The organism is Sphingobium lignivorans (genome assembly GCF_014203955.1).
Taxonomy (GTDB): domain Bacteria; phylum Pseudomonadota; class Alphaproteobacteria; order Sphingomonadales; family Sphingomonadaceae; genus Sphingobium; species Sphingobium lignivorans.
The window spans coordinates 671,664-728,467 of sequence record NZ_JACHKA010000001.1; the positions used below are offsets into that span (position 1 = coordinate 671,664).

The 56,804-nt window shown below is 67.1% G+C and carries 50 protein-coding genes and 1 pseudogene (1 of these 51 only partly in view); 28 read left to right on the top strand and 23 right to left on the bottom strand.

The genetic code is table 11. The features are described from left to right. Positions 1-132 precede the first annotated feature (132 nt). Positions 133-534 (bottom strand): nucleoside diphosphate kinase regulator, encoded by a 402-nt coding sequence (gene rnk, locus HNP60_RS03180; RefSeq protein WP_184050862.1) that lies wholly within the window; start codon positions 532-534, stop codon positions 133-135. Between the two features lie 535 nt (positions 535-1,069). Between rnk and rpmF the strand changes: the two genes are divergently transcribed. The 5 genes and pseudogenes from rpmF to HNP60_RS19830 form a co-directional block, all read left to right on the top strand. Continuing rightward, positions 1,070-1,249 (top strand): 50S ribosomal protein L32, encoded by a 180-nt coding sequence (gene rpmF / locus HNP60_RS03185; protein ID WP_014075008.1) that lies wholly within the window; start codon positions 1,070-1,072, stop codon positions 1,247-1,249. A gap of 23 nt (positions 1,250-1,272) precedes the next feature. Continuing rightward, positions 1,273-2,319 carry a phosphate acyltransferase PlsX gene (gene plsX / locus HNP60_RS03190; protein WP_184050860.1) on the top strand — a complete coding sequence of 349 codons (1,047 nt, stop codon included), beginning with the start codon at positions 1,273-1,275 and terminating at the stop codon, positions 2,317-2,319. Continuing rightward, positions 2,316-3,287 carry a beta-ketoacyl-ACP synthase III gene (locus HNP60_RS03195; RefSeq protein ID WP_184150124.1) on the top strand — a complete coding sequence of 324 codons (972 nt, stop codon included), beginning with the start codon at positions 2,316-2,318 and terminating at the stop codon, positions 3,285-3,287. Before plsX ends, HNP60_RS03195 begins: the two co-directional genes overlap by 4 nt. A gap of 154 nt (positions 3,288-3,441) precedes the next feature. Next, positions 3,442-3,738 (top strand): integration host factor subunit alpha, encoded by a 297-nt coding sequence (locus HNP60_RS03200; protein ID WP_014075011.1) that lies wholly within the window; start codon positions 3,442-3,444, stop codon positions 3,736-3,738. A 50-nt stretch (positions 3,739-3,788) separates the two neighbouring features. After that, positions 3,789-4,112: pseudogene (locus HNP60_RS19830) on the top strand (MerR family transcriptional regulator); the annotation flags it as partial. Between the two features lie 214 nt (positions 4,113-4,326). Here HNP60_RS19830 and HNP60_RS03210 read toward each other — a convergent pair. From HNP60_RS03210 to HNP60_RS03220, 3 genes are all read right to left on the bottom strand, one after another. Continuing rightward, a complete protein-coding gene (locus tag HNP60_RS03210) occupies positions 4,327-4,878 on the bottom strand; it encodes a SixA phosphatase family protein (protein ID WP_184150129.1) in 552 nt (183 codons plus the stop codon). Beyond that, positions 4,875-7,640 carry a helicase C-terminal domain-containing protein gene (locus HNP60_RS03215; protein WP_184150132.1) on the bottom strand — a complete coding sequence of 922 codons (2,766 nt, stop codon included), beginning with the start codon at positions 7,638-7,640 and terminating at the stop codon, positions 4,875-4,877. The genes HNP60_RS03210 and HNP60_RS03215 overlap by 4 nt, the downstream gene beginning before the upstream one ends. A 136-nt stretch (positions 7,641-7,776) precedes the next feature. Continuing rightward, positions 7,777-8,187, bottom strand: coding sequence for a PilZ domain-containing protein (locus tag HNP60_RS03220; protein ID WP_184150135.1), 411 nt, complete (start codon positions 8,185-8,187; stop codon positions 7,777-7,779). A gap of 183 nt (positions 8,188-8,370) precedes the next feature. On the opposite strand from HNP60_RS03220, the gene HNP60_RS03225 reads away from it, so the two are divergent. Continuing rightward, positions 8,371-9,972, top strand: a complete 1,602-nt coding sequence (locus tag HNP60_RS03225; protein WP_184150138.1) for a lysine--tRNA ligase — start codon at positions 8,371-8,373, stop codon at positions 9,970-9,972. 46 nt (positions 9,973-10,018) lie between these two features. On the opposite strand, the gene HNP60_RS03230 is transcribed toward HNP60_RS03225, so the two are convergent. Beyond that, positions 10,019-10,453 carry a hypothetical protein gene (locus HNP60_RS03230; protein ID WP_184050848.1) on the bottom strand — a complete coding sequence of 145 codons (435 nt, stop codon included), beginning with the start codon at positions 10,451-10,453 and terminating at the stop codon, positions 10,019-10,021. 353 nt (positions 10,454-10,806) lie between these two features. On the opposite strand from HNP60_RS03230, the gene HNP60_RS03235 reads away from it, so the two are divergent. The 7 genes from HNP60_RS03235 (at position 10,807) to HNP60_RS03265 (ending at position 19,374) form a co-directional block, all read left to right on the top strand. Then, positions 10,807-11,193 carry a response regulator gene (locus HNP60_RS03235; protein ID WP_184150141.1) on the top strand — a complete coding sequence of 129 codons (387 nt, stop codon included), beginning with the start codon at positions 10,807-10,809 and terminating at the stop codon, positions 11,191-11,193. A gap of 87 nt (positions 11,194-11,280) precedes the next feature. Then, a complete protein-coding gene (gene adhP, locus HNP60_RS03240; protein WP_184150144.1) occupies positions 11,281-12,324 on the top strand; it encodes an alcohol dehydrogenase AdhP in 1,044 nt (347 codons plus the stop codon). A gap of 237 nt (positions 12,325-12,561) precedes the next feature. After that, positions 12,562-13,959, top strand: coding sequence for an efflux transporter outer membrane subunit (locus tag HNP60_RS03245; protein ID WP_184150147.1), 1,398 nt, complete (start codon positions 12,562-12,564; stop codon positions 13,957-13,959). Then, positions 13,956-15,029 carry an HlyD family secretion protein gene (locus HNP60_RS03250; protein ID WP_184150150.1) on the top strand — a complete coding sequence of 358 codons (1,074 nt, stop codon included), beginning with the start codon at positions 13,956-13,958 and terminating at the stop codon, positions 15,027-15,029. Before HNP60_RS03245 ends, HNP60_RS03250 begins: the two co-directional genes overlap by 4 nt. Then, the gene (rbbA, locus tag HNP60_RS03255) at positions 15,026-17,767 is read left to right on the top strand and encodes a ribosome-associated ATPase/putative transporter RbbA (RefSeq protein ID WP_184150153.1); all 2,742 of its coding nucleotides are present in this window, start codon (positions 15,026-15,028) and stop codon (positions 17,765-17,767) included. Before HNP60_RS03250 ends, rbbA begins: the two co-directional genes overlap by 4 nt. A gap of 4 nt (positions 17,768-17,771) precedes the next feature. Then, positions 17,772-18,893 carry an ABC transporter permease gene (locus HNP60_RS03260; protein ID WP_184150156.1) on the top strand — a complete coding sequence of 374 codons (1,122 nt, stop codon included), beginning with the start codon at positions 17,772-17,774 and terminating at the stop codon, positions 18,891-18,893. A gap of 52 nt (positions 18,894-18,945) precedes the next feature. Beyond that, on the top strand, positions 18,946-19,374 hold the full coding sequence (locus tag HNP60_RS03265) for a universal stress protein (protein ID WP_184150159.1): 429 nt from the start codon (positions 18,946-18,948) through the stop codon (positions 19,372-19,374). Between the two features lie 22 nt (positions 19,375-19,396). On the opposite strand, the gene HNP60_RS03270 is transcribed toward HNP60_RS03265, so the two are convergent. The 3 genes from HNP60_RS03270 to HNP60_RS03280 are packed head-to-tail and all read right to left on the bottom strand — an operon-like array spanning position 19,397 to position 21,659. Continuing rightward, on the bottom strand, positions 19,397-20,170 hold the full coding sequence (locus HNP60_RS03270) for a ZIP family metal transporter (RefSeq protein ID WP_184150163.1): 774 nt from the start codon (positions 20,168-20,170) through the stop codon (positions 19,397-19,399). Further along, complete coding sequence (locus HNP60_RS03275) at positions 20,167-20,697, bottom strand: DUF892 family protein (protein ID WP_184150166.1); 531 nt, start codon at positions 20,695-20,697, stop codon at positions 20,167-20,169. The genes HNP60_RS03270 and HNP60_RS03275 overlap by 4 nt, the downstream gene beginning before the upstream one ends. 11 nt (positions 20,698-20,708) lie before the next feature. Beyond that, complete coding sequence (locus HNP60_RS03280) at positions 20,709-21,659, bottom strand: manganese catalase family protein (RefSeq protein WP_014075027.1); 951 nt, start codon at positions 21,657-21,659, stop codon at positions 20,709-20,711. A 623-nt stretch (positions 21,660-22,282) separates the two neighbouring features. Between HNP60_RS03280 and HNP60_RS03285 the strand changes: the two genes are divergently transcribed. After that, positions 22,283-22,918: a Crp/Fnr family transcriptional regulator gene (locus HNP60_RS03285; protein WP_260394623.1), complete on the top strand. Its 636-nt coding sequence runs from the start codon at positions 22,283-22,285 to the stop codon at positions 22,916-22,918. A 21-nt stretch (positions 22,919-22,939) separates the two neighbouring features. On the opposite strand, the gene HNP60_RS03290 is transcribed toward HNP60_RS03285, so the two are convergent. Genes HNP60_RS03290 through HNP60_RS03300 form a run of 3 tightly spaced genes read right to left on the bottom strand, consistent with a single transcriptional unit; the run spans position 22,940 to position 26,628 of the window. Further along, on the bottom strand, positions 22,940-24,475 hold the full coding sequence (locus HNP60_RS03290; protein WP_338056750.1) for a TRAFs-binding domain-containing protein: 1,536 nt from the start codon (positions 24,473-24,475) through the stop codon (positions 22,940-22,942). Continuing rightward, complete coding sequence (locus tag HNP60_RS03295) at positions 24,438-24,923, bottom strand: nucleotide synthetase (RefSeq protein WP_184150174.1); 486 nt, start codon at positions 24,921-24,923, stop codon at positions 24,438-24,440. Before HNP60_RS03295 ends, HNP60_RS03290 begins: the two co-directional genes overlap by 38 nt. Positions 24,924-24,939: 16 nt before the next feature. Beyond that, positions 24,940-26,628: a toll/interleukin-1 receptor domain-containing protein gene (locus HNP60_RS03300; protein ID WP_260394624.1), complete on the bottom strand. Its 1,689-nt coding sequence runs from the start codon at positions 26,626-26,628 to the stop codon at positions 24,940-24,942. Between the two features lie 165 nt (positions 26,629-26,793). Here HNP60_RS03300 and HNP60_RS03305 point away from each other — a divergent pair, with 165 nt between their 5' ends. Then, positions 26,794-28,194, top strand: coding sequence for an aldehyde dehydrogenase (locus tag HNP60_RS03305; protein ID WP_041391705.1), 1,401 nt, complete (start codon positions 26,794-26,796; stop codon positions 28,192-28,194). 65 nt (positions 28,195-28,259) lie between these two features. Here HNP60_RS03305 and HNP60_RS03310 read toward each other — a convergent pair whose 3' ends face one another. Next, the gene (locus HNP60_RS03310) at positions 28,260-29,273 is read right to left on the bottom strand and encodes a sensor histidine kinase (protein ID WP_184150176.1); all 1,014 of its coding nucleotides are present in this window, start codon (positions 29,271-29,273) and stop codon (positions 28,260-28,262) included. A 199-nt stretch (positions 29,274-29,472) separates the two neighbouring features. Further along, positions 29,473-33,093 (bottom strand): trifunctional transcriptional regulator/proline dehydrogenase/L-glutamate gamma-semialdehyde dehydrogenase, encoded by a 3,621-nt coding sequence (gene putA, locus HNP60_RS03315; protein ID WP_184150179.1) that lies wholly within the window; start codon positions 33,091-33,093, stop codon positions 29,473-29,475. Positions 33,094-33,193: 100 nt separating this feature from the next. Here putA and HNP60_RS03320 point away from each other — a divergent pair, with 100 nt between their 5' ends. The 4 genes from HNP60_RS03320 (at position 33,194) to HNP60_RS03335 (ending at position 35,841) form a co-directional block, all read left to right on the top strand. Next, on the top strand, positions 33,194-33,682 hold the full coding sequence (locus HNP60_RS03320; protein WP_184150182.1) for an Lrp/AsnC family transcriptional regulator: 489 nt from the start codon (positions 33,194-33,196) through the stop codon (positions 33,680-33,682). Positions 33,683-34,275: 593 nt separating this feature from the next. After that, positions 34,276-34,485 carry a hypothetical protein gene (locus HNP60_RS03325; RefSeq protein ID WP_184150185.1) on the top strand — a complete coding sequence of 70 codons (210 nt, stop codon included), beginning with the start codon at positions 34,276-34,278 and terminating at the stop codon, positions 34,483-34,485. Next, positions 34,482-34,715 carry a hypothetical protein gene (locus HNP60_RS03330; protein WP_184050811.1) on the top strand — a complete coding sequence of 78 codons (234 nt, stop codon included), beginning with the start codon at positions 34,482-34,484 and terminating at the stop codon, positions 34,713-34,715. Before HNP60_RS03325 ends, HNP60_RS03330 begins: the two co-directional genes overlap by 4 nt. Positions 34,716-35,118: 403 nt before the next feature. Beyond that, a complete protein-coding gene (locus tag HNP60_RS03335; protein WP_184150188.1) occupies positions 35,119-35,841 on the top strand; it encodes a spermine/spermidine synthase domain-containing protein in 723 nt (240 codons plus the stop codon). A gap of 52 nt (positions 35,842-35,893) precedes the next feature. Here HNP60_RS03335 and HNP60_RS03340 read toward each other — a convergent pair whose 3' ends face one another. Both HNP60_RS03340 and HNP60_RS03345 read right to left on the bottom strand, forming a co-directional pair. Continuing rightward, complete coding sequence (locus tag HNP60_RS03340) at positions 35,894-37,663, bottom strand: tetratricopeptide repeat protein (RefSeq protein ID WP_184150191.1); 1,770 nt, start codon at positions 37,661-37,663, stop codon at positions 35,894-35,896. 110 nt (positions 37,664-37,773) lie between these two features. Further along, positions 37,774-38,877 carry an NADH:flavin oxidoreductase/NADH oxidase gene (locus tag HNP60_RS03345; RefSeq protein ID WP_184150194.1) on the bottom strand — a complete coding sequence of 368 codons (1,104 nt, stop codon included), beginning with the start codon at positions 38,875-38,877 and terminating at the stop codon, positions 37,774-37,776. Between the two features lie 241 nt (positions 38,878-39,118). Between HNP60_RS03345 and HNP60_RS03350 the strand changes: the two genes are divergently transcribed. Then, positions 39,119-39,772, top strand: coding sequence for an RBBP9/YdeN family alpha/beta hydrolase (locus tag HNP60_RS03350; protein WP_184150197.1), 654 nt, complete (start codon positions 39,119-39,121; stop codon positions 39,770-39,772). Positions 39,773-39,910: 138 nt separating this feature from the next. Here the strand turns inward: HNP60_RS03350 and HNP60_RS03355 are convergent, their stop codons facing one another. Beyond that, on the bottom strand, positions 39,911-40,657 hold the full coding sequence (locus HNP60_RS03355; protein ID WP_184150200.1) for an SDR family NAD(P)-dependent oxidoreductase: 747 nt from the start codon (positions 40,655-40,657) through the stop codon (positions 39,911-39,913). A gap of 214 nt (positions 40,658-40,871) precedes the next feature. Here HNP60_RS03355 and HNP60_RS03360 point away from each other — a divergent pair, with 214 nt between their 5' ends. Beyond that, positions 40,872-42,464, top strand: a complete 1,593-nt coding sequence (locus HNP60_RS03360) for an alpha-amylase family glycosyl hydrolase (RefSeq protein ID WP_184156842.1) — start codon at positions 40,872-40,874, stop codon at positions 42,462-42,464. Between the two features lie 79 nt (positions 42,465-42,543). Here HNP60_RS03360 and HNP60_RS03365 read toward each other — a convergent pair whose 3' ends face one another. The 3 genes from HNP60_RS03365 to HNP60_RS03375 form a co-directional block, all read right to left on the bottom strand. Continuing rightward, entirely contained in the window at positions 42,544-43,032 is a 489-nt protein-coding gene (locus tag HNP60_RS03365; RefSeq protein ID WP_184150203.1) for a DoxX family protein, read from the bottom strand. 29 nt (positions 43,033-43,061) lie between these two features. Continuing rightward, entirely contained in the window at positions 43,062-44,498 is a 1,437-nt protein-coding gene (locus tag HNP60_RS03370; RefSeq protein WP_184150206.1) for a tetratricopeptide repeat protein, read from the bottom strand. Between the two features lie 468 nt (positions 44,499-44,966). Continuing rightward, the gene (locus tag HNP60_RS03375; RefSeq protein WP_184150209.1) at positions 44,967-45,713 is read right to left on the bottom strand and encodes a glutathione S-transferase family protein; all 747 of its coding nucleotides are present in this window, start codon (positions 45,711-45,713) and stop codon (positions 44,967-44,969) included. 84 nt (positions 45,714-45,797) lie between these two features. Between HNP60_RS03375 and HNP60_RS03380 the strand changes: the two genes are divergently transcribed. Then, entirely contained in the window at positions 45,798-46,652 is an 855-nt protein-coding gene (locus HNP60_RS03380; protein ID WP_184150212.1) for an SDR family NAD(P)-dependent oxidoreductase, read from the top strand. A 26-nt stretch (positions 46,653-46,678) separates the two neighbouring features. Here the strand turns inward: HNP60_RS03380 and HNP60_RS03385 are convergent, their stop codons facing one another. After that, on the bottom strand, positions 46,679-47,590 hold the full coding sequence (locus HNP60_RS03385; protein WP_184150215.1) for a TauD/TfdA dioxygenase family protein: 912 nt from the start codon (positions 47,588-47,590) through the stop codon (positions 46,679-46,681). Between the two features lie 206 nt (positions 47,591-47,796). Between HNP60_RS03385 and HNP60_RS03390 the strand changes: the two genes are divergently transcribed. The 6 genes from HNP60_RS03390 (at position 47,797) to HNP60_RS19835 (ending at position 54,433) form a co-directional block, all read left to right on the top strand. Then, complete coding sequence (locus HNP60_RS03390) at positions 47,797-48,306, top strand: MarR family winged helix-turn-helix transcriptional regulator (RefSeq protein ID WP_184150218.1); 510 nt, start codon at positions 47,797-47,799, stop codon at positions 48,304-48,306. Positions 48,307-48,500: 194 nt separating this feature from the next. Then, on the top strand, positions 48,501-49,985 hold the full coding sequence (locus HNP60_RS03395) for an aldehyde dehydrogenase family protein (protein WP_184050791.1): 1,485 nt from the start codon (positions 48,501-48,503) through the stop codon (positions 49,983-49,985). A 207-nt stretch (positions 49,986-50,192) separates the two neighbouring features. Beyond that, entirely contained in the window at positions 50,193-52,358 is a 2,166-nt protein-coding gene (locus tag HNP60_RS03400) for a PQQ-dependent dehydrogenase, methanol/ethanol family (RefSeq protein ID WP_184150221.1), read from the top strand. A gap of 51 nt (positions 52,359-52,409) precedes the next feature. After that, positions 52,410-52,907: a DUF3237 domain-containing protein gene (locus HNP60_RS03405; protein WP_184150224.1), complete on the top strand. Its 498-nt coding sequence runs from the start codon at positions 52,410-52,412 to the stop codon at positions 52,905-52,907. A gap of 178 nt (positions 52,908-53,085) precedes the next feature. After that, the gene (locus tag HNP60_RS03410) at positions 53,086-54,012 is read left to right on the top strand and encodes an amidohydrolase family protein (protein ID WP_221416045.1); all 927 of its coding nucleotides are present in this window, start codon (positions 53,086-53,088) and stop codon (positions 54,010-54,012) included. A gap of 169 nt (positions 54,013-54,181) precedes the next feature. Then, positions 54,182-54,433, top strand: a complete 252-nt coding sequence (locus HNP60_RS19835; protein WP_260395001.1) for an amidohydrolase family protein — start codon at positions 54,182-54,184, stop codon at positions 54,431-54,433. Positions 54,434-54,561: 128 nt separating this feature from the next. Here the strand turns inward: HNP60_RS19835 and HNP60_RS03415 are convergent, their stop codons facing one another. The 3 genes from HNP60_RS03415 to HNP60_RS03425 form a co-directional block, all read right to left on the bottom strand. Continuing rightward, positions 54,562-54,945, bottom strand: a complete 384-nt coding sequence (locus HNP60_RS03415; protein ID WP_260394627.1) for a nuclear transport factor 2 family protein — start codon at positions 54,943-54,945, stop codon at positions 54,562-54,564. 157 nt (positions 54,946-55,102) lie between these two features. Next, positions 55,103-56,053, bottom strand: a complete 951-nt coding sequence (locus tag HNP60_RS03420) for an SDR family oxidoreductase (RefSeq protein ID WP_184150229.1) — start codon at positions 56,051-56,053, stop codon at positions 55,103-55,105. A 366-nt stretch (positions 56,054-56,419) separates the two neighbouring features. Then, positions 56,420-56,804, bottom strand: partial view of an alkaline phosphatase family protein gene (locus HNP60_RS03425; protein WP_420825239.1) — the 3' end only. 1,277 nt of this gene lie beyond the right edge of the window; the window shows 385 of its 1,662 coding nt (coding positions 1,278-1,662); its start codon lies beyond the right edge, outside the window; it ends in the stop codon at positions 56,420-56,422.

Here is a 56,804-nt window from a genome sequence, read left to right on the forward strand (position 1 = left end):
TTCACGGGAATGACGAGGAAAAAAGGCGAACCACGTTCCGCACCCAAGCGCCCTGAGCCCTCTCCCCTTCAAGGGGAGAGGGTTGGGAGAGGGGTAGGGCGCGACAGCGCTCCCCCTCCACCCCGGCACCCCTCAGGCGTGCCGCACCTTGTCGATGCGCAGGGTGCGCTCGGCGCCGCCGCGGTCGGGCCAGAGGATGGACTGGCCTTCGCGCAGCCCGATGAGGCCGGCGCCGACCGGCGTGAGGATGGAGATGCGGCCGGCCGCGATATCCGCTTCGCCGGGATAGACGAGCTGCACGCAATGCTGCGCCCCGCTCGCCTCGTCGGTGAAGTCGACGGTTGCGCCCATCGTCACGGTGCCTGCCGGCATGTCCTGCGCATCATGGACCTCCGCGCGGCCCACTTCCTCGAGCAGCAGCGCGCTCACCTGGGGCAGGCGCTCGGCGGCGGCCAGGGCGAGATCGGTCAGCGCGTCGGCTTCGGTCTCGATCATGTGCACCGGCGGGCGCCGGTCGGGCGAGGAAAGGGTCATGGCTGGTCACTCTATATATGTTGATGGAAGATGTCGGCTGGCGAGGGTGGCGGCGCGGCTGCACCGGTCGCGGCCTGTGCCGCATGGTCCCTTGCCAATGGTTGGCCCCGGGCTCGGGGCATGACGCACCTGACCCGGGGCTAGATGCCCGCGAGGCGCTGTCCCCCGTGATGCCGGGAGCGCAGACATGTTTGGTGGCAAGTCATGGCGGGCAGGATGTCAGCCCCCTGGCCGACCGTCAACCATGCGTTCGATCATACAGGTTCCGGGGCGGCGGGGAGGGCCGGGCTGGCCGTCTGCCCCCTCCCGGTATAAGGGCGCGATGCCCGGTGGCCGGTCGGCAGGATGCACCCGCCGGTCGTGCCGGGCGGCGCAAGGAATGGGTTGCGTGGGCGCAAAAAAACGCTATAGGCGCTCACTCTCGCGAATGCCCGGCCCCCTTTGAGGTCGCGTCCCTTTGTGGCCGCCGCGATGCCGAACAGGCGGCCAGGCAAGCGACCCGTTTTGACGATCAAGATTTTGAACAGGTGCCCTCATGGCTGTCCCTAAGAGAAAAACCACGCCGTCCAAGCGCGGCATGCGCCGCAGCCATGATACGCTGCGCGTCGAGGCGTTCCAGGAATGCCCGAATTGCGGCGAGCTGAAGCGTCCGCACAATCTGTGCACTGCCTGCGGGCATTATAACGGCCGCGAAGTCGTCGCGATCGGCGCCTGACACCCGGTCTGGGGGATAATGTCGTGACACTGCCGCGAATCGCGATTGATGCGATGGGCGGCGATGAAGGCGTGCGCACCATCGTGGCGGGCGTCGCGCTCGCGCGACGGCGCCACGAGGGGCTGCGCTTCATCCTGTTCGGCGATGAAGCCCAGATCCAGGACGCGCTCGGCCATCACCCCAATCTCTCCCGCGCGGCCGAGATCGTTCATACCGATCGTGTCGTCGCCGCGACGGACAAGCCCAGTCAGGCGATTCGCCAGTCGCGCGGCAGCTCCATGGGGCTCGCCATCCAGGCCGTGAAGAACGGGGATGCGATGGCGGCCGTCTCGGCGGGCAACACCGGCGCGCTGATGGCGATGGCCAAGCTCGCCTTGCGGACGCTGCCCGGCATCGATCGTCCCGCCCTCGCGGCCTTTCTGCCCACCCTCGGCGACAATGATGTCGTGATGCTGGACCTTGGCGCGAACACCGAGTGTGATGCGCGCAATCTCGTCCAGTTCGCGATCATGGGCGCGGCTTATGCCCGCGTGGTGCTGGATCTGGAGACGCCGCGTGTGCGGCTGCTCAACATCGGGACCGAGGAGCTCAAGGGCACCGACGAGATTCGCGATGCCGCGGCGTTCCTGCGCACGGCGTCGGGGCTTCCCCTGCGGTTTGATGGCTTCATCGAGGGTGATCGCATCGGCAGCGGCGATGCGGACGTGATCGTCTCGGAAGGCTTTGCCGGCAACATCGCGCTCAAGACGGCGGAAGGCACCGCCCGGTTCGTGACTGACGTGCTGCGCCGCGCCTTCACCAGTTCCCTGCGCTCGAAGGCGGGCTTTCTCCTGTCGAAGCCGGCGCTGCATCTCCTCAAGGTCCATCTCGATCCCAACAATCACAATGGCGCGGTCTTTCTGGGCCTGAACGGCATGGTGGTGAAAAGCCATGGCGGCGCGGACGAGAAGGGCATCGCCAATGCGGTGCATGTGGCCGCCCGTCTGGTGGAAGCCGATCTGGCCGCGCGGATCGCCGGGGACATGGCGCGCGTCGGCCCCATATTGAGCGAGGAAATGATCGCCAAATGACCTTGCGTTCCGTGATCATGGGAACGGGTTCGGCCCTGCCGCGCCGCTGTGTCGACAATGCCGAGCTGGCCACGATGGTGGACACGAGCGACGAGTGGATCGTCGGGCGCACCGGTATCCGGACCCGCTATATCGCGGGCGAAGGCGAGACGACGTCCACGCTTGCCACCGAGGCATCGCGCAAGGCGCTCGAGGCGGCCGGCATGGTCCCCGGCGACATCGATCTCATCGTGCTGGCGACGGCGACGCCCGACCAGACCTTTCCGGCCAGCGCGACGATCGTTCAGGCCGCGCTCGGCATCAACGATTGCGTCGCGTTCGACGTCGCGGCGGTCTGCTCCGGCTTCCTTTATGCCATCACCGTTGCGGACAACATGCTGCGCGGCGGCGCTGCGAAGACTGCGCTCGTCATCGGCGCGGAAACCTTCAGCCGCATCCTGGACTGGGAGGATCGCGCGACCTGCGTCCTGTTCGGGGACGGCGCAGGCGCGGTCGTGCTGCAGGCGCAGGATACGGACGAGGCGACCGGGCGGGGCATCCTCGCCAGCCGCCTGCATGCCGATGGACGCCATAACGGGCTGCTGAATGTCGATGGCGGGCCGTCCACCACCGGCACTGTCGGCAAGGTGCGCATGAAGGGGCAGGACGTGTTCCGCCATGCCGTCGTCAATCTCGCCCAGGTCATGCGCGAAGTGCTGGAGGATGTCGGCGTCACGCCCGATCAGGTGGATTGGGTGATCCCGCACCAGGCCAATGCGCGCATTCTGGACGCGACCGCGCGCAAGCTCGGGCTCGATCCCGCGCGCGTGGTGGTGACGGTGGACCGGCATGCCAACACCTCGGCCGCCTCGGTTCCGCTGGCGCTCGACACGGCCGTGCGGGACGGGCGAGTCAAGCAAGGCGATCTCGTCGTGCTGGAGGCGATGGGCGGCGGTTTCACATGGGCCGCTTCGATCCTGCGCTACTGATCATTGCGCCCTGCGCAACGGTTGGGCAATTTTCCGCCCAGAATCGGCGGCTTGCCCCTTATGTTCCCATTGCAAAGCCCGTATTTCTGGCTCACAGATCATGTTGCGGCGATATGGGGGTGTGGCCGCGAATCTTTCGTTTTTGGGGGACGAAATGAGTGCTGATGAAACCTTGACCCGTGCCGAGATCGCCGAGCAGCTCAATCGCCAGATCGGCCTGTCGCGCGCGGAGTCGGCGCAACTGGTCGAACAGGTGCTGGAACTGGTGACCGAAGCGCTGGAACATGGCGAGAATGTGAAGATTTCCGGCTTCGGGACATTCGTGCTGCGCGACAAGAATGAGCGGATCGGCCGCAATCCCAAGACCGGCATCGAGGTCTCGATCACGCCGCGCCGGGTGCTGACCTTCCGTCCGAGCCAGTCGCTGCGCGATCGCGTCGCGGGCGCCTGAAACGCCCGAGCCGGATTGACCCGCGCGGCGGGATCGTTGCACAATGCGCCATGGCCAAGGATGACGGCGCGTTTTTGACGATAGGAGAGCTGGCTCAGGAACTGGGCGTCGCTCAACATATCCTGCGCTATTGGGAAACGCGCTTCCCGCAACTCCGTCCGCTGCAGCGCTCGGGCAATCGCCGTTATTACCGGCCCCGCGACGTGGAGATCGCCCGGCGTATCAACCGGCTGCTCAACGAGGAAGGCTTCACCGTCAAGGGCGCCCAGCGCGCCCTCGCGGGACGGAGCCCGGCGCCGGCCGACATGCCTGCCCCGGCACCGGCCGCCAACGATGCCGCAACCGCGCCCACCGATGCCGCGCCCGCGCTGCAGCAGGCAGCCCCTGTCGCCCCGGTCCCGCCGGCCGGTCCGCAAGGCGTGCTGCCGATCGGGGATCTGCCGGTGGCCGCCCGGCCCGCGCCGCGTCAGGTCGCGCAGACCGATCTCGCGCTGCTCATTGCCCGGCTGACCGTCATTCGCCAGAATCTCGCGGACGCGATCGAGGGCGCCTGAGTCCCTGAGGCCTGCCGCCGGCGCGGCGGCCCGCTCAGCGCTGGTCCGGGCCCAGTGCCGGGTCGAGATCGCGCGGCCGCATGAAGCTGCGCAGCGTTGCCCGCCCGGCGAAATCATGGGCCAGGCTCGCCCAGTCCGTGACATCGAAATCCAGCACGGCAAGCGCGGCGGTAGGGAATTTGGTCTCGACCGAATCGCGCAGTGGCGATCGCGCATCGTCGGGCACGGCGGTGAGGATCAGCTCCTCCAGCCCGGGGCTGTGCCCGGCGAGCAGGATGCTCGAAGCCGGCTCCCGCGTCTCCGCCAGCACTTCGGCCAGCGTCGTTCCGGCCGCCAGATAGATGCGCAGGTCATAGGCCGGCTCGGGGCACGCGCCATAAGCCTCGCGGAAATGGCGCAGCGTATCGACCACCCGCGCGGCGGGCGAGGCAATGATGGCATCGAAGGTCAGCCCATGATGAGCGGCCCAGCGGCCCATCACGGCGGCGGCGCGATGTCCCCGGTCGTTGAGGCTGCGGTCGAAATCCCGCAAGGCGGCGTCGCTCCAGTCGGATTTCGCGTGACGCAGGACGATGACTCTCTTCATTCCCTTGTCGGCACTCCCTCGATCCGCGACCCGTTCTGCGCCTCCTGCCTCAATTTCGTAGCGGAACCAAGCCGGGAGCGCACTCTTTCGATCGCTTCGTCGAGCGGGATGCGCAGGATCGGGACGCCGGGGGGAAAGGCGCCCAGCAGCCTGCTCGGCATGGCGGCGGAGAGGATCACGAACTGGCCGCGATCGTCCGCGCGGCGGATGAGGCGGCCGAAGGCCTGCGCCAGCCGGGCGCGAACCTGCCGGTCGTCATGCGCCGTCGGGGCGCCGCTCGCCTGGCGCCGCACCGCGTTCAGCACCGATGGCTTGGGCCATGGCACGCCTTCCATCACGACGAGGCGCAGCGAATCGCCCGGCACGTCCACGCCGTCGCGCAGCGCGTCGGTGCCCAGCAGCGAGGCGCGCGGATCGTCGCGGAACATGTCGATCAGGGTCGCCGGGTCGAAAGGGTCGACATGCTGCGCGTAGAGCGGCAGCCCGGCCCGCGCGAGCCGATCCGCGATTCGCGCCTGCACGGATCGCAGCCGACGGATGGCCGTGAAGAGGCCGAGCGTGCCGCCGCCCGCTGCCTCGATGAGCCGCGCATAGGCGCCCGCCAGCGCGGGCAGGTCGCCGCGCTTGATGTCCGTAACGATCAGCACTTCGCTCTGGCTGGCATAATCGAACGGGCTTTCCACATCGAACCATCGCGGCGTGGCGGCGAGATGGCTGGCGCCGGTGCGGCCAATCGCCGTGTCCACGTCGCCGCCCGCGCGCAGGGTGGCGGATGTGACGAGCACGCCATGCGCCGGCTGCAGCACCACTTCGGCCAGCGGCCGGGTGGGGTCGAGCCAGTGGCGATGCAGGCCGATGTCATATTCGCGCCCCTCCGCGCGGTCGACGGCAAGCCAGTCGACGAAATCGGGGTCCGGCGCGCTGCCCACGCGCAGCAGCAGGGCGATCCAGCTGCGCAGCAGGTCGCACCGCCAGCCGAGCGCGGAGATCGCGCCGTCGATGCGGGCCCGGGCCGGCGCGTCGAGCCAGTCGGGCGCGAGTTCGATCACGGCGACGAGCCGCTTGGCGAGCCGCTGCAGTGGCGTCAGCAGCGCCTCGAGCGCCGCCGCGCCTTCCGTCGCGGCATCGATCAGAGCGCCATCGGCCTCGGCCAGGTCCACTTCCAGCCCATAGCCGGGGTCGGTTTCCTTCCCGTCACGCTCGGCGCGGGCATAGACGGTGTCGCGCACCGCGCAGAGCAGCGCCTCGATCTCGCCGTCCGGCGCGCGTTCGTGCACGCGACGCATCCACTCCTCGCCCGGCAGCGCCCGCGCCGCCTCGCGCGCGTCGTCGATGGCGTGAGCGCCGTCGGCGTCGTAGCTCGCCACGTCGGAGAGGCGCGCCGCAAGGCCCCGCCGCCGTCCGCGCCGCTCCTTCTCCGGCCCCATGATCCAGCGGCGCAGCTCGATGGCCTCGCGGCCGGTCAGCGCGGCGGCGAAGGTCGAATCGGCCGCGTCGAAGAGATGGTGGCCCTCGTCGAAGACGATCCGCGTCGGCGCGCCCTGCGTCTCGCGCCCGCGCGCGGCATTGATCATCACCAGCGCATGATTGGCGATGACGATGTCCGCGCCCTGGCTCGCCCGGCTCGCGCGCTCGATGAAGCAGGTGCGGAAATGCGGGCAGCCGGCATAGATGCATTCGCCGCGCCGGTCGGTGAGCGCGGTAGCCCCCGCGCGGCGGAAGAGGGCGGGCAGCCATCCCGGCATGTCGCCGCCCACCATGTCGCCGTCGCGCGAATAGGCCGCCCAGCGCGCCACGAACTGCGCGAGCACGGCCGCGCGCCCCGCGAAGCCGCCTTGCAGCGCGTCTTCCAGGTTGAGCAGACAGAGATAGTTCTCGCGGCCCTTGCGGATGACCACATGCCGGCGGAAGCTGGCGTCGTCCGGATAATGGCGGCGGGCTTCGCGGTCGAGCTGGCGTTGCAGCGCCTTGGTGTAGGTGGAGATCCACACGGTGCCGCCCGCGCGTTCCGCCCAGAGCGTGGCTGGCGCGAGATAGCCCAGCGTCTTGCCGATGCCGGTGCCGGCCTCGGCCAGCACGATATTGGGTATGTCCTGCCGCGTGCGCGGATCGAAGCCGTCGGCGGCGGCGAGCGAGAAGTCGCGCTGGCCGCTGCGCGTCTCGGCGCCCTGCCCGGTCAGGGCGGCGAGCCGGCCGAGCACCTCCTCGTCGGCCAGCGTCACCGGGCGGGGCTGCGGACGCGGCGGCTGGTCCTCCCATTGCGGCAGGCGGCTGAACAGCCAGCGCTCGGCCTGCGCGGGCTGGGCGATCCGGTCGCGCAGCAGCGGCACCCAGCTCCAGCGCAGCCGCTCGAGCTGCTTCAGGCTCGTCCATGCGCCTTCGCGCTCGGCCCAGTCCGGCCGCCCGGCCCAGTCCAGCATGGCAAGAGCGAGGTGCGGCACCAGCGCGGTCGCTTGGGTATCGTTGGCCGGTGGCGCCATGCCGAGCGCGCGCGCCAGCCCGGCGACCGTGGGAATGACGAAACGCGCGGGGAAGAGGAAAGCGAAGAGTTCGAGCAGGTCGAGTCCGGAGAGGTCCGCATGGCCCAGGCGCGCGCCGAGCAGCGGGGCATTCACCATCAGCAGCGGTGTGTCGGCCGCACGCGCCAGTGCTTCGCCCCGGCTCAGGGAAAGGACGTCGTCACCCCCGTCGCTCAGCCAGATCCCGGCATGGTTGGCGTGCAGCGCGGGCGGAAGCGGGACGGGGAGGGAAGAGAGAGCCACGCCGCACCCATAGCCTGCTCGCTACGAGGTGGGAACGCTTGGAGAACATTGCGGGGAAGATTTTTGCCCGGGGCGGTGGCGGGATGGTCCCTGCCAGCGTCAGCGCCGATGCCGGGGTGGTCGCCCGGTCGTGCGTTCAGCCCGTGCGGCGGCCGAAGCCCCCGGTCGCGCGGCCGAAGGAGCGCAGGCCCTGTCCGCCGAGCCGCGCCTGCATCGGTTCATAAGCGAGGTGCGTGCCGGTCGGTGCCTCGCCGGGCAGCTGGCTGGCGCGCGCGAGCATCAGCCGCTCGTGCAGGGGGCCGTCGGTGAGCGGGAAGGAGAATTTCACGCCCATGCGATCCACTTCGGCCCAGCGGCACTGGGCGTAGAGGGTCTGGCCCATATATTCGATCTGGAAGCGCGTTCCGGCCGGCAGGGTGCAGCCGATGACCTGCGCGCCATGTTCGGTCATGTCGGCGATGGCCGCCTCCAGCGAGTCGAGCACAGTCGTGATCGTCACCGGGATTTCGACGCCGATCCGCCTTTGCCGCTCAACCTGTGTTTCCATGCCCGTTTCCTTGTGTCTCCGCCATGCTGCGTCACCGTTCGAAGTCGTTTCGAAAACTGCCCTCTAGCGTGTTATATTAGGACTGCACTGGTAAAATTTCCCGTAACCGCGAATATTGGAAATGGGGGCGTGCCGGGCTTTTTGGCTTGGCGCTCCCGGTGACTTGAAGCTAGAGCGCCGGCCATGACGACGCGTGCGATATCTCCCGAGCTCCGTGAAGCCGCCAGGGTCTCCAAGGCCTGGCCCTATGAGGAAGCGCGCAAGCTGCTCAAGCGCTATCCCGGCGGCAAGCCGGATGGCGCGCCGGTGCTGTTCGAGACCGGCTATGGTCCCTCGGGCCTGCCGCATATCGGCACCTTCAACGAAGTGCTGCGCACCACCATCGTGCGCCATGCCTATGAGGAGCTGTCCGGCGCGCCCACGCGCCTCGTCGCGTTCAGCGATGACATGGACGGGCTGCGCAAGGTGCCGGACAATGTGCCCAATCAGGCCATGCTGGCGGATTATCTCGGCAAGCCGCTCACACAGGTGCCTGATCCCTTCGGCAAGTTCGAGAGCTTCGCGCATCACAACAACGCGATGCTGCGCGACTTTCTGGACAGCTACGGCTTCGACTATGAGTTCGTCTCCTCGACTGACATGTATCGCGGCGGCCAGTTCGACGACGCGCTGAAGAATGTCCTGCGCCATTATCAGGCGATCATGGACATCATGCTGCCGACGCTGCGCAAGGAGCGGCAGGCGACATATTCGCCGGTCCTCCCGGTCAGCCCGAAGAGCGGGAGCGTGCTGCAGGTCCCCATCGAGGTGGTGGATGCCGATGCCGGTATCGTGCGCTTCACAGATGAAGGCGATGTGATCGAGCAGTCCATCCTGTCCGGCGGCGCCAAGCTGCAGTGGAAGGTCGACTGGGCGATGCGCTGGGTCGCGCTCGGCGTCGATTACGAGATGGCCGGCAAGGACCTGATCGACAGCGTCACGCAAAGCTCCAAGATCGCCCGCGCGCTCGGCGGCCGCCCGCCCGAGGGCTTCAATTACGAGATGTTCCTCGACGAGAAGGGCGAGAAGATCTCCAAGTCCAAGGGCAACGGCCTCTCGATCGAGCAGTGGTTGACCTATGGCACGCGGGAAAGCCTCGCTTTCTATATCTATCGCGAGCCCAAGGCGGCCAAGCAGCTCCATATCGGCGTGATTCCGCGCGCGGTGGACGATTATGAGCAGTTCCGCGCCGCTTATGCCGGCCAGCCGCTCGACAAGCAGCTCGGCAATCCCGTGCATCACATCCACAATGGCGATGTGCCGCAGGACGGGTTGCCGGTCACCTTCGGGCTGCTGCTCAATCTCGTCGGCGTCATGGGCGCGGATGCGACGGAGCATCAGGTCTGGGCCTATCTGCGCAATTATGCGCCCGACGCCACGGTGGAGCGCTATCCGCGCCTCGGCGGGCTGGTGCGTCATGCGCTGGCCTATAATCGCGATTTCATTGCGCCCACGCTGCGGCGGCGGGCGCCCGAAGCCCATGAGGCGATGGCCCTGCGCGAGCTGGATGCCCAGCTTGCCGCGCTCGATCCGCAGGCGGGGGCGGAGGAGATCCAGAACATCGTCTATGCGATCGGCAAGGATCCGCATTACGGCTTCGAGCAGCTTCGCGACTGGTTCAAGGCGCTTTACGAGACCTTGCTCGGGGCCGAGCAGGGGCCGCGCATGGGCAGCTTCATCGCGCTCTACGGCGTCGAGAACAGCCGCGCGCTGATCGCGCGGGCGCTGGAAGCCGCGCCTGCCTGATCCCTGTTGAGGGGAGGGACGGGCAGGACGTCTTGCGCCTCGCCGCTCATGCCTCCGGGCGCTGCGGCTGCAGCCGGGCCGACTGGATCGCGCCGACCGCCGCCACCGCATCGAGGAACAGCCGCCGCGCCGTGAAATCGGGCACCATGTCGCGCAGCAGCGTGACGGCGCAGGATTCGTCGCCCTGTGCCGCCATGACGGTGAGGTCGCCCAGCACCGCCTCGTCGGGCGTCAGGGTCATGCAGCACGGCCGGTGAATGAGGAACTGCTCGGGCCAGCTCTGCTGGATGCCGTGTACCAGCCGCGCCAGTCGCCGCGCCGCGTCCATGCTGCGCAGCCGCACCGCCAGGTCGGGCAAGGGGTCCCGCCCGGCCTGCCCGAACATGATGCACAGCCGCGTCGCCATCACCATGTGCATGGCCGTGAGCGGAAAGGAGCGCAGGTCCCTGAAGCGAAACAAGTGCGAAAGCGTCTGATTCATGGGGGCTCCTCCGGTCGCGCTGCCATCGTCTCGTCCGGCAAATTATGCTATTGCGAACGAATTGCAATAACTTTCCGAAAGACCAGTCGCACCGGGACGCGTTTCATCTGTCCTAATATGTCCGGTTTCTCCGCCGCAGATCGGTCAAAAAATGGCCGTTTCCCGCACCATGGCGGGCCGTCGGATCGATGGCGCGGACTGTAAGCCCATGTCCCGGTCCGCGCCGTTCCCCTCCGCGAACCTTCCCCCGAGCCGCCCCACCGATCGCCCCCGTAATTTTGCGGATTCCGAAGGCCGGCCAGCCCCGCCACAAAAGGCGCATCAGCCCTGGCCCTGACCTGCGGAGACGGACAATGATCGAACTGAGCGGCCCCCATGCCCACGCCCTCATCATCGAGGACAACATGATCATGAGCCGCGCGATCGAAGCCCAGCTCATGGCGGCCGGTTTCCGCTCCATCGATCATGCCCGCACCCGGGCACGGGCCATGACACTGGCCCGGGCGCAGTCGCCCGATGTTGTGGTGTTGGGCGAGCATGTCGATCAATGGGCGGGGATCGCCGCCGCGCAGGAACTCAGCCATCGCGACGGGACGGCGGTGATGATGGTCACCACCGATCCGCAGTTCTGGCGGCGCCCCTTCCCCGAGGATGTTCCCGTGCGCGGGCCTTATCGCATCGATCAGCTGAGCCGCGCCTTCGGGGCCCGGCGGCAGGGAAGCGCAGCGCCCGTCGCGTGACGGGGCGGGGGGACGGATGATCCCGCGCGCCGGTCCGCCGCGATCCGTTGGACATCCCACATCTCAACCAGTCAGGAGTGAGTTCCCATGCAGAAGACCATGAAAGCCGCCGTCGTCCGCGCGTTCGGCAAGCCCCTCGTCATCGAGGAAGTGAAGGTGCCCGAAGTCGGTCCCGGCCAGATCCTCGTCAAGGTCGCTGCGGCCGGCGTCTGCCACACGGATCTCCATGCCGCCGAGGGCGACTGGCCGGTCAAGCCGACGCCGCCCTTCATTCCGGGGCATGAGAGGGTGGGGCATGTGGTCGCGGTGGGCGCCGGAGTCACGCATGTGCGCGAGGGCGATCGGGTCGGCGTTCCGTGGCTCTACAGCGCATGCGGCCATTGCGTGCACTGCCTGGGCGGCTGGGAGACGCTGTGCGAGGCGCAGCAGAACACAGGCTATTCGGTGAACGGCAGCTTCGCCGAATATGTCCTCGCCGATCCGAACTATGTCGGCCATCTGCCCGCCAATGTGGGTTTCGTCGAAATCGCGCCGGTACTTTGCGCTGGCGTCACGGTCTACAAGGGGCTGAAGGTCACGGACACCAAGCCGGGCGACTGGGTCGCGATATCGGGCATCGGCGGGCTGGGGCACATGGCGGTGCAATATGCCAAGGCAATGGGGCTCAATGTCGTGGCGGTCGATATCGACGACGAGAAGCTGACGCTCGCGGAGCGGCTCGGTGCCGACCTGTCGGTCAATGCGCTCAATACCGATCCGGCCGCCTTCGTCCGAAAGGAGATCGGCGGCGCGCAGGGCGTGCTGGTGACGGCGGTGAGCCCCAAGGCGTTCCAGCAGGCGATGGGCATGGCCCGCCGGGGCGGCACGGTCTCCCTCAATGGCCTGCCGCCGGGTGATTTCCCGGTGTCCATCTTCGACACGGTGCTGAACGGGACCGCCATCCGGGGCTCGATCGTCGGCACGCGGCTCGATCTCCAGGAAGCGCTGGATTTCGCGCAGGCGGGGAAAGTCCACGCGACGGTGAAGACCGATGCGCTGGAGAACATCAATGACGTGTTCGCGCGGATGCACCATGGCGAGATCGAGGGGCGCATCGTCCTCGATTTCGAGGGCGCCGGAACGCCGGCCTAGAACGCCTGAACTCTGGTCGCGGCCGGAGTCTCCGGTCGCGACGCCAACCTTCGCATCCCTGCCTCGCGGGGCGACGTCGCACGCCCGGAGGGCGGTCTGCCGGCGCGCGCCTGCCCTGAGTCCCCCGGGATGCGAGGCGGCTACGTAGCATCCCCAATGATGCCCGTCGCTGCGCTGCGATAACAAACCCGGAAAGCGGAACGGACGGGCAAATTGGCAAGTTTCCTCAGACGATCGATGGCAGTTCTTGGGGCCGCGTCGCTTGCCGGCTGCTCCTTTGCCCCTGCACCGCAGCATCCGGCGATACCGGTGCCGGCGCTCTATCCCGAGGAGAGCGCGCCGCTCGCCGGGAACGGCGCGGCGCAGATCGGCTGGGAAGCCTTTTTCGGCGACGCACAGGTCAAGGCGCTGATCGGCCGCGCCCTTGCCAACAATCGCGATCTGCGCGTCGCTGCCGCCCGGATCGAGCAGGCCCGCGCGGCGCTGCGGGCGCGCGGCGCCGATCTCGCGCCCCAGCTCGCCGGGTCCGCCGGCATGGTCAAGGCCGGGCTGCCGGAAAGCTTTTCCCAGATGCTCCGCGAGGACACGCTGACCAGCTATGACGGCATGCTGCAGACGAGCTGGGAAATCGACCTGTTCGGGCGGCTGCGCAGCCTGCGGACGGCCGCGCTCCAGCAATATCTCGCCAGCACGGAAGCGCGGCGGGGTCTGGCGACGATCCTGGTCGCGCAAGTGGCGGCGGGCTGCCTTGCCGATCGCGAATATGCCGAGCGGCTGGAGCTGGCGCGCGAAACGCTCGCCAACCGGGAGCGGGCACTGCAGATCCTCACCCGGCGCTACGAACTGGGGTCGGGCTCGCGGATCGAAGTGACGCAGGCCGAGACGCTGCGCACGCAGGCCGCCGGTGCCATCCAGTCGATCGAGCTTTCCCGCGCGCAGAACCGGACGGCGCTGGCGCTGCTGGTCGGCGCGCCGGTCGAGGAGGCGGCGCTGACGCACAGCCTCGCCGAGATGGGGCGTGTCCAGTCCATCCCCGCCGGCCTCCCCTCCGAGCTGCTCGCCAATCGGCCGGACATCGTGGCCGCCGAGCATCAGCTGCGCGGGGCGGAAGCGAATATCGGCGCCGCCCGTGCCGCCTTCTTCCCCAGCATCAGCCTAACCGGCGCGGTGGGCACCACCAGCAACGATCTCGATGGGCTGTTCGGTGCCGGCACCGGCCTGTGGCTGTTCCGCCCCACCGCCTCGCTGCCGATCTTCACCGCCGGCAAGCTGCGCGCCAGTCTGCGGGCGAGCGAGGCGCAGCGCGACGAGATGATCGCCACTTATGAGAAGACCATTCAGTCCGCCTTTCGCGACGTGGTCGATGCGCTGGCGCAGCGGCGCTGGCTCAATGAGCAGATCGCGACCACCGAGCAGGCGATTGCCGCGCTGAGCGAGCGCTCCCGCCTGGCGACGATCCGCTTCGAGGCCGGCCGCGCCGCCTATCTCGAGGTGCTGGATGCCGAGCGTGATCGTTTCTCGGCGCAGCAGCAGCTTGTCCAGCTGCGTCGCGCCTGGCTGGCCAGCGGCGTGGCGCTTTACGCTGCGCTGGGCGGCGGCTTTTCCGAACCCGAAGGGCAGGGGCAGATGCCATGAGCACCAACTGGAAGAAATGGGCGATACGCCTCGCCATCGCCGCCGTGGCCATCGCCGCTGTCCTGACCTTGCGCTACTATCTCACGCGCGATCCGCTTGGCGAGGGGATCGCCAGCGGCAATGGCCGGATCGAGGCGACGGAAGTGGATGTTGCCGCCAAGGCGCCGGGGCGCATCCGCGATATCCTCGTCGATGAGGGGGATGAGGTGAAGGCGGGCCAGTTGCTGGCGACGATGGATGTCGACACGCTGGAAGCGCAGCATGCCCAGACGAGCGCGCAGAGCGAGGCGGCGCGGTCCAGCGTCCGGTCGGCGCAGATGCAGGTGGCGCAGGCGCTCAGCCAGCGCGCGGCAGCCCTTGCGCAGCTCCGCCAGCGGCAGGCCGATCTCGCCACCGCGCGCCAGCATCTCGGCCGCTCGACCGCGCTCGCGGCCGAAGGCGCGACGCCGCGTCAGGAGCAGGAGGATGACCATGCCCGGCTGCAGGCCGCTCAGGCCGGCGTCGACGCGGCGCAGGCGCAAGTCGCGGCCATCGATGCCGCGATCGCCACGGCCCGCGCGCAGGCCAGCGGGGCGCAGGCCAATGCGCAGGCGGCGAGCGCGCTGGTCCGTCAGGTCGAAACCAATATCAACGATGCCGCGCTGCGCGCGCCTCGCGCCGGGCGCGTGCAATATCGCATTGCCGAGCCGGGCGAGGTCATCGGCGCGGGCGGCAAGGTGCTCAATCTCATCGATCTCACCGATGTCTATCTCACCTTCTTCCTGCCCGAGCAGGCGGTCGGCCGGGTCGGCCTCGGCGACGAGGCGCGCCTCGTGCTCGATGCCGCGCCGGACCGGGTGATCCCGGCGCGCATCACTTTCATTGCCGATGTCGCTCAGTTCACGCCCAAGACGGTGGAGACGAAGGACGAGCGGCAGAAGCTCATGTTCCGCGTGCGCGCCTCGATCGATCCCAAGCTGCTGGCCCGCTACCGCAATGTGGTGAAGTCGGGCATGCCGGGCATGGCCTATGTGCGCATCGATCGTTCGAAGGCATGGCCGGCGCAGCTCGCGCTGACTCCGCTCAAATGACCGACGATGCCGTCCGCCTGTCCGGCGTGCACCTGCGCTTCGGCGATGTGGTGGCGCTCGACGGCATCGATCTCCAGCTCCCCGCCGGGCGCACAGTGGCGATGATCGGGCCGGACGGCGTCGGCAAGTCGAGCCTGTTCGCGCTGGTCGCCGGCGCCCGCGCGATCCAGGAGGGGCAGGTCGAGGTATTGGGCGGGGACATGGCCGATGCCCGGCACCGGCGGCGCATCTGCCCGCGCATTGCCTATATGCCGCAGGGCCTGGGCAAGAATCTCTATCCGACCCTGTCGGTCTTCGAGAATATCGATTTCTTCGCGCGCCTCTTCGGCCAGGCGCGTGCCGAGCGCGAGGCGCGCATCGAGACGCTGCTGGCCGCGACTGGCCTTGCGCCTTTCCGCACGCGCCCGGCCGGCAAGCTCTCCGGCGGCATGAAGCAGAAGCTTGGTCTGTGCTGCGCGCTCATCCACGATCCGGATCTGCTGCTGCTCGACGAGCCGACGACCGGTGTCGATCCGCTCTCCCGCGTCCAGTTCTGGGAACTGATCGACCGGATCCGCGCCGAGCGCCCGGGCATGAGCGTGCTGGTCGCCACGGCCTATATGGAGGAGGCCGAGCGCTTCGATCATCTCGTCGCCATGGATGCGGGGCGAGTCCTTGCAACCGGCACGGCAGCCGAGCTGCGCGAGCGCACCGGCGCCGCGAGCCTGGAGGAGGCGTTCATCGCCCTGCTGCCCGAGGAGCGGCGGCGCGAGCATCACGCCGTGACGATCCCGCCCCGGGACCTGTCAACGGACGGCACCCCCGCCATCGAGGCGCGCGGCCTCACCATGCGCTTCGGCAACTTCACGGCTGTCGATCATGTGGATTTCAGCATCGGGCGCGGCGAGATCTTCGGCTTCATCGGATCGAACGGCTGCGGCAAGACGACGACGATGAAGATGCTGACCGGCCTGCTCCCCGCGAGCGAAGGCCAGGCCCTGCTGTTCGGTCGCCCGGTCGATCCGCGCGACATCGAGACACGCAAGCGGGTCGGCTACATGTCGCAGAGCTTCTCGCTCTACACCGAGCTGACGGTGCGGCAGAATCTGGAGCTTCACGCCCAGCTTTTCCAGGTGCCGGGCGACCGCATCGAGGCGCGCGTGACCGAGATGGCCGAGCGCTTCGGCCTGCTCGATCTGATGGACGCCTGGCCGGAAAGCCTGCCGCTCGGCCAGCGCCAGCGTCTCAGCCTCGCCGTGGCGATGATCCACGCGCCCGAGATACTGATCCTCGACGAGCCGACCTCGGGCGTCGATCCCATCGCCCGCGACGCGTTCTGGCAGATGATGATCGACCTGGCCCGCAAGGACATGGTGACGATCTTCATTTCCACCCATTTCATGAACGAGGCCGAGCGCTGCGACCGGGTGGCCCTCATGCACATGGGCCGGGTGCTGGCGACCGATACGCCGGCCGGCGTGGTGCGCGCCAGCGGGGCGGCGGACCTCGAGGCGGCGTTCATCGATCATCTGCGCCGCATGGGCGGCTTCGAGGGCGATGGTGATGCGGCGGCGGGCGATGCCCCGGCGACGCTGGCCGCCGCGCCCCGCACGGGCGACAAGGCGGACGCGCGCTTCAGCCTGCGTCATATGCTGAGCTACAGCCGGCGCGAGGCGCTGGAGCTGCGTCGGGACCCGATCCGCGCGACGCTGGCGCTGGTCGGCAGCATCATCCTCATGTTCATCATGGGCTATGGTATCAGCCTGGACGTCGAGAATCTCACCTTCGCCGTGCTCGACCGGGACGGGACCACCACCAGCCAGAATTACGCGCTCAATCTCTCCGGCTCGCGCTATTTCGTCGAGCATGCGCCGGTGCATGGCTATGCCGAGCTCGACCGGCGGATGCGGGATGGCGAGCTGAGCGTCGTCATCGAGATTCCGGAGCATTTCGCGCGTGACATCCGCCGCGGCAGGCCGGTGTCCGTGGGCATGTGGGTGGATGGCTCGATGCCGAGCCGGGCCGAGACCGTGCTGTCCTATGTGCAGGCCATGCACCTCAGTTGGCTCTCGGATTTCGCCATGCGGGAGCTGGGCGCGCGGCCGAGCCTCGGCCTTGCCGGCATCGAGACGCGCTATCGCTACAATCCCGATGTCGCGAGCCTCGTCGCGATCGTGCCGGCCGTGATCCCGATCCTGCTCCTGCTCATCCCGTCCATGCTGACTGCGCTCAGCGTGGTGCGCGAGAAGGAGCTTGGCTCCATCGTCAATCTCTATGTGACGCCGGTGACCCGCACCGAGTTCCTGCTCGGCAAGCAGCTTCCCTATGTGGTGCTGGCGATGCTGAACTTCGTTCTGCTGACGATCCTCGCCGTCACGGTGTTCGGCGTGCCGCTCAAGGGCAGCCTGTTCGCGCTGAGCCTGGGCGCACTGCTGTTCGTGCTCAGTTCCACGGCCATCGGCCTCATCTGCTCCACGTTCCTGCGCACCCAGATCGCCGCCATCTTCGGCACCGCCATCGCCACCATCATCCCGGCGGTCCAGTTCTCGGGCATGCTGACGCCGGTTGCCTCGCTGGAAGGGTCGGGCCGCTTCATCGGCACGGTCTATCCCGCCACGCACATCCTCACGATCAGTCGCGGCGTCTTCTGCAAGGCGCTGGGCGTTTCGGATCTTCCCGGGGCCTTCACGGCTCTCGCGATCACCGCTCCCCTGCTGATGGCGGCAGGCATCGCGCTGGTGCGCAAGCAGGAGCGTTGAAGCGATGCGGCTCGCCAACATCATGCGGCTCGGCATCAAGGAGATGCGCAGCCTGTGGCGCGACCGGATGATGGTCGTGCTGATCCTCTGGGCCTTCACCGGCTCGGTCTATGTCGCCGCGACCGGCATTCCCGAGACGCTCAACAAGGCGCCGATCGCCATCATCGACGAGGATGGCTCGCAGCTCTCGCGCCGGATCGTCGGCGCATTCTACCCGCCTTATTTCAATCCGCCGGTCATGATCACCCAGAGCGACATCGATGCCGCGATGGATCAGGGGCTCTACACATTCGTTCTCGATATTCCGCCCAACTTCCAGCGCGACCTGCTGGCCGGCCGCAATCCGGCCATCCAGCTCAATGTCGATGCGACACGCATGGCGCAGGCCTTTTCCGGCAATGCCTATGTCCAGCAGATCGTGAACCGGGAGATTGCGGACTATGCGGCACGGGGTGCGCCGGCAGCGGCCCTGCCGGTCGATGTGGCGGTGCGCGCGCGCTTCAACTCCAACCTGACCTCGCTCTGGTTCGGCGGGGTGATGGAAGTCATCAACCATGTCACGCTGCTCTCGATCATCCTGACCGGCGCGGCGCTCATCCGCGAGCGCGAGCATGGCACGGTCGAGCATCTGCTGGTCATGCCGGTCACGCCATTCGAGATCATGGCCGCCAAGGTCTGGTCCATGGGACTGGTGGTGCTTGTCGCCACCTGGTTCTCGCTCAGCATCATCGTGCGGGGTGCCATGCAGGTGCCGATCGAGGGCTCTGTCGGGCTGTTTCTGCTCGGCGCGGCCGCGCATCTGTTCGCGACCACCTCGATGGGGATTTTCCTTGGCACCTTCGCGCGTTCGATGCCGCAATTCGGCCTGCTGGTGATCCTCACGATCGTCCCGCTGGAATTGCTGTCCGGCGGCAGCACGCCGCGTGAGAGCATGCCGCAAGCGGTGCAGGACGTGATGCTGGCCGCGCCCACCACACATTTCGTGAAGCTGGCGCAAGGCATCCTCTACCGGGGGGCGAACATCAGCGTGGTCTGGCCGCAGCTTCTCGCCATCATCGCCATTGGCGTGGTCTTCTATGCGGTCGCGCTCGCCCAGTTTCGCAAGGCCATCAACACCATGGCCTGAACCTTGCGCTTCACAACGGACCGGAAGGGCCGCAGTTCTGGAGGACAGATTGATGGACAGGATCATGGTGGCGACGGACGGCTCGGCGGGGGCCGACCGCGCGGTCGACATGGCGGCGCAGCTTGCGCGCGGACTGGCTGCGGAACTGGTGATCCTCACCGTCGCGGGGGAGCTGTCGGCGGAAGAGATGCGCCAGCTCAATCATGCCGAAGCGGACATCGGCAGCGCCCTCGACAGCGCCGCCGAGCAGATCGTGGCAGCAGCGGTCGAGCGCGCCAGTGGAGCCGGCGTTGTCACCATTCACCACTGCTTTCTCTGGGGCGACCCGGCTGAAGCGATCCTGACCGAAGCGGCACGCAGAGCGGTGGATATCATCGTCCTGGGGCGGCGCGGCCGCGGGCGCCTCACGGGCCTGCTGCTCGGCAGCGTTTCCCAGAAACTGGCATCGCTGGCCCCTTGCCCGGTGCTGGTCGTGCCCTGACCGGACCGGGAGAGACGCCTTCTCAGGCGAGCGTCACGTCGAGGAAGATCATGATCGCAAGGCCAGCCATGAGCCAGGCCCTGCTCGTGCGGCCCTCGGGCCGGTCATGCATGTCGGGAATGATCTCGGCGGTCACGATGTAGATCATGGCGCCCGCTGCCGTGCCCAATGCCCATGGCAGGAAGGATTGCGCCAGAGCGACGGCTGCGGCGCCCGCCATCCCGGCGATCGGCTCGGCGAGGCCGGACAGCAGGGCAATGAGGAAGGAAAGCCCTCTCGAGAGCCCCAGGCTCATTGCCGCGCCTGCGACGGCGAGTCCCTCGGGGATGTTCTGAAGTCCGATTCCCAGCGCCGTGGTCATGCCGGCGGCATAATTTCCACCGCCGAAGCTCACCGCCACGGCCATCCCTTCGGGGAAATTATGCAGGGTTATCGCCGCGATGAACAACCATATGCGCCGGCTTCGGGCATCGGCAAAGGATACCGGCCAGGGCCCGACGGCATGGAGTTTCGGGAGTGTCGCGCCAAGCACGCCCAGCGCCCCGGCTCCCATCAGCACCGCGATGACCACGATGGCCGCTGCGGCCGGGCGCGTCGCGCCCAGCGCCTGCGCCTGCTCGATGCCCGGAATGATGAGCGAGAAGAAGGATGCGGCGAGCATGACGCCCGCCGCAAACCCCAACAGATTATGATGTTGTCCCTCGCTGGGTTTGAGCGCCAGAATGGCCAGCGCACCCAGGCCCGTGGCCAGCCCGGCGGCCAGACTTGCCAGGCTGCCCGCCCAGAAAGGGCTCAATGGCTGGCCTGTTCGCCGGCCGCCCGCAGTGAAAGATATTTCGTCACCACGGCGGGGAGGGTTTCATCGAGGAAAGTGATCATGGCCTCCTCTTCACGCAGGGTCTCCTCCAGTAACGGAACAGCCTCGCGATAGCCACCGGCCTCCGCCATGATGATGAGGGCCTTGTAGCTGGCTTTCTCGAAATTCTCGAAAGCCATGTTGGCGAAGCTGTTCTTGAGGATCTCGTCCGACGCGAAGCTGTGCGCCAGCGCGGCCAGTGAGCCGCTGATGCTCATGGTGATGTCCTTCACCGTCGAATGAGTCTCGCCGAGCGATGCCAGGATGCGTTCCAGTCGTTCGACCTGATGTTCGGTCTCGCCCCGATGGCTCCTCAGGCGCTGTTCGACCTCGGCATATCGAGCAAGGTGCTCGATCTGCCGGTCCATGATCGAAAGTGCCTGCTGTTCCATCGCGTGGGCATTTTTGAGACCGACGACGAATTCATGTCGCAGCGCTTCGCTGCGGTCAGTCGCTTGCGTTGCCATTTCGTTGTTCCTCAGGATTTTGCGTCGCTCATTTTCTTCGCCTGCGCCATGTCCTTGGCGCCGCCGAGATCCTCGTCCGTGGTCTTGCCGGCACCGGGGGCGGCTCCAAGATCCGCGCCGGTCGTAGGATTGGCGTTGGGATCCGATTGCAGCCGCGCCATCATCGCCGCGGACCGCTTCATGTCCACGCTCGGGAGCTTGACGCTCGCCTGCCCGTCACCGCCATCGAGCGGCAGATTGGCCTCGACCTCGTCGATCCGCTCCCATTGCTCACCCGTGTTCCAGGGGCCGGTCGCATCGCCCTCGCCCTGCGAGGTGTTCACGTAGAGATTGGCGTAGGGCTCCAGTCCCGGCAGCTTGCCCGGCGGGAAGTTGTCCTTGATCGAGTACAGGGCTTTCTCGAAGCTCTTCTGGTGAGCGATTTCGCGCGTCATCAGGAACCCCAGCGCATCCTTGATGCCGGGATCGTCCGTGATGTTGATCAGCCGCTCATAGACGATCTTGGCCCGGCTTTCCGCGGCGATGTTGGACCGCAGGTCGCAGGTCGGGTCGCCACGGCTGTCGACATAGGCGGCCGTCCACGGCACGCCCGAGCTGTTGGTGAGCGCGGGGCCGCCGCCGTACAGGATCGATTGCGTATGGCTGTCGCCACCCGCGTTCAGCGACATGTAGAGTTCCGCTTCCTCAAGCGCGCCTTCGCTCATCGCGGCCTTGGCGCCCTTGTTCAGCATGGCGACGATCGACCCGATGACTTCCAGATGGCTGAGTTCCTCGGTCGCGATATCGAGCAACATGTCCTTTCGGCCCGGATCGTCTTCCGCCAGGCCCTGTGTGAAGTACCGCATGGCGGCTGCAAGCTCGCCATCCGGGCCGCCGAACTGCTCGAGCAGCATGGAGGCCAGGGCCGGGTTCGGCTCGGATACGCGAACGGTATATTGAAGGCGCTTGTTGTGAAGGAACATCGTCTCGTCTCCTGGGGGGTTGGGTAGGGGCGGTCGAGATTATGTGGTTCGGGAATGACAGAGGGCGCGGGTCGGCGAGGCCGCCAAGGCAGTGTGGCTGAAGCGACCGCTCAACAGCAGCGCCGAGGCTGTGCCGAGCGTATCGATATGTGCCGTGAGGTTCATGTCACCGACCAGGTCGGCCAATCCGGCCACGGCTCCCGCAATGACGATCGCGACTCCGCACAAACGCCGGACGGTCCATATCTCCTGCCGCACCGTTGCTCTCCCGCTGTTGTCCGATGCAGGAGGAAGGAGTTTTCGGGGGTGGAAGTTCCGCGGGAAGCGGCAGCGCAATAACCTGCTTTATCGGAGCGTCCCGTGCGGGGTGCCCTGGACAGGACCGGTCGAAAAAAAATGGCCCGACAACCAGAGTTGCCGGGCCAAAGTTATAGGTAGCCGGTGAGCCACCTTCGGGTCGCAGGTGGAGAGCTAGCAGATTTTTCCGCCGGGGAGCGTGACGGAGATCACGGCCTCGTTTTGCAGCCGCTCATCAGCAGGCGGTTTCGCGCAGGGCCGGAAGTGCGCTATGCGCTGGAAAGCTAGTCGGGGAGCGGCATCCATTGGAGATTGAGGAGCAAATCATGGCCGTTGGGGCCATCTTGCAGTGCGATGAGGCAACCGCGCGCCTCCTCCTCGCCGACGCGCTTTGCCATGTCCGCGTGGCCGCCAAGGAAGTGCTCGCGCAGCAGGGCGCCGCACTCAAACACAACTGGCTGGTGGTCGATGGCCGCGTTCGGGTTCAGACCCTGCGAATGGACGGGCAATGGCAGCAACTGGCCCAGCATGGGCCGGGCGAGTTCTTCGGGGCCTATCCTGCCGCAACCACGTGCAGGGGCGAGATCGTCGCGGTGGATGACTGCCATCTTCTCCGGGCCGAAGCCCGGACGATCGCCGCATTGGCGGCGAAACATGCGCAGATCGGGTCTGCTCTGGCGATCCTGCTTGCACGGCAGCTCGACAGGGCCCTCGATCGCATGGCTGCGCGAACCACCTACAGCGCTGCGGGGCGAGTCTATGCCTTGCTGATGGAACTGGCCGACGAGGACAATCGTATATCGCCGCCGCCCCAGGTCACGACTCTCGCCCTCAGCGCCAACACGACAAGGGAGACAGCCTCCCGGGCAATCGCCATCCTTTCCCGCCGTGGCATCATCAGCCGGGACGATGACGCGATCATCATCCTCGCGCCGCGCATGCTTCGCGACATGATCAACTGAACTTGCGGGATCGAGGGGCGCTCAGGCGGCGCCGGAGAGGGAAAACAGCCTTATGGGGATGTCACCGAACTGGGTCACCAGTTCGCCGGCCGCTTCGAAATGATGGCCGGGCGCGCACAGATCGAGCGCGAAGGCGCCGGGGGCCGCTGCACAGATCGTTCCCTGCGGTGCACGGCAGGCAAGCAGGCTCGCAATCTCGGCGAGTTCCTGTTCATCATCGTCCTTTCTGTCGACGACGTGATAGACGAGGCCGAGAGAATTTTCCGGGGCGCTGCGCAGGAAGGTCGTGGCGATTTCGATGGCGTGACCCAGATCGTCGAAGTCCATCAGCCACACATCCTGCACGAACCGGGGGCGATTACCTGCCGTTCGTTCGAGATCGGCCGGGAAGGCTTCGGTGGAAGCCAGGATGGCGCGTCTTCGGCCCGTGTCCAGCGTCGCAAGCATCGAAGCCGGAGATTCCCGGTCGATCGCGAGGTCATAAACGGGAAGTCCCCGGCGTCGCCAGACCGCTTCCGATGCCTTCACCTGATCCGTCGAACGTCTCAGGCGAAGCGCAACCGCCTTGCTTGCGAGCGAATGGGCGTGGCGGATCGCCAGCCCCATGGCCATCTCCTCCGCCAGCGTGACGGCGGCATCCGACAGGCGCGTGACGCCGCCCAGCGTCTCCACAGCGTCGGCGGCCTCGATCAGCGTATCGAAGCGTCGCGCCCACTGATCGCCGAACGGGATGACCGAGGATTCGCGAAAGAGGTCGACCGGGCCGGGCAGCACGACATGCAGCCGGGCGCCGCGCGCCAGCACCATCTCCCCAATCAGGATGTCCGAACCGGCTGCGAGCGCGCCGAATGCGAAGCCGGGCCGTATCTGGTCGAGCATCGCTTCCACGACATCGCGGATACCGTCTTCCTGAACCGGCAAGTGGATGATGCCACTGAAATGCAGGCATACGGGAGGACGCAAATGATCGAAAAGATCATTCGCGGCGTTCGCCTGCTGGAGGATCAGCTGCAGCTGCCGGATAGTGGCTGCATGATCCTCCCAGGCCTGGGGCGCTCTGGCGACGGCGGCCTCCAGAGCGGTGACACCACCGGGAATGTCTCCCAGCAGCAGCAAGGCCTCGGCCCGGGTCGCCCCCAGCCAATATGCCGTTTCCGGTTCGTAGTCGCCGCTCTCGAGAACGGCCAGCGTTTGCTGTGCCAGCATTTGCGCGCGCTCGGGCTTGCCATTGAGGAAGGCGATCGTCGCTGCGTTGATGAGAGGATATGTCGCGCGCCGGTCACCCGCGGCGCGCATATAGGCAGCCTCGGCCTCGTCAAAATAGCGCGTGCGGTCCTCGCCGGCGCTCCTGAGGGCCCGATCCTTCAGGAGCCGCCCGCGCAGGCTCAGCGCGTCGGCCTCGTCGGAGTTCAACCAGCCCGCGGCCTCGAACATGCGCCACGCGCGAAGCGTGTCGCCTGTTCGGGCCGTTTGCCTGATCTGGGAGAGGCTGAACAGGGTCAGGACCTTTCGTTTCCGGTCAGCTCGGGATCGGCGGGGGATTCTTGATGTCCGGATCGATGGTCAGTGCCGTCCACTTGGGTTGCCGCTGATCGTCGAACCCGCGAAACAGATCCACATTAACATTGAATCCGTGAATTGTCCCGGCCTGGCCGCCGTTATTGTATCGCGCATGAAATGAGACCATGCGATATCGACCCGTCTTCCGGTCATACTGGTCGTAAGTGAGGCCGCCGTAGAAAGAGGCCAGCTCGGTCTTGGTCGTGATGCCGTCCAGATCCTTTGAGAAAAAGATCTGGTCGCCATGCAGGACGATTTCCACGAAACAATCCTCGGTGATGGTGATGAAGTCCTGTCCCGGACATCCGGCCTGCTCGAACTCCAGGATAACAGTCCCGTCCTTCGCGCCGAGCGTGATGTCGAAACGCACCTTCTGAGTGGTTGAAGACGCCTCCGGCGGCGCGAAGGGAGCGAGCTGTTTTTGAACATAGCTGGGGCCGTACATTCGTGTCTCCTGGTTCCTATTGTTCGAACTTGGTCCGCCACACCCGCCAATCGTTATTCTCGGGATCCGTCGAGATCAGGTTGTCCGCCAGCTTCAGCGCTTCCTCCCTCATTTCGGTCGCCTTCTGGTGTTGTCCCAGAGACTGAAGAAGGCTGGACGTCGAGTAGCGGGCGAGCATCCAGTCCTGAAGGAAGGAGGCGTTGCGGGGATCCTGCCTCAGCAACTCTTCAATAATGGTTGATTGCTTCAGTCTCTCGGCGAGCGCTTCTTCATCGCGCCCCGTCAGATGCAGGGCATCGGCGAGCCAGGCATGGCGGTTGGCAAGATCGGCCTGGATGCCCTGGTCTTCCGGCTGGGAGCGGGCCACCCGCTCCATGGTTTCCAGCGCGCTCCGGCAAGCCTGAAGATCTTCGCTGGGTTTTGCCAGCGCGATGGCGACGGCGCAGATATTGCCATCCGCATAGGCCAGCTCGCGCTGGTAGCTCATGTTGTCCGGCGCGAGCCGGATCAACTCGCGCGCATAGTTCCGATAGGTGGTGAAGCCCCTCATGGCGTCCGAATGGCGCTGCCGAACGAAATCGAGATAGGCGAGCCAGAATTCGCTCTGGGCATGGGCATAGATCCGAAGAGGATCCTCCGGCGCGGAGCTGAGCAGGGCGCTGGTGACCCTGTGGGCTTCCCGGAACTTGGCCTGTGCCGCGCGGGTGTCGCCCCGGCGCTGATCGTCCTCGCCCATCGCGTGCAATATGCGCGCGCGCCGCTCGAGCGACGCCGTCGGCAGCGCCGCCAGATCCGTCTGCTCCCCGTAATAAGCGAGGGCGCGCTCGTTGACGGACCGAAGCACGTCGAGGCGACCGACGCCCTTCAGCCTGTCTCGCAAGTCAGTCAGCATGAACTCGACCAGACCCTCTGCCTGATAACGCGCTCTTTCTGCCTCCCGCCGGGCATTGGCTACATAAACAAGCATCAGCGCCATGAATATCACGACCAGCAGAAAGAGAAGCGTGACGGCGATCACGCGTTGCAGTTGTCGTTGCGCTTCCCGCTGGAGCAGTTGGTCGAGCGCCAGGCCTGTCAGGCCGGCGACGACTTTGAGTCGGGCCAGCTTGGATCCATCCTGATTCTTGCGAAAGTCGGCGGCCACCGGTTCACGGGCGATGCCCTGCTCGTCCGGTGCCAGCAAGGCGTCGGGGAAGCTCTCTTCCGGCTCGCCGTCGAGCAGGGCCGCGATGACGGGACGGTCGGGATGCAGGTCCCGAAAATAGCTGATCTCGGCGTTGACCCATCTGGAGCCTTTCGCGGCCGGGGAGCACAGGACCAGCAACGTTTCGGACGCTGCCAGCGCCTGCCTGACCTCGGCATTGAGATCGCTGGCCGCCGGCAGCTCGAGGCGATCGCGAAAAATGGGCGTGAGCCGGCCCTCTACGGTGCCGCGGCTTGTCTTCTGGCCCTGGAGCCGCTTCGGGATCCTGTAGCGTTCGAGCCATTTGTGCAGCTTCTGGGCAATCGCTTCGTCGCTATGGCTGTAGCTGATGAAGGCGCGATAGGTCTTCGGGCGGAGATCACTCTCGGAAAGGGAACTGGCCATGAATTTCCGTCTTGCCCCCATTTGTGCCCTGCGCGAACCAGGCAGCCCCGGTTGCTGGCCCGCCTTCGCAGCTGCACGTCCCCGGGCCAGATGCGCCCGGCGCAGCCCCCCGGTCAAGTCGGCATTCCCCCTCAGGCCCGGGCTGCATGGGCATCCAGTGCCGCAATGCCAGCCGACATGACAATTCCCATGCCTTCACACTGGACTTGAGCGGGAGTCGCGGCAAGAAGGTCCCCGTCAATGGACTCAGCGCGGATCGCGCCAGACCAGGAGAGAGACAGAATGGAATTTACCCGGCTTAACCCCATGACCGGCGAAGTCGCTTCGTCGGCGCCCGCGCTCAAGGCGGGTGACATTCCCGCGATTGCCCGCAAGGCCCGTGAAGGCTTCACCGCCTGGTCGGTGATGGGCCCCAATGCGCGCCGCGCCGTGCTGATGAAAGCCGCGACGGCGCTGGAAGCCCGCGCAGACGCGTTTGTCGACGCGATGATGGGAGAGATCGGCGCCACCAAGGGCTGGGCTCTGTTCAATCTCGGGCTGGCGGCCAGCATGGTGCGCGAGGCAGCGGCCCTGACGACGCAGATCAATGGCGAAGTCATCCCCTCCGACAAGCCCGGCTGCCTCGCCATGGCGCTGCGCGAACCGGTGGGCGTCATTCTCGGCATCGCGCCCTGGAATGCGCCGATCATCCTCGGCGTGCGCGCCATCGCCGTGCCGCTGGCTTGCGGCAACAGCGTGATCCTGAAGGCGAGCGAGACCTGCCCGCGCACCCATGCCCTCATCATCGAGGCATTCGCAGATGCGGGTTTCCCCGAGGGAGTCGTCAACGTCGTCACCAATGCGCCAGCCGATGCGGGCGAAGTGGTCGGCGCGCTGATCGACGCGCCGGAAGTCAAGCGGATCAATTTCACCGGGTCCACCGGTGTCGGCAAGATCATCGCCAAGCGTGCCGCCGAGCATCTCAAGCCCGTGCTGCTGGAGCTGGGCGGCAAAGCCCCGCTCATTGTCCTGGAGGACGCCGATCTGGATGAAGCCGTCAAGGCTGCTGCCTTCGGCGCTTTCATGAACCAGGGGCAGATCTGCATGTCCACGGAGCGGATCATCGTGGTGGATGCGGTGGCCGATGAATTCGCCGCCCGGTTCAAGGCAAAGGTTTCGGCCATGCCTGTTGGCGATCCCCGGCAGGGAAGCACGCCGCTGGGAGCGGTCGTCGATACCAAGACTGTCGCGCATTGCCTGTCCTTGATCGAGGATGCGCTTGGGAAGGGCGCGGAGCAGCTGACGGGCGGCGAGACGACGCAGAATGTGCTGATGCCGGCGCATGTGATCGACCGCGTCACGCCCGACATGAAGCTCTTCCGGGACGAGAGCTTCGGTCCTGTCGTGGGGATCATCCGCGCACGCGACGCCGAGCATGCGATCGAACTGGCCAACGACACCGAATATGGTCTCTCGGCCTCGGTCTTCACGCGCGACACGGCCAAGGGCCTCAGCGTCGCCCGGCGCATCGAATCCGGCATCTGCCATGTCAACGGACCGACGGTCCATGACGAGGCGCAGATGCCCTTCGGTGGCGTGAAGGCCTCGGGCTATGGTCGTTTCGGCGGCAAGGCCGGCATCGACAGCTTCACGGAGCTGCGCTGGATCACCATCGAGACCCAGCCGGGACATTTCCCGATCTGAGGGCGTCGCGCGGCCGGCTCGTCGAGCCGGTCGCGCCCGCAGGCCGCCCGGGCGCTCGCGCGCGTTCAGGGGCGGCTGATCAGGTCCAGACGCCGGCCGCTCTGCGAGACGGTCACCTCATGGCGTGCGCCGGCTTGCGCTGCCAGAGCTTCGAAGAGGGAGCCGCCAAGGCCGCTCCCCGACGTCGCTGCCTTCGTCATGTCACTGGCTCCGCCAACGCCATCATCCATGATGGCAAGCTGCCAACCATTGGTCGTGACAAGCAGTGTGACCCGCACGGTGCCGGCGCGGCCTTCCGGAAAAGCGTGCTTGGCGCAATTGGTCAGCGCCTCGTTGAGATAAAGCCCGACCGCCACCGCGGCCTTGCCCGGAAGCGAGACGTCCGTAAGCGCGCTTTCGATTGCGATGCGCTCGCTGAACAGGCCTTCGCTGAAGCGCTCGAGAAGCCGGGCGAGATAGGGCTTCATGGCAACCTCGCTGCTTTCCCCCGGGCTGGCTTCGAGCTGGGTGTAGGCATCCGCGAAGATATGAATGCGCTTTATCGCATCGTCGAGCGCGAGGCCGACTTCCGGAGAGGTTGATTGCCGGCGCTGGAACTCGAGAAGGCTGGCGACCATGGCGAAGTTGTTGCGGGTGCGATGCTCAATTTCCCGCAGGAGGATCTGCCGCCGGGCAAGCTCGGTCTCCCTTTCCAGGGCCAAGCGATCGACATGTGCGCGGAAGGTCTCCGTCAGGAACAGGAGAATGAAGCCGATCAGCCCCACGGTGAAAAGGCGTTCGCCATCCGTGAGAGGTAGAATCTGATAGATGGTCTGATGCGGGAGTATGAAAAGCCAGATCCCGATAAGGCCTGAGGCCATCGCAATGAGACCCGCCTGCCAGCGTCCGTAGAGCGTTGCAAAGACGATGGCCGGGAGAAGCCACGCAAGGGGAGCCGGGAGTCTCGTTGTCGATCCGATGAGCCGCATGCACGCGATCAGCAGCGCCGCGCAGCCGAGCCCGAACAGGGCCCGCGCGAGGCGTTGGGTGTGGCGATGCGCGAAGTATCGACCGATCTCGTGCTTCGCGAGGCGATGCATGTTTCTCCCGCCCCCTGCATGACCAGCCGGCTTGACTACCCGGCAGCCAGGGCCGCTGGGGGTGCCAGCCTACAGGCGAAGCGAGGCCTTGCGCAATATTGAAGCGCGCCGCGCAAGCCGGCAATTCCCACACGCAGGTTAGCTGCCCATCAGATTTGCTGATCGATATCCGCACCTGCTGCCTTGCAGGGCAGCGCGATCACGCGATCGTCATCAGGCTCGCATTGCCCCCGGAAGCGGTGGTGTTGACCGATGTCGAGACTTCCTCGACCAGCCAGTCCAGTCGATAGACAGGGCCACCAGCACAGGCGGCCGGGCTGGCGCCTTGCGGCAGCAGCACGGCGCCCGGGCGCGCGGCGATCTCCGCCAGAGCAGCGCTCAGACGCTCGGCCTCGCCCTCGATGAGCGCGCCGCCAAACGCGTCCTGCGCGCTTGCGGACAGGCGGGTCGCGACGCCGGGCGGCAGATCGGCCGGCAGAGGCATGCCCTCGACACGGCCCTTGTTGCCTGTCGCGAGAATGGCGGCGATCTGCTGGTAGAGGCCGTTGGTCGTCGCGGGCATCAGCAGGATGGCGCCACGCGGATGCAGCGCATAGACATTGGTCTCGCCGACGGGGCCGGGCAATTCCGTTTCCAGTCCAAGCGGCGATCGCGCGCTATACTCCCGCGCGACGGCGGCTGCCGAGGTCTCCCCCCGAGTGTCCAGCCAGGCAATGAAGGCGGCGAGAGCCGGATCGGGCCGCGCAAGCGCGGGCGGCAGTGCCTGCGGATTGCCCTGCACCATGCGGCCGAGATAGAGCGGTCCGCCGGCCTTGGGGCCGGTGCCCGACAGGCCCCGTCCGCCAAAGGGCTGCACGCCCACCACGGCGCCGATGATGTTGCGGTTCACATAATGATTGCCCGCCCGCACCCGGGACGTGACATGCGCGATGGTTTCCTCAAGCCGCGTGTGCAGGCCGAAAGTCAGGCCATAGCCGGTGGCATTGATGGCATCGATCAGCCGGTCGAGATCGGCCCGCTGGTAGCGGATCACATGCAGCACCGGACCGAAGACCTCGCGGGTCAGATCGGTGATGTCGTCCAGCTCGATGATGGTGGGCGGCACGAACGTGCCGTGGGCGGTCTCCTGCGGCAGCGGAAGCTGCTCGACCGTCCGTCCCCGCGCGCGCATGGCGTCGATATGCTCTTCGATGCCGGCCTTGGCCTGCGCCGTGATGACCGGGCCGATATCGATGGCCAGCGCATCGGTGCGGCCGACGCGCAGTTCCTGAAGAGCGCCCTTCAACATCGTCAGCGTGCGGTCGGCAATATCGTCCTGCAGGCAGAGAATGCGCAGGGCGGAGCAGCGCTGACCCGCGCTGTCGAAGGCCGAGGCAATGACATCGGCCACGACCTGCTCGGGAAGCGCGGAGCTGTCCACGATCATGGCGTTCTGGCCGCCGGTCTCGGCGATGAAGGGGATCGGCTGGCCGGCCGGAGAAAGGCGCTGGGCAAGCGTGGCTTGGATGAGCCGAGCGACTTCCGTCGAGCCGGTAAACATGACGCCGGCCGTCTCCGGGGCCGCGACGAGCGCCGCGCCAACCGCGCCGTCCCCGGGGATGAGCTGGAGCGCATCGGCAGGCACCCCCGCCTCATGCAGGATGCGCACGGCCTCTGCCGCGATCAGCGGTGTCTCCTCCGCCGGCTTGGCAAGCACGGGATTGCCCGCGACCAGCGCGGCCGCGATCTGGCCCGTGAAGATGGCGAGCGGGAAATTCCACGGAGAGATGCAGACGACCGGACCGAGCGGCGGCATGCCGGGCGCCAGAGTGGCGCGCGCCTGCTGGGCGTAATAGCGCAGGAAATCGATCGCCTCGCGCACCTCGGCAATGGCGTTCGGCGCGGACTTGCCCGCTTCCCGCATGATGAGGCCGAGCAGGACCGGCATGCGCGCCTGCAGGGCATCGGCGGCCTTTTCCAGCGGGGCGGCGCGCGCGGCGACGGATATGTTCGCCCATGTGCTGGCGGCGGCGCGGGCGACGGCGGCAGCCGCATCCTCGGGCGCCATCTCGACCACGCTGCCCACGACGTCGCGATGGTCCGCCGGATTGACGACTTTCCGTTCCGTGCCACGGCCGTCCGCCGGGGCAGCGGTCCATGGCATGGCGGCACTTTCCAGCAGCGCGCGGGACAGCGAGGCAAGCTGGCTCTCGTCGCTCAGGTCCAGCCCGGCGGAGTTGAGCCGATCCGGGAACAGGCCGGACGGCGGGGCGATCTGGTCGTGCCGGGCGCCGGGTATCGGCATGGCGGCCACTTCCGCCACGGGATCGGCGATCAGGGCCTCGACCGGCACGCGCGGGTCCGCGATGCGGTTGACGAAGCTCGAGTTCGCGCCGTTCTCCAGCAGGCGACGGACGAGATAGGCCAGCAGCGTCTCATGAGTCCCGACCGGCGCGTAGATGCGGCAGGGACGGTCGAGCTTCCCCGCGCCGACCACCTCTTCATAAAGCGGCTCGCCCATGCCGTGCAGGCACTGGAACTCATAGTCGCCGAGCGTGAACTCCGGCCCGGCCATATGATAGATCGTCGCGAGCGACTGGGCATTGTGCGTGGCGAACTGCGGGAAGATCACGTCCCTCGCCGCCAGCAGCTTCGCCGCGCAGGCGACATAAGCGACGTCGGTGTGGACCTTGCGGGTATAGACCGGAAAGTCCGGCAGGCCGTCCACTTGCGCGCGCTTGATCTCCGCGTCCCAATAAGCGCCCTTGACGAGACGGACCATGAGGCGGCGATCGGCGCGGCGCGCCAGATCGATGATCCAGTCGATCACGAAGGGGCAGCGCTTGCCATAGGCCTGGACGACGAAGCCCAGCCCGTTCCATCCCGCCAGATCGGGGTCCAGCGCAAGGCTCTCCAGCAAGTCGAGCGAGAGTTCGAGCCGGTCGGCTTCCTCGGCATCGATATTGAGGCCGATGTCATAGGAGCGGGCCAGCGCGGCAAGCGCCTTCACCCGGGGCAGAAGCTCGTTCATCACGCGGTCCGCCTGCGCGCGGGCATAGCGCGGATGGATGGCCGACAATTTGATGGAAATGCCATTGCCGGCATAGACGCCCCGGCCGTCCGCAGCCTTGCCGATGGCGTGGATCGCCTGCTCATAGTCGCGCATGTAGCGAGCGGCGTCCTCTGCCGTCGCGGCGGCCTCGCCCAGCATGTCGAAGCTGTAGGTGAAGCCCTTCGCGTTCAGCTTTCCGGCCCGCCGGAGCGCTTCCCCAATGGTTTCGCCAGTCACGAACTGCTCGCCCATCATGCGCATGGCGATGTCGACGCCCTTGCGCACCACCGGCTCGCCGGCGCGCGCGACGAGGCGAGTGAGTGCGGCGGAGAGGCTGCCGTCATGCACCGGGTCGACCAGCTTGCCGGTGACGACCAGTCCCCAGGTCGCGGCGTTCACGAACAGCGAGCGCCCGCCGCCCAGATGCGAGGCCCAGTCGCCGGGCGCGATCTTGTCGCGGATCAGCGCGTCACGGGTCGCGGCATCCGGGATGCGCAGCAGCGCTTCGGCCAGGCACATGAGCGCCACGCCTTCCTGGCTGGAAAGCGCATATTCCTGCACCAGTCCCTCGACGCCGCTGCCTTTGTGCTTGGCGCGCAGGCGCGTGATCAGCGTGCGGGCGGTCTGGGCCGCGGCGGCCGCGACGGGCTGCGGCAGAGTCGCGGCGGGAAGCAGGGCAGCGATGCACTCCGGCTCCGGGCGGCGATAGGCGGCGGTGATGGCCTGGCGGAGAGGGGACTGCTCGCGAATGGGGGGCGCGAAAGCGGCGAAGGGGGCGGTGTAGGACATGGACAATCTAGTACAGGGTTATCGACTTTTTGGCATGCCTGAATATGATGGCGAAACCAGTCATATTGCCTGCATGCAGGCCTTTATCAGGGCAAAAGTCATGAAATCTTCGGATGATCAGGCGAATCTTGACATATTTGACCGCAAGATACTGGACATTCTCCTGCGGGACGGACGGATCCCCATCACCGAGCTCGCTGCGCAGGTCGGGCTCTCCAAGACGCCCTGCCAGAACCGCGTGAGGAAGCTGCAGGAGACCGGCGTCATTCGCGGTTACCGGGCGATCATCGATCCGCGCCGGCTCGGCCTCGATCATGTCGCCTTCACCGAAGTGAAGCTTTCCGACACCCGCGAGGCCGCGCTGGAGGAGTTCAACCGGGCGGTCCGTCGCATCCCGGAAGTCGAGGAATGCCACATGATCGCGAGCAGTTTCGACTATCTTCTCAAGGTCCGCACCGCCGATATCCGCCGTTATCGCATCGTGCTGGGCGAGAAGATCTCCAGCCTGCCGCATGTCGCCAGCACGTCGACCTATGTGGCGATGGAGACCGTGCTTGACACAAGCAGCCCCTCCGTGCGCCAGAGCTGATCCCGCGCGGCGGCCTTGCGTTTCCGCCTGGGGTGGGAGGCTGGCGCGAGGCCGGTCTGTCCCAAAGCAGGACATGCCGGGAGGCGACGACATTGACCGTGGCGCTGGTTGTGGAATCATCGACCCCGGTTCAGCGATGAGTCGTCACGAACTGGCCCGACCGGGGGAACAATGCTGCAAGAAGGCCATCGGCCGGCGGTCGATGCGCACTGATTATGTGGGAGGAGGCGGGCGCGCTTGTCGCGTCCGCCTTTTGTTCGGTCGGTTTCCCAAACCGGCTGGATCCGGCGATCTTTCAAGGCAGCGGGCTCCCGGATCAGGGTCCGGGAGGACGTCATGCGTGAAGAGATGTGGTGGCCGCCACGACCTCGGGATTTGTCCATGCCGCCCTGGCGCGTGCGGCTCTGCGAGGTGACGCGCCGGGCTCTGGGGCGGCAGGCCACGGCGCCTTGCCGCGGGCCGGGCGGCACGAATTGCGGCGACAGGACGCCGCGCCTGTGCCATAAGGCCGCATTGCCGCGAACCCGCTCCGCAAGCTTTCGCCGCAACTGAGAGACCATCCGCGCTCCCGCTTGCTGATCGGGACATGCCTGATGGAAGATTTCAATGGACTTTTGCACGACCAGCAGCTCGCGCTGCTGCAGGCCCAGTTCTCCGACTGCGGCCAGAGCCGCCGGAAATCGCGCGAGACCGCGCGGGCGATCGGACGCCGGATAGACGCCCATCCCTACGCGGTGAACGGCCTTCCTGGGCCGCAGAAGCAGCTCGGCGGCCGCCGCATCCTCGGGATTTCGTTCGCATGAGCCGCGCGATCGCCATCAACGCTTCCGTGGCGGAAGTGACCGATTATTGCGCCAAGCAGGATCTGGGCATCTCCGTGATCGAGCCCCTGACATCGGGGGGCACGCGGGTCGTGCTCAACAATGTGCCGGATACCGAAGCGCTTCGGCGGGGCATGAAGACGCGCCTGATCGAGACGCCCGTGGTGCGGTCCTCACTGTACGTCTGCCGGATGCCGAAATCCTATCTCTAGGGCTCATCGGCATCCAGCGCTGGCGGCCTGCGAATGGCGCTTTCCCGGGCTTCCGGTGCTCACGTACCTTGAGTACGCTGCGCGCCGGGTCCCGAGAAATCACCATTTTCGCCACGCCATCATCTAAATGTCGATTAGCCCTAAACCGCAGTGGCGGCGCCGGTTTCGCGCGCAATCGTGGACCGGTCGCCGCAATTGCCTTGTCTCCCCGCCTCCGACCTGCGCATGGGCGATGCGTATCGCCGCTTGATGAAGGCCATCCGGCTGACGCCGCGCGCAATATCAACCTGACAGGATGATTGATGAGCCAGTTGTGCAGAGCCGGCCGCAGGCGCCATTGCGCCGTTCATGCCACGCCGAAGGGGGCCTTGCCCACACAATCCAGCATGACGGCAGGTGAAGCATGAGCAGTGCGCCCGGCAATCTGGCAGAGGCGAGCGCGCAGCCGATCGAGCTGATCGACACGGCGGAGATTCCCGGCGGCGGCCAGCTGGTGCTGAGGCAATGCGGCAAGGATTTCGCGATCGAATATGGCGACATCCAGCTCATGGTGAGCTGGGCCAGCCGGTCCGAGCGGGCGCTGGCGACGCTGGCCTGCCAGCGCATCGCCACGCCGGACAGCCGGATGCTGATCGGCGGGCTGGGCATGGGCTTCACGCTCGTTGCCGCGCTTGCCGCGTTGCCCGCTAGCGCGCGCATCGTCGTGGCGGAACTGGTGCCCGCCGTGCTCGAATGGGCGAAGGGGCCGCTGGCGCATCTGTTTGGCGACGCGCTGCAGGACGAACGCGTGACGGTGACGATCCGCGACGTGTACGACCTGATCGTCCATTCCCATGAGGACTTCGACGCGATCCTGATGGATGTCGACAACGGGCCGGACGGGCTCATCCACGTGCCCAACGACCGGATCTATTCGCGCGAAGGGCTCGCCATGTGCCACGCCGCGCTGCGGCCCGGCGGCGTGCTGGCGATCTGGTCTGGCTATCCCGATCCCGGCTTTGCCGACGAGCTTGAGGATGCCGGGTTCATCGTGGAGGAAATCAGCATGCGCACCGGCGAGAACGGCCGGGGCGACAAGCATGTCATCTGGCTGGCGACGCGCGAGCAGGGCACACCGCCGGCCTGACGCGCGCGCCGGTCCGGGCGGCGGGGCGAGGATCAAGGCAGCCCTCAACGCGTCACAGGCGATCCATGCGGAGCCAGCGCCTGTCCCCCTGCCATGCCTTGCCGAGCGCCTGTTTCGCCGCGGCCGCCTCCAGCCGGTGGCTTTGCGAGGCTTCGCTGCGCATCAGGCCGTAGAGCGCCCAGCCATTGCCCGGCGTCTGCACCAGCGCGGCGCGGAAGGCGTCGGCCGCCTCGTCATGGCGCCCGGCCCGGAACAGGGCAGCGCCGAGCGACTGGCTGACCGGATAATACCAGTAGGATGGCTCGGTGTAGGGCAATGTCGTCTCGATGGCGATGGCCCGGCGATAATGGTTCGCAGCTTCGCCATGGCGCCCCTGCGCATCGGCGAAGCGGCCTTGCGCCACGGCCTGGGCGAGCGCCAGCAGATCGGGCGCGGGGACGCCCTGCGCGACCATGTCCGCAAAGGCATCGGACGCGGACCATCGGGCGAGCGCCGCCATTTCGCGATCGAAGCCTTTCCGGTCCTGCATCCGGGCAAAGGCGATCGCACGCGCATAATGCCGCATCGCGACGGCATAAGGCAGCCGCGCGTCGGCCTCGGGCAAAGCGAGGATCGCGCGCGCCTCCGCGAACTGGGCATAGGCCTGATAGGGTGCCGCATCGATCAGCTGGATCCAGGCGATCTTGGCCGAGGTTTCCGGATCGAGCACGGCGCGCAGCCGCTTCGCTTCCCGGATGGCGGTCGCCATGTCGCCGCTCATCTGGGCCGAAGTGACGATGAAATGGATATTGTGAGGATAATAGCCGTAGCGCACGAGGCTCCGGTCGTCCGTATCCCGGATGAAGGCTTCGTCCGCCCGAACGGCAGCGACATTCACCCGGATCGACTCCGCATAACGCCCCCGCCGCGCATAGATGTGGCCGGGCATGTGGACCAGATGACCCGCGCTCGGCGCGCGCGGCGTGGCGAGCCGGTCGGCGGCCGCTTCGGCACGCGCCGGATCGCTGGCTTCCATGAGGTGGATGTAGAGATGCGCCGCCTGGACATGCGCGGGATCGCGTTGCAGCACGGCCTCGACCAGACGGACGGCTTCCCCGGCGCGGCCGATGGGCGTGCGCTTGTCGGCTTCCCAGTAATTCCAGGGCGTGGTGTCCATGGCCGCTTCGGCGGCGAGCAGAGCGATATCATCATTCGCGGGGAAGGCCCGGGCGACGGCGAGCATCGCATCGGCATAAGCGGCATCCAGTGCCGCGCGATCGGCTCCGGGATCGGGCGAATAACGCTGGGCGAGCGCTTCGATCAGGGCTCGCTCATGCGGCGCGGTGCGCGCGCGCAGCGCCATGGCCCGCTCCATCGCCGCCAGCGCGGCCGGTCGGTCGCGTTCCTCCATCGGCGCATTGATATTGGGACCGAGCGCCACGGCCTCGCCCCACCAGCACATCGCGCAATCCGGATCAAGCCGCTGGCCCTCGCGGAACGAGCGCACGGCGCCAGCATGATTGAACCCGTAAGTGAGCAGCAGGCCCTGGCTGAAATAATGCTGCGCCTCGGGAGCAGCGGTCGTGACCCGGAAGGGCGATGTCGCAAGATCCGGATAGAGGGGAATGGGCCGGAGCTGGTCCATCGGCGCCGCGACTGCCGCGGCGATGAGCAACTCGCGAGCAAGCGCCGTGCCCACGGCCCGGGAGCCGCACATGAACGCGGCGAGGCGCCCGGGATCGAGCGCTGCCAATATCGCAGGCGAGATATGCGGCGCATGAGCCGAGCCAGCGAGGGTGAGCGCCGTTCCCCCCAGGACGCAGGCCTTCCAGAACCTCTTCATCCGCCTTTCCCCCGCGGAAGACGCCGTGCCGCGTTCCACGGCTGGGGGATAATACATGATTCAGGGGTTGCGGGATAGCGCCGCGCTCACCGCCCGGCCCGGCCGATGCGTCAGCTTCCGAACAGCGTGGGATAACGGCGGGGCTGGCAACGCAGATATTGCGGCGGGGCAGTGACTTGCGCGCCCAGATGCGCGGCGGCGTGCCAGGGCCAGCGCGGATCGTAGAGAATGGCGCGGGCGATGGCGACGAGGTCCGCATCGCCGGTCCCGACAATGGCTTCGGCCTGCTCGAAATCGGTGATGAGGCCGACGGCCACGACCGGCATGGCCACGGCCTGCTTCACCGCGCGGGCCAGCGGCACCTGATAGCCGGGACCGACGGGGATGGCCTGGCGCGGATCGAGCCCGCCGCTGGAGACATGGATCGCCGCGCAGCCGCGCGCTTCGAGCGCCTGGGCGAAAGCGACGGTCTGCTCGCTCGTCCAGCCGCCCTCCACCCAGTCCGTGCCGGACACGCGGACGGTCACCGGCCGGTCCGCCGGGAAAGCGGCGCGCACGGCGTCAAACACTTCCAGCGGGAAGCGCATACGGTTCTCGAGGCTGCCGCCATAATCGTCATCGCGCCGGTTGGAGAGGGGCGAGAGGAACTGGTGCAGCAGATAGCCATGTGCGGCGTGGATCTGCACCGCATCGATACCGATGCGCGCCGCGCGCCGGGCGGACTCCGCAAAGGCATCGCGCACGCGCGCCAGCCCCTCCCGGTCGAGCGCGAGCGGGGGCGTCTGGCCCTCGGCGAACGCCAAAGGCGAGGGGGCCTGCGTCTGCCATCCATTGGGATCGGCGGGCGGCAACTGGTGACCGCCCTTCCACGGCACTTCCGTCGAGGCCTTGCGCCCGGCATGGGCAAGCTGGACCGCGACCGGCATGTCCGACCAGCGGCGGATGCTCTCCAGCGTGCGCGCCATCGCCGCCTCGGTCTCGTCATTCCACAAGCCCACATCGGCATGGCTGATGCGGCCTTCCGGCACCACGGCCGTCGCCTCGATGGTGAGGAGCGCCGCGCCGGACATGGCAAGCTGCCCCAGATGGATGAGATGCCAGTCGGTCATGCAGCCATCCACCGCCGAATATTGGCACATCGGCGCAATGACGATGCGGTTGCGCAGCGGCAGATCGCCAACGGACAGGGGCGTGAACAACGCAGCCTTTGACATGGGCATTCCTCGAAAGAGCGGGATGAGGGCTCACAGATGGTGGCGCGGCGCGGGCAGGGCAAGATGCGCGGCGACATGACCCGCGCGAGAGGCGCGGAGGTCCGACAATGCCGTCAGCCGTGGCGCAGGCGCGGCGAGGTGGACTTGTCAATTGAAGAAGTAGACATTAGCTTCGGATCATGGCCGGAACGTATGCCGAGTCGACTGGTCGCCATGCCCCCTTGCACAAGGAGACTGACCAATGGCCCCTGCATCAGACCCCGCGGCGCGCACGCCGCTCATCCTGACCGTCCCCGGACTGGGCAATAGCGGCCCGACCCACTGGCAAAGCATCTGGGAGCGCGAACTCGAGGATTGCGCGCGCGCCGAACTGGGCAGCTGGGAGAAGCCCAATCGCAACGGCTGGGTGAACCAGCTCAACCTCGCCATCCGCCGCGCCGGGCGGCCCGTGATCCTCGTCGCGCACAGCCTCGGCTGCCACGCTGTCGCCTGGTGGGCGGCGCTGGAGCGGCCCGCTTATGGCGAACCGGTGATCGGCGCGCTGCTGGTGGCTCCGCCGGAAGTGGACGTCGCGCCGACGGACAGCCGGCTCAAGCCCTTCGGTCCCGCGCCGCGCGGCCCGCTGCCTTTCCCCTCGATCGTGGTGGGCAGCCATGACGATCCCTATATCCGCATGCATCGGGCGCGGCGACTGGCGCAGTTCTGGGGCAGCCGCTTCGCCGATGCCGGCGCGGTGGGCCACATCAATGCCGCCTCGGGTCTCGGCGCATGGCCGTTCGGCCAGTTCCTGCTGCGCACGCTGCAACGCGCCGGCACGGATGCGCAGCGGGCGGAGGCGGGGCCCGTCCCGCACATTCCGGTAGACGACGCGCCGGGGATCGATCTGTCGATCTGACCGTTCAACCTTTGCCTCTCCGTGGAGAGGCCGGGAAGGGATCGCGGCCCCGATGAACCACGCTCCCAAAGCTCTACTTGTCCTGGTCGTGAGCCCTTCCCAACTTTTTCCTCGCGGCGCCCGCGCGTGGACGCGCTCTCAAAGCTCCACGCAGCCGCCATCCACATAAAGATCGATGCCGGTGATGAAGCTCGCCTCGTCCGATGCGAGGAAGAGCACCGGGCGGGCGATTTCCTCCGGCGTGCCCATGCGCTTCATCGGCACGGCCTGCGTCATGATCTCGCGCAGGCCCGGCACGGCCTCGGCCGGGACGCCGCCGGTGCGGTTGATGATCGGCGTCTCGGTGGGGCCGGGGCTCACCATGTTGACGCGGATACCGCGCCCGACCAGCTCCGCCGCCAGCGTGCGGGCAGCGGCGCGCAGGCCCGCCTTGGCCGTCGCATAGATCACATTGCCCGGCACGGCGGCGACCGAGCCGATCGAGCCGGTGATGACGATGGCGCCGCCCTCGCCCATCAGCGGCAGCGCTTCCTGCACCGCGAAGAAGCAGCCGCGCAGATTGACATTGTGGACCTCGTCCCACTGCGCGGGCGTCACCTTCGCGACGGGCGCGAAGGTGCCGATGCCGGCATTCACGAACAGTATGTCCAGCCTGCCATGCGCGTCCCGGATCGCGGCGAGCGCCTGCGCCCCGCTGCCGAGCTGCGCGATATCCGCCTGGAAGCCGCGCGCGCCGGGGATGGCGGCCACGGTCTCGTCGATCGTCGCCTGCGCGCGGCCGGTGAGGAAGACATGGGCGCCTTCCGCCGCGAATGCCTGCGCCGCGGCACGCCCGATGCCGCTGTTGCCGCCGATCACCAGCACGGCCTTGTCCCTGAATCGCATGCGCCTCTCCTGCATCCTGTGAAGCCGTTCTAGAGGGCGGGGGAGGAGGCGCTCAAGCCCCGTTCCACGCCCGATTGCACAGGGCGGCGCAACGATGCAGTCTGCGGCCATGAATCACCCCGCGCCCGCCCGTCCGCCCGTTTCTTCCGCCGTCGCCGATGCCAATGTCGATAGTGGCCGGAACCTGCCCGTCAGCCGGCGCGACCCGGCCGCCATGCCCTGGTGGCTGGGCGCAGTGATCTACCAGATCTATCCCCGCAGCTTCGCGGACAGCAATGGCGATGGCGTGGGCGACCTGCCCGGCATCACCGCGCGGCTCGACCATGTGGCGGGGCTGGGCGTGGACGCCATCTGGCTCTCGCCCTTCTTCACCTCGCCGATGCGCGACTTCGGCTATGACGTGGCGGACTATTGCGATGTCGATCCGCTGTTCGGCACGCTCGCCGATTTCGACGCGCTGGTGGCGCGGGCGCATGCGCTGGGCCTGCGCGTCATCATCGACCAGGTGTTCGCGCACACGTCCGACCGGCACCCCTGGTTCATGGCGAGCCGCGCGAGCCGGGACGGCGACCATGCCGGCTGGTATGTCTGGGCGGACGCGAAGCCGGACGGCTCGCCGCCGTCCAACTGGCAAAGCGTGTTCGGCGGCCCGGCCTGGACATGGGACGCGCGCCGGCGGCAATATTATTTTCACAATTTCCTCAAGGAACAGCCCCAGCTCAACGGGCACAATCCGCATGTGCAGCAGGCGCTGCTCGACGTCGCGCGCTTCTGGCTGGAGCGGGGCGTGGACGGCTTCCGGCTCGATGCGCTCAACTTCCTGATGCACGACCCCCGCCTGCGCCCCAATCCGCCGCATCCCGATCCGGCCGTGGCGCGCAACCGCCCGTTCGATTTCCAGCGCCGCGTGCATAATCAGGGGCATCGCCACATTCCCCGCTTCATCGAGCGGGTGCGGGCGCTGATGGACGAATATGACGACCGCTTCACTGTCGCGGAGATCGGCGGGGACGACGCGCTGCGCGAGATGAAGCTCTACACGCGCGGGGCGGGGCGGCTGAACACCAGCTATGGCTTCGATTTCCTCTATGCGCCCGCGTTGACGCCCGATGCCGTCGCCGGGGCGCTCGGGCAATGGCCGGACGGGGCGGACACGGGCTGGCCGAGCTGGGCCTTCGAGAATCACGATGCGCCGCGCGCCGTCACCCGCTGGCTGCCCGAGGACGCGGATGAGATGGCGCGCGCGCGCTTCGCCGCGATGAAGATGCTGCTGCTGCTCTGCCTGCGCGGCAACATCTTCCTCTATCAGGGCGAGGAACTGGGCCTCACGCAGGTCGACATCGCCTTCGAGGACCTGCAGGACCCCGAGGCGATCGCGAACTGGCCGCTCACGCTGAGCCGCGACGGCGCGCGCACGCCGATGCCCTGGCAAGGCGATGCGCTGTATTGCGGCTTCTCCACGGCCCGGCCATGGCTGCCGCTGGGGCCTGACCATGCCGCGCTGGCGGTGGACGCGCAGGCGCGCGACCCCGCTTCGCTGCTGCATCTCACCCGCCGGCTGCTCGCCTTCCGCAAGGATCATCCCGCGCTGCGCTGGGGCGCCATCCGCTTCCGCCGCGCCGCCGGCAACGTGCTCCTCTTCGAGCGCAGTTTCGGCGAGAAGCGCCTGCTCTGCCTCTTCAATCTGGGCGCGGAGCCGGCGCCCTGGCCGGCCAGCGCCCCCCGCGACGCTGCCCCGCTGACCAGCGTGGGCGGCGCGGGGCAAGGGGAACTGCCGGGCTGGTCGGGCTGCGTGATCGCGATCTGAGAGGCGCGCTTTCCGGAAAGGGACTGGGGGCTTTCAGCGGCGGCCTCGGGTCACGACAGCCCGGGATGGCCGCCTCGCATCAACGGCGTGTCGATCGGCCCCGGCGCTTCCCCGCGCGCGCATCGAGCGACCAGCGACCGCCGCCCGCCAGCAGCAGGTAAAGGGCCCCGAGCAACATGGCCCAATCCGTCCGCGTCTCATGCGTGAAGCTCAGGAAACCATAGCTGTCCAATTCGCGCAGGCTGAAACCGCCCCATTCCCTACCGAGCAGGATCGGGATCTTGGTCGAGACGATCGCGACGATCATGATGATGATGATCGGCACTGCCGCAATCCGGGTGGCATAGCCCAGCAGGAAGAGCATGCCGGCGACCAGTTCGACCCATCCGACGAAGGGGCCGAAGAAATCGGGATAGGGAATGCCGATCCGGGCGAACCGCCCAGCACCCAGAACGTCCGGGTGAACCAGCTTCTGCAACCCTTCCGGTATGAACACCCCGGCGAGCGACAGGCGCACGAGGATCGACCAGGTGGCTTCCCCGGGTGACATCCACCAGCGCCTGTTCATGCGCGCATTTCCTTTCCTTTCGATCAGCCCTAAAGCGGGCCGAGCCTTGGGGGCGGGGCGCGGAGCTGGCGCAGAAGCCGGGTGACTTCCGCGTCGTGCCGCCATTTCGCTTCCATCCGGCGTGTGACGCTTTGGGAGTACCAGCGTTCGCCGAGCAGCACCGCCTCGTGCAGGAGACCGAGCATCTCCGCCCGGTCGCCGACGGCCGAGGCGTAGAAAGCGGGGACTTCCCGGATGCGGCGGGTGCCGAGCGCGATCTCGCGGCGGGCATCCTCGATGAGGACGCGGTGCGCGGTGGCAGGATCCTGCTTCACTGCCGCGTCGAGCCGGGCGGAGAGGGCGAGCAGATCGGGCTCGCGGCGCAATGTGGCAAGTTCGCGATAGGCCTGCGCGGCGCCGGCCATGTCGCCAAGGCCGATATGCACCCAGCTCAGGCAATTGCGGATCGTGGGATCGGCAGGATGCTGCGCCCGCAGCGCTTCCAGAAGCTGCAGCGCGCGCTGGTCTCGCCCCGCCTGCCACTGGGCGCAGGCATGCTCGATCGCGATCGGCACGGAGCCGGGCGAAAGCAGCCGCGCCTGCGCATAATGGCGCTCGGCGGCCTCATCCTGCCCCAGATCGGCAAGGATGTTGGCGAACCAGAAATGCGTCTGCCCGTCCCGGTCGTCCAGGGCGAGCGCGCGCTGGAAAGCGCTGACCGCGCCGGCCGGATCATTGTCCCACCAGTAATCGATGAAGCCGAGCGCGCGGTGGGCACTGGGTAGCCCGGGATCGAGGCTGATCGCCTTCTGCGCCGCGATGCGGGCCGCGCCATAGGCCCGCGCGTCCGTGACGGCGCCATATTCGCGCCGGATGAGCCATGCCTCGGCAAGACCGGCGCGCGCGGGCGCGAAGCCCGGCTCGGCGCGGATGACCTTCTCGTAGAGCTGGATCGCCCGGTCGAGATCGGCGGGGGTCCGCCGCGCCCAGGCATCGCGCGCCGCGATAAAGTCCGCACTCGCCTGCGCGCCCTGCGGAAAGGCGGACCGCGGCGCCTCCGCGCCGCCGCCCATGGCGAAGAGCGAGGCGCCGCCGATGACGCACAGCGCCACGCCGACGCCCAGCATCCGCCGGCCGGGGCCAAGTGCGCGAAGCCGGGCGAGGATCCGCGCCGGCAGACGCGGGTTTTCAGGGGGGAGCGCACCGGTGGACTCGGGTCGCGGGGGGATGGGTGCCGGAGCAAGCGGGACAGCGGCAGCGGGCGGCGTGGGGGCGGCAGTCTCGTCGGTGGTGGTGTCGTTGCCGAAGTTGCGCATCGCCCAGTCCCTCAATTCATTCTCGAAGGCGAAGACCGAGCGTTGCTTGCCGCCGGGAATGACATGAACGGGAAGACCCCGCTCCCGCGCCCAGCGCGCGACCGTGTTCCTGTCCCGACTGAAATAGGCGGCAATCGCTTTCCAACCGACAAGCTTCTTGTGTGTCGACATTCTTCTGGTCTGGTTCCCCGCCACCCGTCGGCGCAGCTCTATCATCGGCCTCGTTAATATCGAGAGTCAATCGATCGTATACGGCGCAGATATCCTCTGTGGTGCGCAGCTTCCTGGTAATATTGTTGCGAGCGGGGCCGCGTGGGCTGACCGCTCGCAGCAGCGGCGGCACCGCGAGCGCGCAATATTCCGCGCTTTGCAGCAATTTGCAGCACGCGCCACATCGCCGGTCATGGCAAGAGGTCGATCAGCGCCGCTCCTGGCCCGCCGTCGTCGAGGGTCCGTTACGGAATGTGGGAATTTGTGATGACGAAATGTCTGGCCGCCATGGCCGGCGCGACCTTGCGCCGCCGCAGGATGGCCCTGCGTTTCACCTGATTGACGAGGCGACCCGAGGAGCACTGGACACGCCCCGGCCGGCAACGGTCGGGGCGTATTTTCGTAACTCGGGCGGCACTGCCGCGTCGTTCAGCCCTCTGCCCGCGCGAAGCTGGTGTGATTGGGCATGGCGAGCGCGGCCGCCACGCCGGGGCGGGCCTTCATGCGCTCCAGCCATGCCATGGCATGCGGCGTGCGCTCGGCATTCCAGAGATGGCCATGGCTGCGCGGCATGGAGACCGCCATGGCGAACACGGCGATGTCCGCAAGGCTGAAGCGATCCGCCACCAGCCAGTCATGGCCGGTGAGCGCCTGCTCGACCCTGTCGGTCACCTCGGCGAGATTGTGCCGCCAGCTCTCCAGCTCGCGCTCGGTGAAGCCGCCGCTCGCCGCCAGCGCCCATTTGTCGCGCTTCTCCTTCAGGGGGATGCGGGCGAGCCGTTCCTCGAACGCCCCCTCGGGCATGGCGCCGGCAAGGCCGGGGATGACCGCATGCCAGGCCAGGAAGGAGAGGGAGGGGCGGAACACCTCGTCCACATATTTGGTCCAGATGCGCATGAGGCCCTGATCGTACGGATCGGCCGGCTTGAGCGGCGGACCGGGGAAGGCGTCATCGATATATTCGTTGATGACGGTGGATTCGGTCAGAACGCGCCCGTCATGCACAAGTGTCGGCACCTGTCCGGCAGGATTTATCCTGAGATATTCCGGATCATGCTGCTCGAATTTCGTCAGGTTTATATAATGGCTGGTGAAGGGAACGCCCTTCTCGTGAATGGCCTGAAGGACCTTGAGGCTGTTTGACCCCGGTTCGCCATGATAAAGATCGACAGCCATCGACTAATTTCCTTTTTGCGTTGACTTTTCACTTTCCCGGTCATGAGAAATGCGGGTGAACGACGAGCGTCGACAGGAGGGATGATGGAAAGCGTTTCCGGTGCGATGAGCTTCGTGACAGGTGGCGGCAGCGGGATTGGCCTGGGCATCGCGCGGGCGCTGGCGGCGCAGGGCGCGCGGGTGGCGATCTGCGACCTGCGGGAGGACCATCTGGCGCAGGCGCGCGATGTCGCGGCGCGCGAAGGCTGGGCGGACCGCTTCGCTGCCTTCCGCCTCGACGTGACGGACCGGCCGGGCTTCGCCGCCGCGCTGGACGAGGCCGAGGCAAGGCTCGGTCCGCTGCGCATCCTCGTCAACAATGCGGGCGTGGGCATCGCGGGGCCCGTCGATGAAGCCACGCATGAGGACTGGGACTGGGGCGTGGGCGTCAATCTCATCGGCGTGGCGAACGGGCTCGTCGCGGGGCTGCCGCGCATCAAGGCGCATGGCAAAGGCGGCCATGTCGTCAATGTCGCGTCCGAAGGCGCGGTGATGAGCGCCCGGCTCACGCGGGGCATCTACGCGCCGACCAAGGCGGCGGTGATCTCGCTCACCGAGCATCTGCGGCTGGAGCTGGAAGCCAAGGGCCTCGCCATCGGCGCCAGCGTGGTCTGCCCCGGGCCGGTCGCCACCAACATCGCGCAGACGGAAGAAAATCGCCCGGCCGCTTTCCGGGTGGACAGCCCGTTCCGCACGAGGGGCGAGCCGCATGGCGCGCTGCCCGCCGACACCGGCGGCGCGCCCTTCTGGCTGGATCCGCTGGAGGTGGGGCACATGACGCTCCACGCCATCCGCGCGAACAAGCTCTATGTCATCACCCATCCGCAGTTCATCGACTCCGTGAAAGCGCGCCATGCCGCCATCGAGGCCGCGATGGCGCCGGATTATCTGCCGCGCTGAGAGAGGCCCGCGCGGCGGCATCGACCTCAGGCCTGCGCGCTTTCCTGCCGGCGGCGATACTCATAGGCATCGATTTCCTCGCCGCTCTCGTTGATCGTGGCGCGGCGCATGTCGCGGCGATATTTGTCGGTTTCCAGCGGCGTCGCGGCGTGCAGCGCGAAGCGATTGTCCCAGATCACGATGTCGCCGAGCCGCCAGTGGTGGCGATGGACGTAGCGGGGCTGCGTCACATGATCGTAGAGTTCCTCGACGAAGCGATGGCCTTCCTCCGGGTCCATGCCGACCACGCCGACGCAATGGCCGCCGACGAACAGCGCCTTGCGCCCGAGCGGCGCCTCGCGCACCAGCGGATGATGGACCGGCGGCATGGGCATCGCCGCGCGCATCTCCTCGGTGACTTCGAGCCCCGCATATTTGCGGCCGAGCCAGAAATCATGGATGCCGGTCATGCCGTCGACGCGGGCCTTCATCTCCGGCGGCAGATCGTCATAGGCCGCGCGCAGGTCCACGAACAGCGTATCGCCGCCGACCTCGGGCGGGGGGCATTCGACACCGCGCAGCATCGACCATTTGGACGGCAGCGGATTGAAGGAACTGTCGGCATGGAAGCGTTCGGCGCCCTTGGCGACATTCTGGTTGGCCGGGGTGAGGGGCTTGATATTGCCTTCCAGATCGAGATTGCCCGCGAAGAACAGCTCGGGCGCCATGCGGCCTGTGGGGCGCGTGCCATAGCCGGGCGGCAATTCGAGCGGACCGAACAGGCGCGCGAAACGGATATGCTGCTCATCGGTGATCGGTCCCTGCCGCACGACGCAGACGGCATGGCGGTCCATCGCATCCTGAACGGTATCGCGCAGGTCCTCGCTGGGCTCGGCGGTGAGGTCCGCTCCGACGATCTCGCCGAAGAAGAGAGGGTGCAATTGATTGACGACGATCATTCCGGCGGTCCTCTCTCATGCGCGCGTCCCGCGCGGCCTGCCCAGGACGGGACTCGCGCATGCGCCGCTATTGACTTTTTCCGGACACATCTGTGAACCGGCTCAAGTGCGCAAGTCAAGATGGTTGTGAAACTCAACCATTGAATGGGCGCATGGTCAGTTTTGCAGCAACGCGCCGCCGTCGCGCGTCAATGGGGACCAATGCCATGACCGAGCCGCTTCAGGACCAGCCCGGTGCAGCCGAGGCCCGTGCGCCGGATGCGGGCATCGGGCCGGGCATGAATCGCGGCATGCTGGGCGAAAGCATCGGCCCGACGATCCGGCTGTTGCGCAACATGCTCACCACGCGCATCGTGGCTGCTTTCGAGCCGTTCGGCCTGCGCTCGGGCACCTTCTCCACCATGGCGCTGATCGCCGCCAATCCGGGCTGCTCGCAAACCGAGATCGCGCGCGAGATCGGGACGGACAAATCCATCGTGGTCGCGATCGTCGACGATCTGGAAAAGCGCGGCCTCGCCGAGCGGCAGCGCTCCACGCAGGACAGGCGCCGCAATGCGCTGCGGCTGACCGGGGCGGGCGAGGCCGTGATGGCGGACCTTGCCGCGCTGGGCCGGCAGATCGAGCAGCCGATCCGCGCCGCGCTGTCCGAGGCGGAAGTGACGCAGCTCATCACGCTCAGCCGCCGCGCGGTCGACGCGCTGATGGCGGACGGCTGAACGGCGCGACCTGCCGGCGGCTCCTCCCGCGATCGGCCAGACAAAGTCAACAAATCGTCGTTCCCGGCGATGTTTGCACTTGCGCCGCGCAAGCGCCGATGATTAGCATTCGACCCATCGAATCCCGTGCCTGAAGCGACATGGGACCATGGCTGTCCGCCAGCAAGGCGGTGGCCGCATGCAGGAGAGAGAGCGTGGCCCAGCCAGGACTGAACCCCGAAGGCGTCTTCGTGAAGCATCCCGACAAACTGTGGATCGGCGGGGAATGGCGCGCGGCGCATTCCGGCCGCATGATCGAGCTGGTCTCCCCCAACAGCGAGCAGGTGGTCGGCGCCGTGGCTGAAGCCGATGACGCGGACATGGATGCCGCCGTCGCCGCCGCGCGCGAGGCCTTCGACCGGGGGCCTTGGCCCCGGATGAGCGTCGCCGAGCGCAATGCCGTCATGGAGAAGATCGCCGCGCATCTGCGGTCCCGCGAGCCGGAGCTGGCCCGCGCCTGGACCGCCCAGATGGGTGGCCTCGCCACCTTCGCGCCCGGCATGGCGGCCACGGGCACTGTCCAGTTCGACAATATCCGCAAGGTCGGCGCCAGCTTCGACTATATCCAGCAGCGCGAGACGCAGGCCGCCGCGGCCGCCTATCTCGCCTATGAGCCGGTCGGCGTGGTCGCCGCCATCGCGCCCTGGAACGCCCCTTATGCGCTCATGGCGTCCAAGCTCGCCAATGCGCTTATCACCGGCTGCACGGTCATCATGAAGCCCTCGCCCGAGACGCCGCTCGAAGCCTATATCATCGCGGAAGCTTGCGATGCCGCGGGCGTGCCGGCGGGCGTCGTCAATCTCGTCTGCGGCCATCGCGAGGCAAGCGACCATCTGGTCTGCAATCCCGGCGTGGACAAGGTGAGCTTCACCGGCTCCACCCTCGCGGGCCGGCGCATCGCCAGCGTCTGCGGCGAGCGCATCGCGCGCTGCACGCTGGAGCTGGGCGGCAAGTCCGCCGCGATCGTGCGGGACGATTTCAGCGCCGAGGAAACCGCGAAGCTGATGACCAACACCATCACGCTGCTTTCCGGTCAGGTCTGCGCGATGCTCAGCCGCCTCATCGTGCCGCGCGGCCGGCAGGACGAGATCGCCGACGCCATCGCCGCCGAGATGCGCAACGTGAAGATCGGCTATTCCGACGATCCCGCGACGCAGCTTGGGCCCCTCGCCATGAAGCGGCAGCTCGAGCGCGTCGAAAGCTATATCGAGGAAGGCAGGAAGACCGCCGATCTGGTGACGGGCGGCAACCGGCCCACGCACCTCAACCAGGGCTATTTCATCGAGCCGACATTGTTCAAGAATGTCGACAACAAGTCGCGCATTGCCCAGGAGGAAATCTTCGGGCCTGTGCTCAGCATCATCCCCGTGGAGGACGAGGAGGAAGCGATCGCCGTCGCCAACGACAGCGTCTACGGCCTCTCCGGCTCGGTGCTGACCAAGGACCCGCAAGCCGCCTTCGACATCGCCCGGCGCGTGCGGACTGGCGGCATCGGCCAGAACGGCCTCAAGGTCGACTGGAACCTGCCCTTTGGCGGCTACAAGCAGTCCGGCATCGGCCGCGAGGGCGGGGTCGACGGGCTGATGGCCTATCTCGAGATCAAGGCCATGTATGTCGACGCGCCGGTGCGCGCGGCCTGACCGGATGAAACACGCGGCGCCTCCCAGGGCGCTGCAAGACTGGCTCGCGGCCCGGGTGCCGTGAGCTGCACGCCCTGCCGTTCGCGACCGGGAAAACCCGGCGAGGCAGGGCACGATCGTCGAGCCGAAAGAGAAGAATGCGCCCGCAGGCGCGGATCGGGGGAGGGGATGAGAGGACCAAGGCTAGCCCTAGGGCTGATCGGGGCCATGTGCCTGCTGACGCTGGCCGCCTGCTCCGGCGCGGACGGCGGATCGGGCAGCGGGCCGCTCGCGGGGCAGGACTGGGTGACGCCGGGCGGGGACATCGGCAAATCCCATTATTCGACGCTGACCGACATCGACACCGGCAATGCCGACCGGCTCGGCCTTGCCTGGGAAGCCGCGCTCGGCACCGGGCGCGGGCTGGAAGCGACGCCCGTGGTCATCGACGGCGTGATGTACACGAGCGGCGTCGCCGGGCGCGTCTATGCCTTCGATGCGGCGAGCGGGCGCGAATTGTGGCGCTTCGAGCCCGAGATCGACATGCAGGTCAATCGCACGGTCTGCTGCGACATGGTCAATCGCGGCGTCGCGGTGGCGCGCGGCAAGGTCTATGTCGCGAGCCTCGACGGCTGGATGTACGCGCTGGATGCGAAGAGCGGCGCGGTCGTCTGGAAAAGCGACATCGTGGTCGACCGTGCGCGCGGCGACACCTCGACCGGCGCGCCGGAAATCGCGGGCAATGTCGTCGTCATCGGCAATGCGGGCGCGGAATATGACGTGCGCGGGGCGGTGACCGCCTTCGACCTGGACACGGGCAAGCGCGCATGGCGCTTCTTCGTGGTGCCGCGCGACCCGGCGCTGGGCCCGCAGGACCATCCCGACCTCGAGCCGGCGGTGAAGACATGGGACCCGCAGAGCCGCTGGGACATCGGCGGGGGCGGCGCGCCCTGGGACGCGATCAACTATGATCCCGAGACCGGGCTCGTGCTGGTGGGCACCGGCAATGGCGGCCCCTATGCGACCTCGCGCCGCAGCCCCAAGGGTGGGGACAATCTCTACCTCTCCTCCATCGTGGCGCTCGATGCGAAGACCGGCCGGCTGAAATGGCATTATCAGGAAACGCCCGGCGACAACTGGGACTATACCGCCACCGCGCCGATGATCCTCACGCGCATGACCGTGGATGGCGAGGAGCGGCCGGTGGTGCTCCATGCGCCCAAGAACGGCTTCCTCTATGTGCTCGACCGGCGCGACGGGACACTGTTGCGCGCCAATCCGCTGGTGCGGGTGAACTGGGCGGACGGCGTCGACATGAAGACCGGGCGGCCCCGGCTGACGCCCGAGCGCGCCGACTATACGGACGGGCCGAAGATCATCTTTCCCGCCACGCCCGGCGCGCGCAACTGGCATCCGGCCGCTTATGACCCGAAGACCGGGCTCTACATCGGCGCGGTGCAGGACATGGGCAACGTCATCTTCATGACGCCGGGGCAAAAGCCGGTGGCGCGCAAGATGCTGAACACGGACGCGGCGCTGCTGTTCACCTCCGACCTGCTCGCCATCCTGCCCACGCTGCCGCCGCCGCTGCGCGCCGCCATCGAGGCGCGGCCCGAAATGGCCTGGGTGAAGGAGAACCCCGGCAGCACGGAACTGCGCGCCATCGATCCGCTGACCGGCAAGACGAAATGGGCGCGCAGGACGGCCGGCTGGCAGGACCGGGGCGGCGCGCTGGCAACGGCGGGCGGGCTCGTCTTCCAGGGCAGCATCGACGGGCATCTGCGCGTGTTCGACAGTGCGAATGGCAAGCTGCTCAAGGATATCGACACCGGCACCTCCATCCTCGCCGCGCCGATGACCTACAAGGTGGGCGGCGTGCAATATGTCGCGGTGATGGCGGCCTGGGGCGGAGGCGGATTTCCCTATGTGCCGCCATATTCGGCCGCCTACAGCCGAGGCAACGCGGGGCGCATCCTCGTCTTCCGGCTCGATGGCGGGCCGGTGCGGATTCCCGAGGAACTGCCGCCGCTCCAGCCCGCGCCGCCGCCGCCCGCGCAGGCGCCGGGCGTCACGCCGCAGACCATCGCGCAGGGCATGGAGCTGTTCATGGCCAATTGCGCGCTCTGCCATTCCAACCAGCCGCGCTCCATCACGCCGGACCTGCGGCGGATGAGCGAAGGCACGCACAAGGCCTTCCGCCAGATCGTGCTGGAAGGGCTGCTGCTGCCCAACGGCATGCCGCGCTGGGACGACCGGCTGGACCCGGCGCAGGTGGACGCCATCCACGCCTATCTGATCGACCTGCAGGGCAAGGCGCGCGCGGAGGAACTGGAGAAGCAGAAGCGCGGGCTGCCGCTGGACACGCCGGGGCTCACCATCCTCTCCAATTATTGAGAGGGTGAGTGCAGGAGCGCTATCCGGGACTGCCGACACAGGAGCCGAGCCATGACCTATTCCACTCTCGATCATCCCGTGCTCGAATTCGCCTTCGAGTGTCGCCTCATGTTCACGCGCGTCTTCGCGGTGCCCAATGTCCACAATGGCGGCTTCCGCTCCGCCGTGCTGGTGGACGAGGGGCATTTCGAGGGGCCGCGCCTGCGCGGGCGAGCGGTGCCCAATTCGGGCGGCGACTATGCTCATTTCCGCGATGATGACACGGCGGTGTTCGATGCCCGCTACCTGCTGGAAACGGACGACGGCGAGATCATCTACATGCAGAACCGGGGCTATCTCTGGGGCCGCAAGCCGGACTCGATGGCCAGGCTGCGCGCCTGGGCGTTCGAGGGCGGCGAGCCGGTGGCGCATGAGGATTATTATCTGCGCGCGCAGCCGACCTTCGAGACGAGCAAGGGCAAATATGACTGGATGACTCGCCATGTCTTCATCGGCGTGGGCGAGCGCAAGCCGGACGGCAATTTCGTGCGCTATTACGCGCTGAGTTGAACGGCGGGGGATTCGCGCGGGTCGGGGGGCGAGCGTAACCTATCGAGCCATTCGGAAGCCCTCCGCTGGCCTTTTTGCGAGGCTTTCCCGGCCCTTAGACGGCTCGTCGCGGATCGCCGCAAGACGGGTTGTATTTAGTATACGGTTTGATACTGTCCCCTCATCACGGGGGATAGACATGGTCCGATTCATTGTCGCGGCAGCCGCGCTGCTGCTTGCGCAGATCATTCCGGGCATGGCCGCGCGGGCGGAGACGCTGGCGCTGGTCGGCGGGACGCTGGTGGACGGCACGCTCAAGGCGCCGATCCGCAACAGCGTGATTCTTGTCGAGAACGAGCGGATCGTGGCGGTGGGTACGGTCGACACGCTGGCGGTGCCGGCGGACGCGAAGCGGATCTCCACCGAAGGCATGACCGTGCTGCCGGGCCTGTGGGACATGCATGTCCACCTGATGCTGACCGGCCATTCGGTCTATGAGCATTGGCAGAAGACCTATCCCGACCAGTTCCGCGACGTCATCATGCCCGCCAGCGCCAAGCAGCTGCTCATGGCCGGCATCACCGGCGCACGCGATCTGGGGGCGGCGCTGGAGGACAGCATCGCGGTGCGCGACGCGATCAAGGCCGGCAAGATCCCGGGGCCGACGCTGTTCGTCTCCGGCCCGTTCATCCAGAAGAAGCCTTATCCCGGCACCGAGCGCTATCGCTGGGGCGTCTCCTCACCCGAGGATGCCCGCGCGAAGATCCGGCGGATCGCCAAGGCGGGCGTCGATCTGGTCAAGCTGATCGACGTGGACGAGATGAGCGAGGGCCGAGATCACGGCGATCGTCGACGAGGCCCATGCCCATGGCCTGCAGGTGGTGGCCCATGCCCATCGCCCCGAGGAAATCCGCCTTGGCCTGAAAGCGGGCGTCGACGATTTCGAGCATACCGGCCTTGGCGCAGCGCCCGAATTCCCCAAAGACGTGATGGACATGCTGGTGGAGCGCACGGGGCGCAGCGGCGCGCTCGGCCCGCTGTTCTGGACGCCCACCGTCGCGATCCTCAACAACTATCCCGACTGGATCAACAATCCCGAGTTCGTGGACGGCGAGGCGTGGCATGAAGGCCTGCCTCCGGAGATCGTCACGGACATCCGCCAGTCCCTGAGCCATCCCGAGCGCATCGAATATTTCAAGCAGGTGCCCCAGCGCGGCCCCACGCTGCGCCGCAAGTTCGACCAGCTGCGCCAATCCGGGGCGGTGCTGCTGATCGGCACGGACTCGGGCGTGCCCATGTTCTTCCACTCAGGCAGCACCTGGCAGGAAATCGACCTGTGGGTGAACAAGTTCGACGTGCCGGCCATCGAGGCCATCCGCGCCGCCACTTACTGGCCCGCCGTGGCGATGAAGGCGGACAAGGACTACGGCACTGTCACCGAGGGGAAATATGCGGACATTATCGCGGTGAAAGGCGATGTGCTCAATCAGGTGGCGCTGCTCCAGCGCGTCGACATCGTGGTGAAGCACGGGAAGCAAGTGAAGTAATCCAGCGAGGTTGAACGGTCCCCATCATCCGTTTCCGCGGGGGGCCGTTCCGCAAGGCTCCGGCCGTTCTGGCGGCCGGAGCCGTCCTTTTGTCCGGCTTGTCCGAAAGACGCCTGCGGGCGGCGGGTTCAGCCGGACGGCATGAGCGCGCATTCCACATTGGCGATCTTCCCCTCGCGCAGCGTGTAGAAGATGAATTGCCGCATCTCCTGCACTTCGCCCTTGCGAATGGGGAAGAGCCCCGGCGCGCCGTTCGCATCGAGCGTTGTGCGGTCGAGATCGCTGATGCCTTCCACCCGGACGATCGCATCGACGGCGGTGAGCGTGTCGCTTGCCGCGAAATTGAGGACGCGCACGCTCTCCAGCACATGGGCATGAAGGAAGCCGTAAAAGCGCTTCATATCCTCCCGGGAGCGCAGCACGACGCCGAAGAACCGCATGTCCATGGGCTCGGCATAGAAATCACAGACCGCGTCCAGGGCTGATCGATATTCAGCGCTGGCGGCCTGCAAATCGCGGTTTCCCGGGCTTCCGGTGCTCACGTACCTTGAGTACGCTGCGCGCCGGGTCCCGGAAAACCACCATTTTCGTCACGCCATCATCTGAATGTCGATCAGCCCTGGTCCTTCGCGTTGAAGGCGGCGAGGTAGCGCGCATAATCGGCGCGGTTCATGCGGGCTGGGCCGCATTGTCCGCCGCCGCCTGCAGCATCTCGCGGTTCTCCTCGATCATCTGGCGCACGGAGCGCGCCTTGCGACCGGTGAGCCTCTCGACGTCGTCCGTGCAGATCTCCAGGAAACCCTCGCGAATGGCGCGGCCGAAGGTCACCATGTCGTCGCTATTCCAGGGAATGCCCTTCACATACTGGTCGTCGACCGGGCGGCGCGGAATGCCCATGGCATCGAAAAGGGCATATTGGCCTTCATCGTCCACCTTCACATGCTCGAGCGGACGGCCGGTGATCTCCCGCACCAGCGCGGCGACCTCGTCGAAGGTCTGAAGCGCCGGCCCGGTGATGTTGTAGACCTTGTTCTCATGGCCCGGCGTCGTGAGCACGGCGACCGCGCAGGCCACGCAATCATCCCGCCAGACCATCGCCTCGCGCCCGTCTCCGGCATTGCTCACCCATTTGCCGGTGGCCATCATCCCCGGGCCCGCCATGAGCAGCATGGCATCGGCATAATGGGCGTCCCGCAATGCCGTCCATGCCATGCCGGACGCGCGCATGAGCCGCTCCGTCTCGATATGGTCGTGCCGCACCTCGGCGGGATTGGCGGGATCGTCGATGCCGATGAAGCTGGTGTAGAGAATGTGCCGGACACCGGCCGCCGTCGCCGCATCGATCGCCGCCTCGTGCTGGACGACGCGCGCGCCGACCCGCGTGCCGGAAATGAGCAGCATCTTCTCTGCGTCCCGGACGGCATCGGCCAGCGTCTCCGGCTTGTCATAGTCGCCATAGCGCACCGTGCAGCCCTGCGCGACGCGATCGGCGAGGCGGGCGGGGCTGCGGGTGATGAGGATGAGCCGGTCCGCCAGCCCCTGCGCGATCAGCAGGTCCGTGGCGAGCCGTCCATATTGGCCCGAGGCTCCGGTAATGACGATGCGGCCCTGGCTGGTCATTCGCTCTCCTGTCGCTTGCGCCCGGCCGGTCCGCCGGATCTGTCAGGGGAGTTTAGCGATCTTCCATGGCCCCGCAACTGCCCGTGCGGGGAGGGCTGATCGACATCGCCACGCCTTCAACTGAATTTCGATGCCCCACGGTGTGGACAAATTCGCGGACTTTGAGGGAGCCAGAAACGCGCTCTTCAGCCATTTTCCTTCGTCATCCCGGACTCGATCCGGGATGACGCTTCTTCCATTTTCTCAAACCGGCTGGACCCGGCGATCTTCAAGGTAGCGGGATCCCGGATCGAGTCCGGGATGACGTCGTGAATGACGAGATATGGTGCGCCGCCGGCCGCGGGAATGTGTCCGCGGCGCAGGGCTTTACCGGGCGGGGCAGCTGCTCGCGGCGGTGGCATCCAGATCGAGGCATTTGCCGTCGATGCCGGTCGCGGGCAGGGCGAGGCCGATCTGCGCGGCGAGGGTGGGGAGGATGTCCACCGTTTCGACGCCGAGCGGCTGCTCCATGTGCACCATGTCCTTGCGCCAGAACAGCATCGGCACGCGACGGTCATAGTCCCACGGGCTGCCATGCGTGGCGACATAGCCCGCGCCGCCATCCGCGATGGGCGTGACGCGGGGCTTGAGCAGCACGACAAGATCGCCCGAGCGCTGCGGATCGAAGCTCGCCTTCGCCATGGTGAGCAGGCTCCAGCTTTCCGGCGGGCCGGACGGCTCTGGCGCAGCGGCCAGCTCGGCGCGGGTGAAC

Bases quoted from the DNA above. Each gene is read 5' to 3' on its own strand.
- HNP60_RS03230 (WP_184050848.1), bottom strand. From the start codon at position 10,453: ATGAATCAGACGCTTTCGCACTTGTTTCGCTTCAGGGACCTGCGCTCC.
- HNP60_RS03340 (WP_184150191.1), bottom strand. From the start codon at position 37,663: ATGAAGAGGTTCTGGAAGGCCTGCGTCCTGGGGGGAACGGCGCTCACC.
- HNP60_RS03305 (WP_041391705.1), top strand. From the start codon at position 26,794: ATGGAATTTACCCGGCTTAACCCCATGACCGGCGAAGTCGCTTCGTCG.
- HNP60_RS03265 (WP_184150159.1), top strand. From the start codon at position 18,946: ATGGACAGGATCATGGTGGCGACGGACGGCTCGGCGGGGGCCGACCGC.
- HNP60_RS03195 (WP_184150124.1), top strand. From the start codon at position 2,316: ATGACCTTGCGTTCCGTGATCATGGGAACGGGTTCGGCCCTGCCGCGC.
- HNP60_RS03390 (WP_184150218.1), top strand. From the start codon at position 47,797: ATGACCGAGCCGCTTCAGGACCAGCCCGGTGCAGCCGAGGCCCGTGCG.
- HNP60_RS03380 (WP_184150212.1), top strand. From the start codon at position 45,798: ATGGAAAGCGTTTCCGGTGCGATGAGCTTCGTGACAGGTGGCGGCAGC.
- HNP60_RS03355 (WP_184150200.1), bottom strand. From the start codon at position 40,657: ATGCGATTCAGGGACAAGGCCGTGCTGGTGATCGGCGGCAACAGCGGC.
- HNP60_RS03245 (WP_184150147.1), top strand. From the start codon at position 12,562: ATGGCAGTTCTTGGGGCCGCGTCGCTTGCCGGCTGCTCCTTTGCCCCT.
- HNP60_RS03400 (WP_184150221.1), top strand. From the start codon at position 50,193: ATGTGCCTGCTGACGCTGGCCGCCTGCTCCGGCGCGGACGGCGGATCG.
- HNP60_RS03235 (WP_184150141.1), top strand. From the start codon at position 10,807: ATGATCGAACTGAGCGGCCCCCATGCCCACGCCCTCATCATCGAGGAC.
- HNP60_RS03320 (WP_184150182.1), top strand. From the start codon at position 33,194: ATGAAATCTTCGGATGATCAGGCGAATCTTGACATATTTGACCGCAAG.
- HNP60_RS03370 (WP_184150206.1), bottom strand. From the start codon at position 44,498: ATGTCGACACACAAGAAGCTTGTCGGTTGGAAAGCGATTGCCGCCTAT.
- HNP60_RS03350 (WP_184150197.1), top strand. From the start codon at position 39,119: ATGGCCCCTGCATCAGACCCCGCGGCGCGCACGCCGCTCATCCTGACC.
- rnk (WP_184050862.1), bottom strand. From the start codon at position 534: ATGACCCTTTCCTCGCCCGACCGGCGCCCGCCGGTGCACATGATCGAG.
- HNP60_RS03360 (WP_184156842.1), top strand. From the start codon at position 40,872: ATGCCCTGGTGGCTGGGCGCAGTGATCTACCAGATCTATCCCCGCAGC.
- HNP60_RS03405 (WP_184150224.1), top strand. From the start codon at position 52,410: ATGACCTATTCCACTCTCGATCATCCCGTGCTCGAATTCGCCTTCGAG.
- putA (WP_184150179.1), bottom strand. From the start codon at position 33,093: ATGTCCTACACCGCCCCCTTCGCCGCTTTCGCGCCCCCCATTCGCGAG.
- HNP60_RS03295 (WP_184150174.1), bottom strand. From the start codon at position 24,923: ATGTACGGCCCCAGCTATGTTCAAAAACAGCTCGCTCCCTTCGCGCCG.
- HNP60_RS03220 (WP_184150135.1), bottom strand. From the start codon at position 8,187: ATGGAAACACAGGTTGAGCGGCAAAGGCGGATCGGCGTCGAAATCCCG.
- HNP60_RS03330 (WP_184050811.1), top strand. From the start codon at position 34,482: ATGAGCCGCGCGATCGCCATCAACGCTTCCGTGGCGGAAGTGACCGAT.
- HNP60_RS03410 (WP_221416045.1), top strand. From the start codon at position 53,086: ATGGTCCGATTCATTGTCGCGGCAGCCGCGCTGCTGCTTGCGCAGATC.
- rpmF (WP_014075008.1), top strand. From the start codon at position 1,070: ATGGCTGTCCCTAAGAGAAAAACCACGCCGTCCAAGCGCGGCATGCGC.
- HNP60_RS03210 (WP_184150129.1), bottom strand. From the start codon at position 4,878: ATGAAGAGAGTCATCGTCCTGCGTCACGCGAAATCCGACTGGAGCGAC.
- adhP (WP_184150144.1), top strand. From the start codon at position 11,281: ATGCAGAAGACCATGAAAGCCGCCGTCGTCCGCGCGTTCGGCAAGCCC.
- HNP60_RS03420 (WP_184150229.1), bottom strand. From the start codon at position 56,053: ATGACCAGCCAGGGCCGCATCGTCATTACCGGAGCCTCGGGCCAATAT.
- rbbA (WP_184150153.1), top strand. From the start codon at position 15,026: ATGACCGACGATGCCGTCCGCCTGTCCGGCGTGCACCTGCGCTTCGGC.
- HNP60_RS03260 (WP_184150156.1), top strand. From the start codon at position 17,772: ATGCGGCTCGCCAACATCATGCGGCTCGGCATCAAGGAGATGCGCAGC.
- HNP60_RS03275 (WP_184150166.1), bottom strand. From the start codon at position 20,697: ATGGCAACGCAAGCGACTGACCGCAGCGAAGCGCTGCGACATGAATTC.
- HNP60_RS03225 (WP_184150138.1), top strand. From the start codon at position 8,371: ATGACGACGCGTGCGATATCTCCCGAGCTCCGTGAAGCCGCCAGGGTC.
- HNP60_RS03335 (WP_184150188.1), top strand. From the start codon at position 35,119: ATGAGCAGTGCGCCCGGCAATCTGGCAGAGGCGAGCGCGCAGCCGATC.
- HNP60_RS03200 (WP_014075011.1), top strand. From the start codon at position 3,442: ATGAGTGCTGATGAAACCTTGACCCGTGCCGAGATCGCCGAGCAGCTC.
- HNP60_RS03310 (WP_184150176.1), bottom strand. From the start codon at position 29,273: ATGCATCGCCTCGCGAAGCACGAGATCGGTCGATACTTCGCGCATCGC.
- HNP60_RS03385 (WP_184150215.1), bottom strand. From the start codon at position 47,590: ATGATCGTCGTCAATCAATTGCACCCTCTCTTCTTCGGCGAGATCGTC.
- HNP60_RS03375 (WP_184150209.1), bottom strand. From the start codon at position 45,713: ATGGCTGTCGATCTTTATCATGGCGAACCGGGGTCAAACAGCCTCAAG.
- HNP60_RS03345 (WP_184150194.1), bottom strand. From the start codon at position 38,877: ATGTCAAAGGCTGCGTTGTTCACGCCCCTGTCCGTTGGCGATCTGCCG.
- HNP60_RS03325 (WP_184150185.1), top strand. From the start codon at position 34,276: ATGGAAGATTTCAATGGACTTTTGCACGACCAGCAGCTCGCGCTGCTG.
- HNP60_RS03285 (WP_260394623.1), top strand. From the start codon at position 22,283: ATGGCCGTTGGGGCCATCTTGCAGTGCGATGAGGCAACCGCGCGCCTC.
- HNP60_RS03250 (WP_184150150.1), top strand. From the start codon at position 13,956: ATGAGCACCAACTGGAAGAAATGGGCGATACGCCTCGCCATCGCCGCC.
- HNP60_RS03280 (WP_014075027.1), bottom strand. From the start codon at position 21,659: ATGTTCCTTCACAACAAGCGCCTTCAATATACCGTTCGCGTATCCGAG.
- HNP60_RS03365 (WP_184150203.1), bottom strand. From the start codon at position 43,032: ATGAACAGGCGCTGGTGGATGTCACCCGGGGAAGCCACCTGGTCGATC.
- HNP60_RS19835 (WP_260395001.1), top strand. From the start codon at position 54,182: ATGTTCTTCCACTCAGGCAGCACCTGGCAGGAAATCGACCTGTGGGTG.